This window comes from Streptomyces sp. NPDC060198, from assembly GCF_042728415.1.
Lineage (GTDB): Bacteria > Actinomycetota > Actinomycetes > Streptomycetales > Streptomycetaceae > Streptomyces.
Genome location: NZ_JBHWZJ010000022.1, coordinates 1 through 41,077, shown reverse-complemented (window position 1 = coordinate 41,077; position 41,077 = coordinate 1). Strand labels below are relative to the sequence as shown.

The window sequence follows — 41,077 nt, the reverse complement described above, 5'->3', positions numbered from 1 at the left end:
GTGAAGAGGAGCTGCCCGCCGTGGGGATTGGTGGCCTTGTCCTGGAACAGGGCGATCAGCGCGGCGGTGAGGCGGGGGTGGAGGCTGGCCTCTCACCGAGGTGAACTTGGCCAGCCGGTCGTCGACCGACGGGTCGAGCGGGAAGACCGCGACACGGTGGCAGTTCTGGAATGCCAGTCGCACTCCGAAGTGCCGTTGCAGGGCACCGCGTATCGCGTCGCTCGCGAGCGCGCGCAGCAGCTGGCCACGTGCCTGCTCGTTCGGCGGCGGCGTCTGGTTGTCGGCGAACTGCCCGCCGTCCACCTTCAGCTGGGCCACCAGGGAGCTGATCATCTCCCATGCGTAGGGCAGGGAGGTCCGGACGCAGTCGACGAAGTCGGCTTCGTCGACCTCGCCTCGCTCGGCCTGTTCCAAGAGGGCCGGTGAGACGTCGAGCGACATGGGTTCTCCTCTCGCGACCCCGGCAGGAGGCCGGGGCCTTACGGGCACGGCAGAAGGACGGCGGCGACGCAGCGTGCACGCCCGGCGACCTCCTGCTTCCACGGTAAGGGCGCGGTCCTGGTCGCACCAGGAGATTGGGAACACAACCGGCCAACAACGAACCTGAGCAAAGGGGGCAAGACCGCATGTGCTGCGGCAGGGGCGGAAGTGGCTCAGGAGGTGCGAATCGCGCCGACCGCCCGTTGTCGAGTAGCGTTGCCGACCATGCGTCTCGTCATCGCCCGTTGCTCCGTCGACTACGCGGGCCGGCTCACCGCCCACCTGCCCTCCGCTCCCCGTCTGATCCTGGTGAAGGCGGACGGCAGCGTCTCGATCCACGCCGACGACCGGGCGTACAAACCGCTCAACTGGATGTCCCCGCCGTGCACCCTGAAGGAGGGCTCCGGCGACGACGCGGGTGTCTGGACGGTGGTGAACAAGGCGGGCGAGAAACTGATCATCACGATGGAGGAGATCCTCCACGACTCCTCGCACGAACTCGGCGTCGATCCCGGCCTGATCAAGGACGGTGTGGAGGCGCACCTCCAGGAGTTGCTCGCCGACCGGATCGAGATCCTGGGCGAGGGCTACACCTTGATCCGCCGCGAATACCCCACCGCCATCGGTCCCGTGGACATCCTCTGCCGGGACGCCGAGGGCGCCACCGTGGCCGTCGAACTCAAGCGGCGCGGTGACATCGACGGTGTCGAGCAGCTCACCCGTTATCTGGAACTGCTCAACCGCGACCCCCACCTGGCGCCGGTTCGCGGTGTCTTCGCGGCGCAGGAGATCAAGCCGCAGGCACGGGTGCTCGCCACGGACCGCAAGATCGGCTGCGTGGTCCTGGACTACGACGCGATGCGCGGTATCGAGGACGACAAGCTGCGACTGTTCTGATCCCCCGCCGGCCCGCGCAGGGCACGGCAGACCGGACGGCTTGATCGGCAAGCCGTCCGGTTTTCGATGTTTCGGGAGGCGCGGTACGGCCTGGAAACGTCACCTCGTCCGGAATCCGACTGCTCAGGCCTCGTCGGGCGTGGCCGTCGCGGTCCCGGGGCTTCCCCAGGGGCTCGCTTCGGCGGTGCCGGACGCGGTGGCGGTGGCCGTACCGCCGTCGTCGGTACCTCCCCCGTCGCCGCCTCCGTCGTCGCCGGGGGTCTCGCCGGTGGACGGGGTCTCCGTCGGAGGGGTGGTCGACGGGGTGGTGCTCGGCGCCGAGGGGGTCGAGGTGGATCCCGTGGAACCGCCGGTGGAGCCCTTGGGCGGGGTCGAGGAGGAACCGCCGGCCGGCGGCTTCGGCACCGCGCTGCCCGTGTCGGACGCGGTGGGCGAGGTGGCGTCCGGGTCCGGACTCTGCGCCGTACCGCTGCTGCCGGGCGTGGGCGTGCCGGTGGCGCCCGGGGTGGGCGTACCGGACGTGCCGGGCTCGACGGAGGTGCTGCCGCCCGGTGCGGTGCCGCCGCCCGAGCCGCTGTCGTCGGCGGGGGTGTCCTCGGCCGGCACGGTGCTCTCCTCGTCGCCCTCCTCGGCGGAGTGCCCCGGGGTGACGCTCTGGTTGCCCGCGTCCTCGCTGCCCGCGGTGGCGCCGAGCGTCACGACGGTACCGAGCACCGCGACCAGCAACGCGCCCGCGCCGACGGCCACCAGGTTGCGCCGGGCTCCGGCGACGACGGTACGGCCCAGGGCCTTCACGCCTGCGGGGCGCCCGCCCTTGCCCGGTACCGCGGCCGGCACCGGGTAGGTCGCGGCCGGCTCCTCCACCACCAGCGTCTGACGCGGCAGGGCGGGCAGCGGCGGCAGGACCGGCAGGACTTCCGTCGCGGCACCGTCGCCCCGGGCGCCCCGGGCAACCGCGGCGGCGTCCGCCGCGGTCCCGTCCGGCCTCGCCCCGTGCGGCAGCGTGCCGGAGCGGTCGGTGACCAGGGCGAGCGCGCGGCGTCCGGCGACGGCCCCTGACCGGTCGGCGAGCGCGCCACGGAGCCCGATCGACGCCTCCAGCTCCGCCCGCGCCCGGTCCAGGTGTCCGGCACAGAGCGCGAGGACACCCAACTCATGGTGGAAATAGGCTTCTTCGGCCACCTCGCCGGCCAGCCGCGACGCCTCCTGGCCGACCCGCAGGGCCTTCTCCCAGACGCCCCACTGCAGGGCGACGGCAAAGGCGGGCCCCGCGCTCCGGGCGAGCCGGACGACGACCGGCGCCGCCTGGGGGTTGCCGCTGGGGAGCAGCACCGTCATCGCCGCGAGTACGGCGTCGGCCTCGGCGACCGCGCGCGCGGGGGTGACCGAGGGGTGCTTGACCCACCAGGCGTAGTGCTCGGCGACGGTGAGGGCGCGGTGCTCGGCGCCCTCGGCGTAGCCGCCGAGTTCCAGCTGGACCTGGACGCCGGCTGCCAGCCGGTAACGGGAGCCGGCCGGTGAGAGGAGCCCGGCACCGGCGAGTTCACCGAGCGCGGCATCCGCGTGGGTGTGTCCGATCAGCGCCGGAAGGTGCGCCTGGTGCGGCACCTCGCCGCCGAGCGCGACGGCGAACCGCAGGGCTTCGCGGGCGGCCTCGCTGAGGCGGGAGGCGAGCAGCGGGGCGGGCGCGGCGGCCTCGCCGATGCTGGGCAGCGGCACCTCGCCGTCGAGGACCGGGACGAGGGGCACGGGCAGGGCGCCCGCGGGCCGCTCCTCGAACGCGCCGTACTCGTCGAAGTCCTCCGGGATCTCCCGGAGCTGGTCGCGCTGGCGGAGTAGGGCGCCCGCCTGGACGAACCGCAGCGGGAGCCCCTCGGACTCGAACCAGAGGTCGCCCGACCAGTTCGACTCCTCGTCGGTGAGCGGCCGTCCGGCCACCCGGCTCAACAGGTCGGTCGCCGCGGCCCGGCTCAGTCCCGCGAGGGAGACCTCGTCGAGCTCGGCGTCCGTGGCCACGTCGGGGGTCGTGCCGAAGAGGAAGGCGCACTCGGGCGTGGCGTCGAGGAGTTCTTCCAGGGCGGTGCCGCCGAACTCCAGGTCGTCCACGACGACGACCGCGCCGATCCCGGAGAGCGCGCCCAGCAGCTCCTCGCGCTCGGGACGGCGCAGCGGGGCGTCGTACACGGTCTCGTAGAGCGCGTGCAGCAGGTCGGCGGCGGTGCGGCGGTGACCGGAGAGCCGGACGACACCGTCGGGCGCGAGTTCGGCGCAGTCGGCGGCGACGGCGTCCAGCAGGGCGGTACGGCCGGAGCCGGCCGGGCCGCTGAGGCGGGCCGAACGGCCCCGGGTGAGCAGGCGTACGAGCCGCCCACGCTCCTCCTGACGCTCCAGCAGCGGCAGTTGCGGGGCGGGCGGGCCCGGCGGTACGGGAGGTTCCGCCGCACGCTCACGGGTGGCGCGTTCCTCGTCGTTGCGCCGGAGCGGGGCCTCGGGCCGCACGCCGGGCGGGCAGGGCTCGGCCTCGCTGCCGTCCACGGGGTTGACCGTGATCAGGAGGTCGCCGGATATGAGTCGCACGACGCGGGCCTTGGCCCCCGCCTGGGGTACGAGCTCGGTCGGCAGGGCGTCACGGGACGGCCTGCGCCGGGCCGGTGCCTCGCCGCTCCCGTCGGTGTCGTGACCGCCGTGGTGTTCCGGGTCCCGTGCTGTCGGGTTCATCGTCCAAGTCCCCCAGACGCGTCGCACTGCTGCCCGTCCGGCGCGCACGTGCCGCTGTTGCTCGTGGTGTCCGCCTGCGGGTTTCGGTCGATCGGCGGACGGCCGAACCTTAAACCTTCGTCCGTCCCGTCACGTCGGCGGGGGTGGATGCCGCCCGGGACATCACGTTCTCAGATGTATTGCCCGGTTAGACCGCCTGTCATGCCGGAGCGGCCGGATCCGGCGTCGGAGGCCCGGGCCGTGGGCGGGCGCCCGTGCGGAGGGACGACGGTCACCGGGACCGCGTCGGCGCGCCCTGAGGCGTGTTGCGGAAGTAGCGCCGTCCGCCCGGAGGGCAGGCGGGAATGTCGCAGCACGTCTGAGGAGCGGGTCGGGGCGGACGGCTCCGGCGGCCCGCCGTGCACCCGGGGGAGTTCACGTGCTTCTCGTTCCGGCACTTCAACCTTTCGCGCGTCTCCCGCATCAGTAGTCGGTGACAGGACGGATGCGGCCGGACTCGCTTCGGTCATCCGCGGACGATGGAGGCGAACCAGTGACATGGACAGCGAGAGTGACGCGGTGGCGCATCGCGCCGGCCGTGCTGACGGCGGCGGGCATGCTGCTGGCGGCAGTTCCCGTAGAGGCACAGGCCGCGGCGCGGACGGAGACCGGAGCACGTCCCTGGGCCGACGGCGCCTTCCCCGAGGGGAACGCAACCCTGCGGGACGCTGCGCGGGTGGGCCCTCGTACGACCTGGGCCGTCGGCTACCGGAAGTACGGAGAGGGGAAGCAGGGGTACCGACGTCCCGTGATCTTTACCCGCGAGGACGGGTCCACCTTGTGGAGTGAGTTGCCGGCGCCGGACGGTCTCGCCGCGATCCGCACGGTGACAGGGAGCCCCACCGGGACCACGTGGCTGACCGACACCGCTCCCAGGGACGGCGGCGGTGTGGTGACCGCCCGCCACGACAGCACCGGATGGCGGATCGAGGAAGGACCTCTGCCCGAGGGGTCCCTGAGCGGTGGATTCAACGGGCTCGCCCCCGTCGCCGACGACGACGTGTGGGCGGTGGGCTGGAGTCAGCCCACCGACTACCTGACCTTCCTCGGACTCATCGAGCACTGGGACGGCACCCGGTGGCAGCGGGTGCCGACACCGGCCGTGGACAGCGACTACTGGACGCTCGACGACGTGGTCGCCACCGGCCCCGACGACGCTTGGGCCACCGGCAGCATCGGCACGCCGGAAGGCCGCATCCGTCCGCTCATGCTGCACTACGACGGCGTCGCGTGGACGGTCGTTCCCACTCCCGGACTGAGCTCGCACTACGGCGCCTTCGCGGACCTCGCCGCCCGGGGACCGAACGACGTGTGGGCGGTCGGCACGGAGGAGGCCGGGGCAGACGCGGAAGCCCACGCCGCGATCGCCCACTTCGACGGGCACGGCTGGAAGAAGGTGTACACCGGAGCGGGCGAAGGGCGGCTGACTTCCGTCACGGCCACGCCCTGGGGGGTCACCGCCGTCGGACACTCGGACGCCGGCGGCACCTCGTACAGGCCGTTCGGGGTGCGCCGGACGGCCGGCAGGTGGAAGCCGCTGGCCATACCCGCCGGTGAAGGCGCACTGGGTCGTACGCCCATCGACGTGCTCGGTGCCGGGCGGACGCTGACCGTGGTCGGGATCGAGCCGAGAGAGGACGAGGCGACCGGGGAGTCGCTCCCCCCTGAGCCGTTCAGCCTGACCTCCCGCTGAGCCGGGCCGCGCGCCGGGGGCGCCGCTCACCGCGCTCCCGGCCCGCGTCCCCGAGGTACGTATCGGCGGCTCCCGGAGGGAAGCCGAACTCCGGGCCGAGAGAGCGCGGGAGCCGGCCTGCCGGTCGTGAACCCTGGCATCACAGACAGCGCGTCACGCGTGCGCACCCTGTTCTTCCGTGCGCCCCGTCTTCCGTGCGCACCCTGTCCTGTCGCGGCTCTCAGACCCGCGGCAGGGATTCGGCGGCGATCCCGCCCTCGATGGCCAGGATGCGGTGCAGCCGGGTCGCCACCAGCAGGCGCTGCATCTGCGGAGGTACGCCGCGCAGCACCAGGCGGCGTCCGGCACGGCCCGCCCTGCGGTGCACGCCCATGATCACGCCGAGTCCGGTGGCGTCCCAGGAGTCCAGCTCGGTCAGATCGAGCACGAGGTCACCGACGCCGTCGTCGACGGCGGCGTGCAGAGCCGTACGGGCGTCCGCCGCGCTTCGGACATCGAGGCGGCCCCCGACGACCAGCTCGGCGTGGTCGCCCCTGATGTGCATATGCGCTCCCCGTATCGCTTCGTACAAGAGTCCGTGTGGCTGCCCGCTCCTGCCACCAGTGACTGTGGCAGGAGCGGGGAAGTTGCCGCCTGTGAGCGAACCGGTACCGAATTCACCCTGTGGGGTGATGCCGGTCCGCTGGTCCGGCACCGTTTCCGGTCCGGCTTCCCCTTGGAGCCGGGTGCGGCCCCTGGTGCCCCGGGCGCCCGGGGGCCCGGCCGACGGCGCGGCGCGGGGCCCCGGGGAGCCGGGGTGGTGCTCAGTAGGTGTAGAAGCCCTGCCCGCTCTTGCGGCCGATGTCACCCGCGTCGACCATCCGGCGCATCAGTTCCGGGGCGGCGAACTTCTCGTCCTGTGACTCCGTGTAGATGTTGGAGGTCGCGTGCAGGAGGATGTCGACGCCGGTCAGGTCGGCGGTCGCGAGGGGACCCATGGCGTGGCCGAAGCCGAGCTTGCAGGCGGTGTCGATGTCCTCCGCGGTGGCGACGCCCGACTCGTAGAGCTTCGCCGCCTCGACCACCAGCGCGGAGATCAGCCGGGTGGTGACGAAGCCCGCCACGTCCCGGTTGACGACGATGCAGGTCTTGCCGACCGATTCGGCGAACTCCCGTGCGGCGGCGAGGGTTTCGTCGCTGGTCTTGTAGCCCCGGACGAGTTCGCAGAGCCGCATCATCGGTACCGGCGAGAAGAAGTGCACGCCGACGACGCGCTCCGGGTGCTTCGTCACCGCCGCGATCTTGGTGATCGGGATGGCGGAAGTGTTGGAGGCGAGGACGGTGTCCTCACGTACGACCTCGTCGAGGGCGCGGAAGATCTCGTGCTTGACCTCCAGCTTCTCGAACACGGCCTCGACCACGACGTCCACGCCGGCGACGGCGTCCAGATCGGTGGTCGTGGTGATGCGGCCGAGCGCGGCCCCTGCGTCGTCCGCCGTCAGCTTGCCCTTGTCGACGAACTTCTCGTACGACGCCTTCACGGAGTCCAGTCCGCGGGAGAGGGCCTGGTCGGTGACGTCCCTCAGTACGACGTCCCAGCCGGCCTGGGCGGCGACCTGCGCGATACCGGACCCCATGAGTCCGGCTCCGATGACGGCGAGCTTCCCGGCCACGTCACACCCCTTTGGTCTTGTCACCGTGCGGCAGTTCTGACGCACTCTCTCCGACTGTCCTTCATGTGCTCTCCGGCGGAGATTAGTACCCGTGAGGGGCGGTGTGACCGCTTAGAGATGCGCGTCACGTCTCACATGACGGACATCACACAGGCCGGCGTCAGGCGGCGGCGTCCGGACGGCAGTTGCCGCGTGACCACGGCCACGCGAGGAAGGGCGCCCGGTGCCACCGCGCTCCGCATAGCCTGGCCGCATGGTCAATCTGACGCGCATCTACACCCGTACCGGCGACACCGGCACGACCGCCCTCGGTGACATGAGCCGTACCGCCAAGACCGATCTGCGGATCTCGGCGTACGCCGACGCCAACGAGGCCAACGCGGTCATCGGGACGGCGGTGGCGCTCGGGCAGCTCTCCGCGGACGTGGTGAAGGTGCTCGTCCGGGTGCAGAACGACCTCTTCGACGTGGGCGCCGATCTGTCGACGCCGGTGGTGGAGGACCCGAAGTACCCGCCGCTGCGGGTGGAGCAGTCGTACGTCGACAAGCTGGAAGCCGACTGCGACCACTTCCTGGAAGACCTGGAGAAGCTGAGGAGCTTCATCCTTCCGGGTGGTACGCCGGGCGCGGCACTGCTCCACCAGGCGTGCACGGTGGTCCGGCGCGCCGAGCGCTCGACGTGGGCGGCGCTGGAGGTGCACGGCGAGGTGATGAACCCGCTGACGGCGACGTACCTCAACCGCCTCTCCGACCTGCTGTTCATCCTGGCGAGGGTGGCGAACAAGGAGGTCGGGGACGTGTTGTGGGTGCCGGGCGGGGAGCGCTGAGGCCGGGCCGCCTCCGGCCGTTCCCGTCCGGGAGTCGGCGCGCGCGGCCGGACACGGACCGGGCCGTTCCCGTCGGGGAGTCGGCGCGCGCGGCCGGACACGGACCGCGCCGCTTCCTTCGCCCCGCACGGGCCGGCCGGGATCGTCGGACCGGCCTGAGGGGCGTCACTCGCTCCCTGGCGGATGTGCGACGTACCCTCAGACCTCGTGTTTCCGCGTGCTCTCCGGCTCCCGTGCCTGCTCCCGCGTGGGGGCCGGCGCGGTCTTCGGGAACAGGGTGTAGGACGCGGCGACGATCAGGTTGACGCCGATCACCCAGAGCATTCTCTGCTGCCACATCCGCAGCGAGCCGGTGTCTCCGTCCTGGCCGACGAACCACGCGGCGGCTTGGAGCAGGGCGATCGCGATCGCCGCCGCCAGTGTCCAGCGACCGGCGGTGCGCCACTCGCGGACCGCGCGGGCCCGCCCGTACTCCGGCGGCTTCACCGGCTTCGGTCCCCCGGCGAACCGATGGGCCACCCGCGCGTCCACCCATCTGATGGTGGCGGGGCCGAGCCCGACGGTGAAGCCGATGTAGACGGCGGCCAGTCCGTGCTTCCAGTCGGGTTCGGCGCCGTCGCGCAGGTCGATCGCCGTCACGACGAGCAGGACCACCTCCAGCAGCGGTTCGCACAGCAGTACCGCCGCACCGGCCCGGGGCAGCCGCGCCGCGTACCTCAGGGTGAGTCCGGTGGCGAGCAGCACCCAGAAGCCGGCCTCGCAGAGAACGATCAGTGTGACGATCACGGCCTCTCCTCCTGTTTCCCTCAGACTGCCGTCCACGGGGCGCCACTTCGTCGTCTCCGGTGACGAATCGCGACTGCATCCTTCGATGTACTGACGCACCGTCCTCGTGAACAGCCGTGCGTCCGGGCCCCGTTCCCTGTTGGATGACGAGGTGGAACCCGTCGTCCGCCGCCCGCACCGTCATGACCTCCTGATCGCCGCCGCCGGCCTGGTGGGCGGCCTGTCGCTCTGGCTCCTGGGCCTGCGTATGCAGAACGGCCGTCCCTTCGAGGCTCCTTGGGCGGGGCTCGTCCCCCTGGCGCCGATGGCCGCGGCGGAGCTGATGCGCTGCACCCGGCCCGGCGCGGCCCTCGCCCTGGCGACGGTCCTGCTGGCCGCCGACCAGTTCACCCCGGGGAACATGGCGACGGTCCTGATGTACACCGACGTGGTGTACGCGGCCGTGGTGTACGGCTCCGAGGCGGCGGCCCGGCGCATCCCGGTGGCGTCGCTGCTGGGCTCGGTGGCGCTCGCCCTCGCGCTGCTGCCCCGGCTGCGACCGGCCGATGCCGTGCTGGTGGGGGTCCTGGCCGGGCTGGTCTCCTTCGTACCCGCGATCACCGGAGCCGCGGCGCGGAACCACCGCGACGCCGCCGAGGCCGCCCGGCTGCGGGCCGAACGGACCGCGCTGCTGGCGGAGACGGACCGTGCGCAGGCCGTGGCCGAGGAGCGCTCCCGGATGGCGCGCGAGCTGCACGACGTGGTCGCGGGCCACCTCTCGGCGATCGCCCTCCACTCCACGGCCGCGCTCTCCATCGACGATCCCCCGACCTCCCGCGAGGCCCTGTCGGTGATCCGGGAGAACTCGGTCGCCGGGCTCGCGGAGATGCGGAGGCTGATCGGCCTGCTGCGCGAGGGCGGGGCACCGGACCTGCCCGGCGCGGCGCCGCGGCTCTCGGCGCTGGACGCGCTGATCGAGCGGTCCCGCGCCCACGCCGCCTCCAGCGGGCTGACCTGCGTGCTGGACGACGCGCGGGGTGGCGGGGTGCTGCCCGCTCCGGTGGAGCTCGCCGCGTACCGCATCGTCCAGGAGTCGCTGACGAACGCGCTCAAGCACGCCGCACCGGGTGCGGTGCGGGTCCGGCTCGCCCGCCCCGGCGGTCTGCTGACGGTGGAGGTGACCAGCGTGTCCGGTGCGCGCAAGGGCTTCCGCACCCCGGGTTCCGGTGCGGGGCTGATCGGTATGCGGGAGCGGGCGGAGCTGCTGGGCGGAACGATCCGGGCGGGTGAGGAGCGCGCGGCGGACGGCACCGCGCTCTGGCGGGTGCGGGCCGAACTGCCGGTGCCCGACGACGTCCGAGGACATGGAGAGACGACGTCCGAGGACATGGGGAAGGGACGATGAGCTCATGACGATCCGGGTCCTGGTGGCCGAGGACCAGTCGGCCGTGCGGGCGGGTCTGGTGCTGATCCTGCGGAGCGCGCCGGACATCGAGGTGGTGGGCGAGGCGCCGGACGGCGAGGAGGCCGTACGGCTGGCGCGCGAACTCCGCCCCGACGTGGTGTTGATGGACCTTCAGATGCCGCGCCTGGACGGGGTGTCGGCCACCGCGCGGGTGGTGGCCGAGGGGAGCGCCGATGTGCTGGTGCTGACCACGTTCGACCTGGACAGTCACGTCTTCGGGGCGCTGCGGGCCGGGGCTTCCGGCTTCCTGCTCAAGAGCACGGAGGCGCGGGACCTGCTGGAGGCGGTCCGCGCGGTGGCCCGGGGCGAGGGGCTGATCGCTCCGGCTGTGACGCGCCGGCTGATCGCGGAGTTCGCGGCGGTGTCGGCCGCCTCGGCGCCGCCGGGTGCCGCGTCCGGCAGCGCCGAGGTCGAGGCGCTCACCCGCCGCGAGCGGGAAGTTCTCGGATGCCTCTCCGGCGGGCTGTCCAACGCGGAGATCGCCGGGCGGCTGTCGATGGCGGAGGCGACGGCGAAAACGCACGTCAGCAGGGTGCTGGCCAAGCTCGGGCTGCGCAGTCGCGCACAGGCAGCAGTGCTGGCACGGGAGTTGGGCCTGTGATCAGGCCCACGACCGCACACGGGTTCCCCTGGTCCAGACCTCTTGACGATTGGTCCAGACCTTCCTAGTCTCACCGCAACACACTGCGATGAGCGCGCGCATGACAAAGCGCACTCAGGGCGGCGCAGGGTCTGCAGTCCACGAACCACCCCCCGTTTGTCGGACCTCACCCGAGGAGCACCGTTGAGCACCGAGACCCCCCAACGCCGGACCAGATTCGGCTGGACGCTCAGAAAGAGCGGCAGGACCAAGGCGATAGCCGGCCTCTCCGCACTGCTGCTGCCGATCGCCGCGATGGTCGGCCTCGCCACTCCCGCGTCGGCGGCCACCTCCGCCACCGCCACGTACGTGAAGAAGTCCGACTGGGGCACCGGCTTCGAGGGCCAGTGGACGGTGAAGAACACCGGTACCACCGCGCTCTCCTCGTGGACCATCGAGTGGGACTTCCCCTCCGGCACCTCGGTCACCTCGGCCTGGGACGCCACCGTCACCAGCTCCGGCACCCACTGGACCGCCAAGAACGTGGGCTGGAACGGTGCCATCGCCGCCGGCGCGAGCGTCAGCTTCGGCTTCAACGGCGCGGGCACCGGCTCCCCCACCGGCTGCAAGCTCAACGGCGCCTCCTGTGACGGCGGCACCACCGTGCCGGGCAACAGCGCCCCCTCCGCTCCCGGCACCCCCACCGCGAGCGCCATCACCAACACCTCGGCGAAGCTCAGCTGGACCGCCGCGACCGACGACGCGGGCATCAAGAACTACGACGTGCTGCGCGACGGGGCGAAGATCGCCACCGTCACCACCACGACGTACACTGACAGCACCCTGACCGCCGGCACGAGCTACTCGTACTCCGTGCAGGCGCGCGACACCTCCGACGTGACGGGCCCGGTCTCCGGCGCCGTGAGCGTCAAGACCACCGGCGGCGGCACAACCGATCCCGGCACCCCCGGCACGGGCAGCAAGGTCAACCTCGGCTACTTCACCGAGTGGGGCGTCTACGGCCGCAACTACCACGTGAAGAACCTGGTCACCTCGGGTTCCGCCGAGCAGATCACGCACATCAACTACGCCTTCGGCAACGTCACCAACGGCCAGTGCGCCATCGGTGACGCCTACGCCGACTACGACAAGGCGTACACCGCGGACCAGGCCGTCGACGGGGTCGCCGACACCTGGGACCAGCCGCTGCGCGGCAACTTCAACCAGCTCCGCAAGCTGAAGGCCAAGTACCCGAACATCAAGGTCCTCTGGTCCTTCGGCGGCTGGACCTGGTCCGGTGGCTTCGCCCAGGCGGCCCAGAACCCGACCGCCTTCGCCCAGTCCTGCTACAACCTGGTCGAGGACCCGCGTTGGGCCGATGTCTTCGACGGCATCGACATCGACTGGGAGTACCCCAACGGCTGCGGTCTGACCTGTGACACCAGCGGTCCGGCGGCCCTGAAGAACCTCACCTCCGCGCTGCGCAACAAGTTCGGCTCCTCCGCCCTGGTCACCGCCGCCATCACGGCGGACGGCTCCACCGGCGGCAAGATCGACGCGGCCGACTACGCGGGCGCCTCGGCGAGCCTCAACTGGTACAACGTCATGACGTACGACTTCTTCGGCGCCTGGGCGAACACCGGCCCGACGGCCCCGCACTCGCCGCTGACCTCCTACTCCGGCATCCCGACGGCCGGCTTCACCAGCGCCGACGCGATCGCCAAGCTCAAGGCCCAGGGCGTTCCGGCGGCCAAGCTGCTCCTCGGCATCGGCTTCTACGGCCGCGGCTGGACCGGCGTCACCCAGGACGCGCCCGGCGGCACCGCCACCGGTGCGGCGGCCGGCACCTACGAGGCGGGCATCGAGGACTACAAGGTCCTGAAGACCAGTTGCCCGGCCACCGGCACGGTCGCCGGTACGGCCTACGCCCACTGCGGCACCAACTGGTGGAGCTACGACACCCCGGCCACCATCGCCTCGAAGATGGCGTGGGCGAAGAACCAGGGCCTGGGCGGCGCGTTCTTCTGGGAGTTCAGCGGTGACACCAGCAACGGTGAGCTCGTGAAGGCGATGGGCACCAACCTCAAGTAGCCCTCCCCCGGGGCCCCGGCCCCGAGAGCACCACCAGCACCACCCCCGAAAGCGCCGGGGAGACAGGTCCGCCCCCTGTCTCCCCGGTCTTTCGTCGTTTCCGGGGCGGGGAGACAGGGGGGCGGGACTCCCGGACGGGGGCGGGCCTCCCGGACGAGGGCGGGACTCCCGGACGGGGGTAGCAGGACTTCCCCGCCGTACGAGGGCCCCGGCGAAGGGCACGCCGCAAGACAGAGACCGCAGGACAGAGACCGCACGAGGCCGGGACGGAGCAGGCCGGGACGGAGCAGGCCGGGACGGAGCAGGCCGGAGGAAGCAGGCCGGAGGAAGCAGGCCGGAGGAAGCAGGCCGGAGGAAGCAGCTCGGAGGAAGCAGTTCGGAGGAAGCAGCTCGGAGAGGGAGCAGGCCCCGGAAAGCGAAGAAGGCCGGGGAAAAATCACCCGGCCTGTACGGAACCATCACGGATCACCCTGCGGACGCAGCCGTACGGAACACCACCATGTGCCGCGGCTCGGACCGCGGACTGCGGGGACGCCCCTACGCCACGTTCACCCGCTGGCCGGGCGGTGCCGCCTCCAGCCACGCGAGGAACCCCGTCAGCGCGTCCTCGCTCATCGCGAGCTCCAGGCGGATCCCCCGCAGGAGACAGCCGAGCACGACGGAGTCGGAGAGCAGCGCCAACTCCTCCTCGCCCTCGGGGAGCCGGCGGTCGACCACCTCGATGGCACCGCGCTCCAGGGCGCGGCGCGGACGCGGGGAGTAGGAGAACACCCGGAACCAGTCGACCCGGTCACCGCTGTAGCGGGCCACTCCGTAGACCCAGCCCTTGCCCGTGGGGTCGGGTTCCGTGGACACGTCCCAGCGCAGACTGCAGTCGAAGGTCCCGCCCGAGCGCTGGATGAGCCGCCGGCGCAGACCGAAAACGAAGAGTCCCACCAGGATCAGCACGAGGACGACTCCGCCCACCCACAACGCGAGGACCATCTCCACCGACCTCCTCGCATCGTCGAGTAACCAGAAAACGAACCGCACCCGCATCGCCTCAGCCGCGACACGGTCTGGATGATTCCAGCTCGGGCCGCGGCTGAGTAAAAACTTCTGCCGTCAGGAGCGCTGACGCCCCTTCCGGGTCACACTGCCGGTCACGGCACTAGTGCGCCGACACCGCGCGCAGTCGTACGTCCGCGCGCCGCTCGGCGGCGGCGTCCGTGTCCGACTTCGCCCGCTCCAGCGCGCGCTCGGCACGCTGGACGTCGATCTCGTCGGCAAGCTCGGCGATCTCGGCCAGCAGCGACAGCTTGTCGTCCGCGAACGAGATGAAACCACCGTGCACGGCGGCGACGACGGTGCCGCCCTCGCTCGTACGGATGGTCACCGGGCCCGATTCCAGCACACCCAGAAGCGGCTGGTGACCGGGCATGACGCCGATGTCGCCGGACGTGGTGCGTGCGACGACCAGGGTGGCCTCGCCGGACCAGACACTGCGGTCCGCGGCGACCAGCTCGACATGCAGCTCAGCAGCCAAGGGTGGCTCCTCGGGTCACCACCCGGCAGCAGATGCCGGGTGTTGGGTCAATTCTACGGGGCGTGGTGAGGGGGGTGGGACACACCCACCCCCCTCGGTGAGCCGGAGGCTCAGGAAACGCCGAGCTCCTTGGCGTTGGCCTTGAGGTCCTCAATGCCACCGCACATGAAGAACGCCTGCTCGGGGAAGTGGTCGTACTCGCCGTCGCAGATCGAGTTGAACGCGGCGATCGACTCGTCGAGCGGAACGTCCGAACCGTCCAGGCCGGTGAACTGCTTGGCGGCGTGGGTGTTCTGCGACAGGAAGCGCTCGACGCGACGGGCACGGTGGACGACGAGCTTGTCCTCTTCGCCCAGCTCGTCGATACCGAGGATCGCGATGATGTCCTGGAGGTCCTTGTACTTCTGCAGGATCCCCTTGACACGGCTGGCCGTGTCGTAGTGGTCCTGCGCGATGTAGCGCGGGTCCAGGATGCGGGACGTGGAGTCCAGCGGGTCCACGGCCGGGTAGATGCCCTTCTCGGAGATCGGACGGGAGAGAACCGTCGTCGCGTCGAGGTGGGCGAACGTGGTGGCCGGGGCCGGGTCGGTCAGGTCGTCCGCGGGGACGTAGATCGCCTGCATCGAGGTGATCGAGTGACCACGCGTCGAGGTGATGCGCTCCTGGAGCACACCCATCTCGTCGGCCAGGGTCGGCTGGTAACCCACTGCGGACGGCATGCGGCCGAGCAGCGTGGAGACCTCGGAACCGGCCTGCGTGAAGCGGAAGATGTTGTCGATGAAGAGCAGCACGTCCTGCTTCTGCACATCGCGGAAGTACTCCGCCATGGTCAGGGCGGACAGCGCGACCCGCAGACGGGTGCCCGGCGGCTCGTCCATCTGGCCGAAGACCAGCGCGGTCTTGTCCAGGACGCCCGAGTCGGTCATCTCGTCGATGAGGTCGTTGCCCTCACGGGTGCGCTCGCCGACACCGGCGAACACCGACACACCGTCGTGCAGCTTCGCCACACGCATGATCATTTCCTGGATGAGGACCGTCTTGCCGACGCCCGCACCACCGAACAGACCGATCTTGCCGCCCTTGACGTACGGGGTCAGCAGGTCGACGACCTTCAGGCCGGTCTCGAACATCTCGGTCTTCGACTCGAGCTGGTCGAAGGCCGGGGCCTTGCGGTGGATCGGCCAGCGCTCGGTGATCTGCGCCTCGGCCTCCGGCTCGTTCAGGATCTGACCGAGGGTGTTGAACACCTTGCCCTTGGTGATGTCACCGACGGGGACCGTGATGCCGGCGCCCGTGTCGGTCACCGGCGCCTGGCGGACCAGACCGTCGGTGGGCTGCATCGAGATCGCACGGACCACGCCGTCACCCAGGTGCTGGGCGACTTCGAGGGTCAGCGTCTTGCGCGCGCCGTCCTCGGCCGGGTCGTCCACCTCGACGTGCAGCGCGTTGTAGATCTCCGGCATCGCGTCGACGGGGAACTCCACGTCGACGACCGGGCCGATCACCCGGGCGACGCGGCCCGTGGCAACGGCCGTCTCAACTGTGGTCGTCATTACTTGTCACTCCCCGCGGTCGCGTCGGCCAGCGCACTGGCACCACCGACGATCTCGCTGATTTCCTGGGTGATTTCGGCCTGGCGGGCCGCGTTGGCAAGCCGGGAGAGGCTCTTGATGAGGTCCCCGGCGTTGTCGGTCGCCGACTTCATCGCGCGGCGGCGGGCAGCGTGCTCGGAAGCAGCGGCCTGCAGCAGCGCGTTGTAGATGCGGCTCTCGACGTAGCGCGGCAGAAGGGCGTCAAGGACGTCCTCAGCCGACGGCTCGAAGTCGAACAGGGGAAGGATCTCCCCCTTCGTGCCGTTCTCTTCCGCGACCTGGTCGAGGGAGAGCGGCAGCATCCGGCCTTCGATGGCGTTCTGCGTCATCATCGACACGAATTCCGTGAAGACGATGTGCAGTTCGTCGACACCGCCCTCGGCCGAGTCCTTGGTGATGGCCTCGATGAGGGGGGCGGCGATCGCCTTGGCGTCCGCGTACGACGGGTTGTCGGTGAAGCCCGTCCAGGACTCCGCGACCGTCCGCTCACGGAAGCCGTAGTACGCGACACCCTTGCGGCCGACGATGTAGGTGTCGACCTCCTTGCCCTCCGCGCCAAGACGCTCCCGGAGGCGCTCCGCCGCCTTGATGGCGTTGGAGGAGTAGCCGCCGGCCAGACCGCGGTCGCTCGTGAGGAGCAGGACCGCTGCCCGGGCCGGAGCCTCGGCTTCGGTGGTGAGCGGGTGCTTGGTGGTGGAGCCGGTCGCCACCGCGGTCACCGCGCGGGTGAGCTCGGTGGCGTACGGCAGCGACGCCGCCACCTTGCGCTGCGCCTTGACGATGCGCGAGGCGGCGATCATCTCCATCGCCTTGGTGATCTTCTTGGTCGCGGTGACGGCTTGGATGCGGCGCTTGTAAACGCGAAGCTGAGCGCCCATCGATCAGCCCTCGCCCAGAAGCTTGCCGTCCGAGGTCTCGAACTGCTGCTTGAACGCGGCAATGGCGTCAGCGATCGACTGCAGCGTGTCGTCCGACATCTTGCCGCCCTCGACGATGCTGGTGAGGAGGTCCTTGCGCTCGCGGCGCAGGTAGTCCAGCAGCTCGCTCTCGAAGCGACGGATGTCCTCGACCGGGACGTCGTCCATCTTGCCGGTGGTGCCGGCCCAGACGGAGACGACCTGCTCCTCGACGGGGTACGGGGCGTACTGCGGCTGCTTCAGCAGCTCGACCATGCGCTTACCGCGCTCCAGCGACGCCTTGGAGGCCGCGTCCAGGTCGGAACCGAAGGCGGCGAACGCCTCCAGCTCGCGGTACTGGGCGAGGTCCACGCGCAGTCGGCCGGAGACCTGCTTCATGGCCTTGTGCTGGGCGGAGCCACCGACTCGGGAGACCGAGATACCGACATTGAGCGCCGGACGCTGACCCGCGTTGAACAGGTCGGACTCCAGGAAGCACTGGCCGTCGGTGATGGAGATGACGTTGGTCGGGATGAACGCCGACACGTCGTTCGCCTTGGTCTCGACGATCGGAAGACCGGTCATCGAACCGGCACCCATCTCGTCGGAGAGCTTGGCGCAACGCTCCAGCAGACGCGAGTGCAAGTAGAAGACGTCGCCCGGGTAGGCCTCGCGGCCCGGCGGACGGCGCAGCAGCAGCGACACGGCGCGGTAGGCGTCGGCCTGCTTCGAAAGGTCGTCGAAGACGATCAGGACGTGCTTGCCCTGGTACATCCAGTGCTGGCCGATGGCCGAACCGGTGTACGGCGCCAGGTACTTGAAGCCGGCCGGGTCGGACGCCGGGGCGGCGACGATGGTCGTGTACTCCAGCGCGCCGGCCTCTTCGAGGGCACCGCGCACCGAGGCGATGGTGGAGCCCTTCTGACCGATGGCGACGTAGATGCAGCGCACCTGCTTGTTCACGTCGCCCGAGCGCCAGTTGTCGCGCTGGTTGATGATCGTGTCGACGGCCAGAGCGGTCTTACCCGTCTGACGGTCGCCGATGATCAGCTGACGCTGGCCGCGGCCGATCGGCACCATCGCGTCGACGGCCTTGTAGCCGGTCTGCATGGGCTCGTGGACCGACTTGCGGACCATGACGCCCGGGGCCTGCAGCTCGAGGGCGCGTCGGCCGTCGGTCGCGATCTCGCCGAGACCGTCGATCGGGTTGCCGAGCGGGTCGACGACGCGGCCGAGGTAACCCTCGCCGACGCCGACGGAGAGCACCTCACCGGTGCGCTGCACCGGCTGGCCCTCCTCGATACCGCTGAACTCGCCGAGGACGATCGCACCGATCTCGCGCTCTTCGAGGTTGAGGGCGAGACCGAGGGTGCCGTCTTCGAACTTCAGCAGCTCGTTCGCCATGGCGGAGGGCAGGCCCTCCACCTTCGCGATGCCGTCGCCGGCAACGCTGACCGTACCGACCTCCTCGCGCGAGGCCGCGTCCGGCTGGTACGACTGGACAAAGTTCTCCAGTGCGTCCCGGATCTCCTCCGGCCGGATCGTGAGCTCCGCCATCTGGGTTCCCTGCTCTCCTTGTTGGGCCCGAAGTTTCTTAAGGGGGTCTGGGGGCCGACCCCCAGGAATCTTCTGCAGTTTCTGCACGGCCCAACCGGGCCGCAGGTGTTGCTCGTTCAGTTGGTGCGAAGGCTGGCGTCAGCCGGCCATGCGGCGGGTCGCCTCGTCGAGGCGGTCCGCGATGGTGCCGTTGATGACCTCGTCACCGACGCGCACCGAAACTCCGCCGAGGACCTCGGGGTCCACGTCCAGGTTCAGGTGCATCTGCCGGCCGTAGATCTTCGCCAGCGCCGCGCCGAGGCGCTGCTTCTGCACGTCGGTCAGCGGTACCGCCGAGGTGACCACGGCCACCGTGCGTTCGCGACGTGCGGCGGCGAGCTTGGACAGGGTGTCGAGCCCTGCTTCCAGGCTACGTCCGCGGGGGTGCGTGACCAGGCGCGTGACGAGACGCTCGGTCGCCGGGCGGCTCTTCCCGCCGAGCAGGCTGCGCAGCAGCGTGCCCTTGGCGGCGGGGGTGGCCGTACGGCTGGTGAGCGCGGAGCGCAGCGCCGTGTCGGAGGAGACGATCCGGCCGAACCGGAACACCTCGTCCTCGACGTCGTCGAGCGCTCCCGCACGCTGGGCCGCGGTGAGGTCGGCGGTGGCCGCCAGCTCCTCGACCGCGTCCACCAGGTCGCGCGAGAAGGACCAGCGCGAGCGGACCATGCCCGAGATCAGGTCGACGGCTTCGCCGCTCACCTGACCGCCGAGCAGCCGGCCCGCGAGCTCGGCCTTGGCCTCGCCGCTCTGCGCCGGGTCGGTGAGGACCCGACGCAGCGAGACCTCACGGTCGAGCAGCGCGGTGACGGATGCCAGCTCTTCTGCGAGCTTCTCGGCGTCGACCGACGTGTTGTCGGTCAGCGCGTCGAGTCGCTCGCGCGCGGCAGCCAGTGCCTCGCGGCTCGCGTGGTTCATCGGACGGCCTCGGCCTTCGCCTCGAGCTCGTCGAGGAACCGGTCGACGGTGCCGCTCTGCCGGGCGTGGTCCTGGAGGGACTCACCGACGAGCTTGCCGGCCAGGTCGGTGGCGAGCTTGCCCACGTCCTGACGCAGCGCGGCGGCCGCGGACTTGCGGTCGGCCTCGATCTGGGCGTGACCGGCAGCGATGATCTCCTCACGCTGCCGCTGGCCTTCCGCCTTCATCTCCTGGATGATGACGGCGCCCTGCTCCTGCGCCTCCTGGCGCAGTCGAGCGGCCTCGTGACGCGCCTCGGCGAGCTGAGCCTTGTACTGCTCAAGAACGCTCTGCGCCTCGGTCTGGGCCGCATCGGCCTTTTCGATACCGCCTTCGATGGCCTCGCGACGCTCGTCCAGAACCTTGTTGATGTTCGGGAGGAGCTTCTTGGCGAGGAGACCGAAGACGATGAGGAAGGCGATGAGGCCGATGACGAGCTCGGGGATCGGCGGGATGAGGGGGTTTTCCGCCTCTTCGGCCGCGAGCTGAACCAGGGGGTTCACATCAGTGCCTTTCGTCTCGGTTGCTGGTCGTCAGGGCCTGAAAATCAGGAGCCGTAGACGAACGGCATGACCAGACCGATGAGGGCGAGCGCCTCACAGAAGGCGAAGCCGAGGATCTGGTTGGCGCGGATCAGGCCGGCAGCCTCGGGCTGACGGGCGAGGGCCTGGGTGCCGTTACCGAAGATGATGCCGACGCCGACGCCGGGGCCGATCGCGGCGAGGCCGTAACCGATGGAGCCGAGAGCCTTCAGGTCGCCAGTGACAGCGGCGAGGGTCTGGGACATGCCAGTCTTCCTTCTCTTTCAAGGACCGATGGGGGTTGGCCATCGGACGAATAAGGGTCGGGTGCGTGAGGCTCAGTGGTGCTTGGCGAGCGCGCCCTGGATGAAGGTGCAAGTCAGGAGTACGAAGACGTACGCCTGCAGCGCCTGGACAAAGAGCTCGAACGCGGTCATCACGATGACCATCACGAACGAGACGCCGGCGTAGGCGATACCGATGCCGTTGAGCAGGTACCAGCTGGCGATCGTGAACAGCAGCAGCAGCGTGTGGCCCGCGAACATGTTCGCGAACAGTCGCACCGCGTGCGTGAACGGGCGGACGAGCAGGTTCGAGAAGAGCTCGATGAACGCGGCCAGCCAGGCGACCGGGCCGAGCGACTTGTCGAAGCCGGTGATGTTCTTCCAGCCGCCGACGAACCCGTGCTTCTTGAACGTCAGGCTCACCCAGAGCACGTAGACGATCAGGGCGAGGACGATCGGGTACGCGATGATCGACGTCACGGGGAACTGCGCGACCGGGATGATCGACCAGAGGTTCATCATCCACACGAAGAAGAACAGCGAGACGACGAGCGGGACGTACTTCTCGCCCTCGCGCTTGCCGATGGTCTCGTGCACGACGCCGCGGCGGATGAAGTCGTAACCCATCTCGGCGACGGACTGCAGCTTGCCGGGGACGATCTTGGGCTTGGCGAACGCGGCCCAGAAGAAACCGACGATGATGACCGAGCCCAGCAGGGCCAGCAGCATCGGCTTGTTGAAGTACAGGTTGCTGTCCGCATCGCCCCAGAGGGGTTCGAACAGGAACGAGTGCAGGCCGGGTGCCGGGAAACCACAACCGTCAAAGATGTGGCAATCGGTCTCGAAGGCGAGCACCTGTGTCGGGTCAGCACTCACCGCGGGCTCCTTCAGCGTGGCGCATAGGTACGGCAACCTCGTTGTGTCGGCGCGGCGCGCAGCCGCGGTTCGGCACTGGACTGGTGTTTCGGATGTGAGAGCGGCAGTCAGGCATGTGAGCCTCGCGATCGGGCAGGCGTCAGCTCACATGCCCGCGCCCGCAGTGCCGCAGTTGGAACCGGACGATAGCAGGGTCCGGATCGGGCATTTATTCCGCCCCTACCCTTCACGTCGTGGAGCCGGTCTTTTCGGGCTTTGCGGCCTTGCTGGACTCGGGTTCGACGTAGAGGATCTTGGCCTTCATGTACGCACGGGCCTGGGCACCGATCCATACGAGGGTGAGCGCGACCAGCGAGATCGCGAACGCCTTCGGGTTGAACGCGGTCGTGTTCTTGAACAGGGCGACGAAGATCACCATCAGCAGAAGCTGAGCGGTGTACAGCATCAGCCCCATCATCTGGAACAGATGCGGGAGGGACCGGGCGGTCCGCTGCAGGACGACGAGTCCGAGCCCCATGAAGAAGATCGAGACCACCGCCCCGACGAGCGCGCCGAGCGCCCCCTTGCCGCCGGCCACACCCGCGCTGATCGCGACGGCGATCACGCCGACGGCAGCGGTGGGCAGGACGGTGTGAAGGAGGATCCGGGCGTCGTTGGTCGGCATGGCGGCAGCTCCGCTTGCTTGGGGTGGGCAAATGGTGTCGTCATGGACGAGCGTAGGCCCGGTCCGAGTCGATGCCTGAGGCCAATGGACCGACGTACTGGGGTCCTTCGGCTCTGTCACCGGGTCTCGTGAACGGTATCACAAACTATTTGATGAGGTCTTTACCTCAAACGTGTGCCAACTGTCACACGCGAGGACTAGTTGCCCGCGTGGCGACGCGACAGTCTGACGACTTGTCTGGTAAAGGCGACAGCGTCCGAAAGGTCAGCGCGAGGAATTGGCTCTGCGCCGATCGGAGAACCGCGAACGAGTGCCGATGGCGGTCGCTCCGTTGACGCCGGAGACGCCCACCGCGACCCGTGGGCGGTCGGCGTCCTCGGCCGCCTCCGCGAGGTGCGAACCGTGCGCTTCCGGAGCCACCGCTCCCTCCGCCGCGGGCACCGAGTCCGCCGGGAGCTCCGCGGGGCGGCGCCGGCGCCGGTAGCGGGGCGGCACCATGGAGTTGGCCCAGCGCGGGGCACGCGGGGTGAAGCGCGGCAGCAGGAGCAGCACCAGCCCGACGGCGCTGAGGAACACGATCACCAGCACGATCCACATCGACGCCGAGTGCACCGAGTACCCGACCGCGCCGAACGCGATCAGCGCCGACCAGAAGTACATGATCAGCACGGACCGGCTGTGCGAGTGGCCGATCTCCAGCAGCCGGTGGTGCAGGTGCCCGCGGTCGGCGGCGAACGGCGACTGGCCGTTCCAGGTGCGGCGCACGATCGCGAGCACCAGGTCGGCGGCGGGGATCGCGATGATCGTCAGCGGCAGCAGCAGCGGGATGAAGACCGGCAGCATCGCGTGGGTCGCCTGCCGCTCGCTCCCCTCGAAGAGCTTCATCGCGTCCGGGTCGACCTGCCCGGTCACCGAGATCGCACCGGCGGCGAGGACCAGGCCGATCAGCATCGAGCCGGAGTCGCCCATGAAGATCCGCGCCGGGTGCATGTTGTGCGGCAGGAAGCCCAGGCACATGCCCATGAGGATCGCGGCGAAGAGAGTGGCGGGGGCGGCCGCCTCGATGCCGTACCCGTACCAGAGCCGGTAGGTGTACAGGAAGAACGCGGCGGCGGCGATGCAGACCATGCCGGCGGCGAGGCCGTCCAGGCCGTCGACGAAGTTCACCGCGTTGATCGTCACCACGACCAGCGCGACCGTGAGCAGGGTGCCCTGCCAGGGGGTGAGCGCCACCGTCCCGATACCGGGGATGGGCAGCCAGAGGATCGTCAGCCCCTGGATGACCATGACGGCGGCGGCGATCATCTGGCCGCCGAGCTTGATCAGGGCGTCGATCTCGAACTTGTCGTCCAGGACGCCGATCAGCCAGATCAGCGCAGCCCCGGAGAGCAGCGCCCTCGGCTCGTTGGAGAGCTCGAAGACCCCGCCGAGGTTGAACAGGTGCGAGGCGACGATCAGTCCGGCGCACAGTCCGCCGAACATGGCGATGCCACCGAGCCGCGGTGTCGGTTCCCGGTGCACGTCGCGCGCGCGGATCGCGGGCATGGCCCCGATCGCGATGGCGAACTTCCGCACCGGTCCGGTCAGCAGATAGGTCACTGCGGCCGCGACACACAGCGTCAGCAGGTAATCACGCACGGGCTGCCCCACAGATTTCGCCGGCCATCTCAGCCCCACACCCTAGCCCCACGAGCGAAGACACCGGGGAACGGGTGACGGTTCCACAGGTTCCGTCTACCCGTGGAAGGGCTGATACCGCTCGGCGAATCCCCGCACTTCGGCACGGATACGATCATGATCCCCGCCGTCCCGGACCGCGTCGGCGAGCAGGACGGCGATCCGTGCCACGTCCGCCTCGTCCATGCCCTGGGTGGTGACGGCGGCCGTACCGAGCCGGATGCCCCTGCCGTGACCGTCCGTGAGGGCGGCGGCTCCCGCGTGCGGCAGGGCGCAGACGTCCAGCACCATCCCCGCGGCGGCGAGGCGGTCGCGGGCGGTACGTCCGTCGACGCCGAGGGGGGCGGGGTCGGCCAGCACCATGTGGGTGTCGGTGCCGCCGGTCGCCACGTCGAAGCCCTCCGCTTCCAGGGCGGCGGCGAGCACCCGGGCGTTGGCGACGACCCGGTGCGCGTACATGGCGTACGCGGGCGTCGCCGCCTCGCCGAACGCGACGGCCTTCGCGGCGATCGTGTGCATCTGAGCCCCGCCCTGGGTGAAGGGGAAGACCGCGCGGTCGATCCGTCCGGCCAGTTCCTCCCGGCAGAGCAGCATTCCGCCGCGCGGCCCGCGCAGCACCTTGTGCGTGGTGGCGCAGACCACGTCGGCGTACGGGACCGGGTTCGGCGCCGCTCCCCCGGCGATCAGCCCCATCGGGTGCGCGGCGTCGACGATCAGGCGGGCGCCCACCTCGTCGGCGATCTCGCGGAAGAGCGCGTAGTCGGGGTGGCGGGGGTAGGAGATCGAGCCGCAGACGATGGCCTTGGGGCGGCGCGCGCGGGCCAGGGCGCGTACCTGGTCGTAGTCGATCAGCCCGGTGCCGGGGTCGACGCCGTAGCCCGTGAAGTCGAACCAGCGGCCGGAGAAGTTGCCCGGCGATCCGTGCGTGAGGTGACCGCCGGAGGTCAGGCCCATGGCCAGTACGGCGTCGCCCGGGCGCAGCAGCGCGGCGTAGGCGGCGAGCACGGCGGAGGACCCGGAGTGCGGCTGGACGTTGGCGTGTTCGGCACCGAAGAGGGCGGTGGCGCGGGAGGTGGCGATGCGTTCGGCGGCGTCGGCCTGGTCGCAGCCGCCGTGGTGGCGGGCGCCCGGGTAGCCCTCGGCGTACTTGTTGGCCAGCGGCGAGGAGAGCGCCGCGAGTACGGCGGGCGACTGGAAGTTCTCGGCGGCGATCAGCTGGAGGGAGCCGGCCTGTCTGCGGGCCTCCTCCCGCAGCACTTCGGCGATCTCCGGGTCGGTCCGGAACAGTGTTCCGAGGTCCTCGGCCGGGGCGGCGTGCGGCGGGGGTGCTGGGGAAATGCTGACCGGCATCTGACGGCTCCGGGCCTGAGGGTGCTGCCGTGGGGGCTTCGCATCCAATGTAGGCCGGTACGCGGCCGTGTGCCCGTCACGAAAGGGCTGGTGGGGCCGGTCGGCGCAAGGGGCCTCACCAGTCGCACGGAACGGTCGGCCGGGGCGTGGCTCAGTGGTGCGCGGGTACGCCGGTGAGCGCCGTGACGACCGGGTCGAGCGCCTGGTTGATCTCGTCCCCGATCGAGCGGAAGAAGGTGATCGGGGCGCCGTACGGGTCGTACACCTCGTCGGCGTCCGCGGTCGGGGCCAGCAGCCAGCCGCGGAGCGCGGCGGCGGCGCGCACCAGGGCGCGGGCACGCTCGACCACGCCCTCGTCGTGCGCGTCCGGCAGGGTGGCGGGGTCTATGGCCCGCACGAGCCGGGTGAACTCCTTCAGGGTGAAGGTGCGCAGACCGGCGGAGTGGCCCATCGAGATGACCTGCGCACGGTGGTCCCGGGTCGCGGTGAGCACCAGGTCGGCACGGATCACGTGCTCGTCGAGGAGCTCGCGGCCGACGAAGCCGGTGGCGTCCGCGCCGAAGTCGGCGAGGACGATCTCGGCGTTCGCCTCCATGGGGGCGCCCTCGTGCCCCCAGGTGCCCGCGCTCTCCACGATGAGGCCGCCCTGGAGGGGATCGCCGAGGCGGTCCACCAGGGCATGGCGGGTCAGCCGCTCGGTGATGGGCGAGCGGCAGACGTTGCCGGTGCTGACGTGGAGAATGCGGAAGTGGTCTCTCTGCCCCGCTATGCCACGCCCCTCAGGGGCGGTCAATTGGCCACCTCGAGGTCGGGTACCACCTTGCGCAGTTCCTCGACGGACAGGGCGCCGGCGCGCAGCAGGACCGGGACCTTGCCGGTGACGTCGACGATGGAGGACGGAACGTTGCCCGGGGTCGGTCCGCCGTCGAGGTAGACGGAGACGGAGTCACCGAGCATCTCCTGGGCGGCGTCACAGGTCTCCGGGGACGGGTGGCCGGTGAGGTTGGCGCTGGAGACGGCCATCGGGCCGACCTCGGTGAGCAGCTCGATGGCGACCGGATGCAGCGGCATCCGGACGGCGACGGTGCCACGGGTGTCGCCGAGGTCCCACTGGAGCGACGGCTGGTGCTTGGCGACGAGGGTGAGGGCGCCGGGCCAGAAGGCGTCGACGAGCTCCCATGCCTGCTCGGAGAAGTCGGTGACCAGGCCGTGCAGCGTGTTCGGGGAGCCGATGAGGACCGGGGTGGGCATGTTGCGCCCACGGCCCTTGGCGTCGAGCAGGTCCGCGACGGCCTCCGAGGAGAAGGCGTCCGCACCGATCCCGTACACGGTGTCGGTGGGGAGCACGACCAGTTCGCCGCGACGTACCGCCGAGGCGGCTTCACGCAGCCCGGTCGTACGGTCGGTCGCGTCGTTGCAGTCGTATCGCCGTGCCATCAGCCGGCCTCCTCAAGCGTGTACGGGTAGGGCTGGTACGGATGCGGGTGGTGCGGGCACGGAGCCGCGGCGCAGGTCACGGCATGGCCTTGCGGGCGGTGGCGAACCGCGGCCGGTTGTTGAGGTCCGGGTGGTCGGCCGCGTCGGCCCAGCCGCGTTCCTCGGTGAAGATCCAGGGGACCTGGCCGCCCTGGGTGTCGGCGTGTTCGATGACGACGAGGCCGCCGGGGCGGAGCAGGCGGTGCGCGGTGCGCTCGATGCCGCGGATGGTGTCGAGACCGTCCTCGCCGGAGAAGAGCGCCATCTGCGGGTCGTGGTCGCGGGCCTCGGGCGCCACGTACTCCCACTCGGTGAGCGGGATGTACGGCGGGTTGGAGATCACCAGGTCGACCTGGCCGTCGAGCTCGGGGAGGGCGCTCAGGGCGTCTCCGCGGTGCACGGTGACCCTGGACCCCTCGGCGTTCTTCCTGGTCCACGTGAGGGCGTCCTCGGACAGCTCCACGGCGTGCACGCGCGAGCGCGGCACCTCCTGGGCCATGGCGAGGGCGATGGCGCCGGAGCCGGTGCACAGGTCGACGATCAGCGGTTCGACGACGTCCATCGCGCGGACCGCGTCTATGGCCCAGCCGACGACCGACTCGGTCTCCGGGCGGGGTACGAACACCCCGGGCCCCACCTGGAGCTCCAGGTAGCGGAAGAAGGCGCGGCCGGTGATGTGCTGGAGCGGTTCGCGGTTCTCGCGGCGCGCGATGGTCTCCCAGTAGCGCGCGTCGAAGTCCGCGTCCGGCACCCGGTGCAGTTCGCCCCGCTTGACTCCGTGGACGAAGGCCGCGAGCTCCTCGGCATCGAATCGCGGCGAGGGGACACCGGCGTCGGCCAGCCGCTGGGTGGCCTGGGCCACCTCGGCGAGCAGCAGGTTCATCGCGGATCTCCGTACGGGTTCACGGGCGGGGCGGGCGGGATCAGGCGTTGGCGAGCTTGGCGGCGGAGTCGGCGTCGACGCATGCCTGGATCACCGCGTCGAGGTCCCCGTCGAGGACCTGGTCCAAGTTGTACGCCTTGAAGCCGACGCGGTGGTCCGAGATCCGGTTTTCCGGGAAGTTGTACGTGCGGATCTTCTCGGACCGGTCGACGGTGCGCACCTGGCTGCGGCGCACGTCGGAGGCTTCCTGCTCGGCGGCCTCCTGGGCGGCGGCGAGCAGCCGGGACCGCAGGATGCGCATGGCCTGCTCCTTGTTCTGGAGCTGGCTCTTCTCGTTCTGGCAGGAGGCGACGACGCCGGTCGGCAGGTGCGTGATGCGGACGGCCGAGTCGGTGGTGTTGACGGACTGGCCGCCGGGGCCGGAGGACCGGTACACGTCGATGCGCAGGTCGTTCGCGTGGATCTCGACCTCGACCTCCTCGGCCTCGGGGGTCACGAGGACGCCTGCGGCGGAGGTGTGGATGCGGCCCTGGGACTCGGTGGAGGGCACGCGCTGCACGCGGTGCACGCCGCCCTCGTACTTCATCCGGGCCCAGACGCCCTGGCCGGGCTCGGTGGCGCCGTTGCCGCCCTTGGTCTTCACGGCGACCTGGACGTCCTTGTAGCCGCCGAGCTCGGACTCGGTGGAGTCGATGATCTCGGTCTTCCATCCGATGCGCTCGGCGTAGCGGAGGTACATGCGCAGCAGGTCACCGGCGAACAGGGCCGACTCGTCGCCGCCCGCACCCGCCTTGATCTCCAGGAGTACGTCCTTGTCGTCGCTCGGGTCGCGCGGAACGAGAAGGAGGCGCAGGCGCTCGGTGAGCTCCTCGCGCTGCTTCTCCAGTTCCTTGACCTCGGCCGCGAAGTCGGGGTCGTCGGCGGCGAACTCGCGGGCGGTGACGATGTCGTCACCCGTGCCCTTCCAGGACCGGTACGTGGCGACGATCGGGGTCAGCTCCGCGTAGCGCTTGTTGAGCTTGCGCGCGTTGGCCTGATCCGCGTGGACCGACGGGTCGGCGAGCTTCTTCTCGAGATCGGTGTGCTCACCGATCAGTTCCTCGACCGCCTCGAACATCTTCGGGCTCCTGGGTGGGGGTGACTTCTACGGGCCTGCTGGAGGAAGGTGCCGGTCGGGTCCACGGGTCTCCCCCGGACCCGACCGGAAAAAACGCCGGTTCCGACCGCCCCCGAAAGGGCGCCCGAGAACCGGCGCTGTGGCTCGCTACTTGGCGGCGGAGCCTGCACCCTTGCCGAAGCGGGCCTCGAAGCGGGCCACACGGCCGCCGGTGTCGAGGATCTTCTGCTTGCCCGTGTAGAACGGGTGGCACTCGGAGCAGACGTCGGCACGGATGGTGCCGTTGTCGATGGTGCTCCGGGTGGTGAACGACGCGCCACAGGTGCAGCTGACCTGCGTGTCGACGTACGTGGGGTGAATGTCGCGCTTCAAGGTGTCTCCTAGTTTCGGGAGGGCTCCGGGTCGTCCGCGCGGATTGCGCGTCCGTGAACCGGGGCCGACGTACCAGTCTGCCAGGACCGGCCGTATCTCCCAAAACCGGGGTACGAGCCGGTCTATTCCCGGCGGGACCGGGCGGGACCGCGCCGAGTCGCGGCGCCGGAGGGCGCCCGCCCGGGGACGGCCGTCTCGTCGGACCGCTCTCAGCCGACGACGGTAGCCGCGGAGCCCTTGTCGCCTGCCGAGTTCGCGGTGGCGGCGGCCGGGATCGCGGCGTCCGCGCGCAGGGCCTTCCAGACCGCTTGCGCGTCCTTCTCCAGGGGGACCACCCGGTTGGGGTCCGCCGGGTCGTACTGGACGGGCAGGGTGACCATGTCGACGTCGTCGGCGCCGAGGTTCTTGAGCCCGCTCGCGAAGCCGGTGAGCTTGGTCACCGAGGCGAGGTCGGAGTCGGTGGTGATGGCCTTGGTGGCGGTGTTCGCTATTCCGAACAGCTTGGCGGGGTTGGTGAACAGCCCCACCGACTTGACCTGTTCCATCAGCGCCTTGACGAACGCCTGCTGGAGTTGGATGCGCCCGAGGTCGCTGCCGTCGCCGACACTCTTGCGCGTACGCACCAGGCCGAGGGCCTGCTCGCCGTCGAGGGTGTGCGTGCCGGGGGCGAGGTCGAGATGGCTGCCGGGGTCGTCGATCGCCTCGCTGGTGGTGATCTCGACACCGCCCAGCCGGTCGACGAGCTTCTTGAAGCCGGTGAAGTCGACCTCGACGTAGTGGTCCATGCGGATGCCGGACATCGCCTCGACGGTCTTCACCGCGCAGGCCGGACCGCCCACCTGGTAGGCCGAGTTGAACATCTGGCCGGTGGCCGCCGGGGTCCGCGTTCCGGTGCCGGGGTCGGTGCAGGCGGGCCGGTCGACGATGGTGTCGCGCGGGATCGAGACGACACTGGCGGACTTGTGGCCCTTGTTGACGTGCACGACCATCGCGGTGTCCGAACGGGCGGTGCCCTGGTCCGCGCCGTACTCGGAGTTGGCGCCGGAGCGCGAGTCCGAGCCGAGCACCAGGATGTCCTCGGAGCCGTCGTCGACGTCGTCGGGGCGGTCGGTGCCGAGAGCGGCGTTGATGTCGACGCCCTTGAGGTTGCCGTCGAGCGCGAAGTAGGCGTAGGCGAGTCCCGATCCGCCGAGGACCACGACCCCGGCCGCCGCCCAGGCCACCACGGTCTTCACCCGGCGCCGGCGGGACGGCTTTCTGCGCCGCCCGCCGGTGCCGCGTATGCGGCCCGTACCTCTGCTGCTCTGCTCGCTCATGGGTGTTCCTCGTTCCCGGTTCCCCGCTGCTCCCTGCTCCCCCCTGCCGGAGTGGTCCCGGCACGGTCGGGTCGTCTCTCGGATGGACGCCGAAGCACCAAGAAGGGTGCCACGACGCCCTGTGACCACCGTACGGCCGAACGGGTGGGAGGCGGACCTGGAGAACTGCCGGTGACACCGCGCTCACCTGCGGTTTCGTGCCTCCTGCACGCTTTTTCGCACCCCGTGGGCGGTCACCCTGAGTGTGGTGAACGTCTCGGAGACGAAGAAACCGCCCCCGCCGCGGGTGCGACGGGGGCGGTTCTGTGCAACTTCTTTGCGGACGTCAGTCGTTGTTGTTGCCCGGCGACGGCGTCGTCTTCTGGATCTGGAGCAGGAACTCCGCGTTGGACGAAGTCTTCTTCATCCGGTCCAGCAGAAGCTCGATCGCCTGCTGCTGGTCGAGCGCGTGCAGGACCCGGCGCAGCTTCCAGGTGATGGCCAGCTCGTCGCTGCCCAGCAGGATCTCTTCCTTGCGGGTGCTGGACGCGTCGACGTCGACGGCCGGGAAGATGCGCTTGTCCGAGAGCTTCCGGTCGAGCTTGAGCTCCATGTTGCCGGTGCCCTTGAACTCCTCGAAGATCACCTCGTCCATGCGCGAGCCGGTCTCGACGAGCGCGGTGGCCAGGATGGTCAGCGAGCCGCCGTCCTCGATGTTGCGCGCGGCACCGAAGAAGCGCTTCGGCGGGTACAGCGCGGTCGAGTCGACACCACCGGACAGGATGCGGCCGGAGGCCGGTGCCGCGAGGTTGTACGCGCGGCCCAGGCGGGTGATGGAGTCGAGCAGGACGACCACGTCGTGACCCAGCTCGACCAGGCGCTTGGCCCGCTCGATGGCCAGTTCGGCGACGGTGGTGTGGTCCTCGGCGGGGCGGTCGAAGGTCGAGGAGATGACCTCGCCCTTCACCGACCGCTGCATGTCGGTGACCTCTTCCGGACGCTCGTCCACGAGGACGACCATCAGGTGGCACTCCGGGCTGTTGACCGTGATCGCGTTGGCGATCGCCTGGAGGATCATGGTCTTACCGGTCTTCGGCGGAGCCACGATCAGGCCTCGCTGGCCCTTGCCGATCGGCGCGACCAAGTCGATGATCCGCGTCGTCAGGACGTTGGAGTCGGTCTCCAGGCGGAGCCGGTCCTGCGGGTACAGCGGCGTCAGCTTCTGGAACTCCGGGCGTCCGCGGCCGGATTCGGGCGCCATGCCGTTGACGGTGTCGAGGCGCACGAGAGCGTTGAACTTCTCGCGGCGCTCGCCGTCCTTGGGCTGGCGCACGGCACCGGTGACGTGGTCACCCTTGCGCAGGCCGTTCTTGCGGACCTGGGCGAGCGAGACGTACACGTCGTTCGGACCCGGGAGGTAGCCGGAGGTCCGGATGAACGCGTAGTTGTCGAGGATGTCCAAGATGCCCGCGACGGGGATCAGGACGTCGTCGTCGGCGACCGGCACGTCGCTGACGAAGTCCTCGCGGCCACGACGGCCACGGCGGTCGCGGTAGCGGCCACGACGGCCACGACGGCCGCCCTCGTCGTCGAAGTCGTCCTGCGGACCGTTGTCACGGTGCTGCTGGCCCTGCCCCTGGCCGCCACTCTGTCCCTGGCTCTGGCTCTGGCCCTGGCCCTGGCGCTGCGACTGGCCCTGGCCCTGGCGCTGCTGGCCCTGGTCGTCACCCTTGCCACGACGGTCGCGCTGACGGTCCCGGCGGTCACCGCGCTGGCGGTCCTGACGGTCGCCGCGACGGCCCTCGGCGGTGTCGGCGGCCGACTCGGCACGGGCGTCGGCCTTGGCCTCGGCGCGGTCGTCCTGCTTCTCCGCGACGCGCTCGTCCTGCTTCGGCTCGGCCTTCGCCTCGGGAGCACCGGCCTGCGCGGTGGCACGCCGACGGCGGCGCTCGCCCGCGGGCTGGTCGTCGCTGGCGGGCTGGCCGGGGATGTCGATCTGCTGCTGCGCGGCCGGCTTCTCGGCCGGGGCGGCGGCCTCGTCGCCCGTGCGTGCCTTGGAGGTCGCGCGACGCTTGGGCTTGCTCTCCGCGTCCGTACCGGCGGCGGGCGCCTTGGCGGCGGCCTTGGCGGCGGGGGCCTTGCCGGCCTGCGCCTCCTTGATGACCTCGATCAGCTGGCTCTTGCGCATACGCGCGGTGCCCCTGATGCCGAGGCCGGACGCGACCTGCTGCAGCTCGGCCAGGACCATGCCGTCAAGGCCGGTGCCGGAGCGGCGGCGCCGTGCGGTGGTGCCAGAGGCAGCACCTTCGGCGGGCGCGGCGCTGTCGACGCTCTTGTCGGCAGTCACGCCCATCAGATCGGTGGTGTCGCTCACGAAGGGTCCTTCCCTGGAGCGGACGTCGGCCTTCTGGCTCGGCGACCGGTTGTGCTGTCCGGCATTCGGTTGGTGATCTTTTCGATCGCGGACCGTGCCGGGGCGGTGGTCCGCCGGTGCGGCGGAGAGAGGAACGTGCGGGGTCCGACGCGAGCTCCCCCTGCTCGGCCCACTCATGGACGAACGAGGGGTGTCGTGCCGGTTCCGGAGCGTGCTCGAAACTGCTCAGACAGGCTGATCAGGCAGTTGGGGAGGCTCCCGGAAGAAAGGTGGTCCCTGAAGGGGACACGAAGCAACGCGTCGCTGGGACGTCGATTGCCGACTTGAGATTAACACTACCGGCTCCAACAAATATTCCCCCTCTCTGTCACCGGCAATCCCTCTGCTTACGGTGCGAGCGGCAGTACGCACGCGCCGGGACCGTCGAGCGCGAGCTTGTTCGCGGCCCAGCCCTCGCCCGCGAGGCGGGCCACCTTGTCGGCGGCGCCCTCTTCCGTGAGAGCCAGAACCGTGGGCCCCGCACCGGAGATGACGGCGGGCACCCCGTCCGCGCGCAGCCGGTGCACCAGTTCGAGGCTCTCCGGCATCGCCGGTTCCCGGTACTCCTGGTGGAGCCGGTCCTCGGTGGCGGCCAGCAGCAGCTCGGGGCGCCGGGTCAGCGCCTCCACGAGCAGCGCGGCGCGACCGGCGTTGGCGGCCGCGTCGACGTGCGGGACCTGGCGCGGCAGCAGTCCGCGGGCGGTCTCGGTGAGCACCGGCCTGCCCGGCACGAAGACCACCGGCACGACCGCGGCGGCCGGGTCCATCCGGATCGCGCGGGCCGCCCCGCCGTCCATCCAGGCGAGGGTGAATCCGCCGAGGAGGCAGGCGGCGACGTTGTCCGGGTGGCCCTCGATCTCGGTGGCCAGCTCCAGCAGCGCGGCGTCGTCCAGGCGGGCCTCGCCGCCGGTCGTCACCGCACGGGCGGCGACGATGCCGGCGCAGATGGCGGCGGAGGAGGAGCCGAGGCCGCGGCCGTGCGGAATGCGGTTGGCGCAGACGATTTCCAGCCCGCGCGGCTGTCCGCCGAGGAGGTCGAAGGCGGTGCGCATCGAGCGTACGAGCAGGTGCGACTCGTCGCGGGGCAGGGTGTCGGCGCCCTCGCCGGCGATGTCGATGTGCAGACCGGAGTCGGCGACCCGGACGACGACGTCGTCGTAGAGGCCCAGCGAAAGGCCGAGGGCGTCGAAGCCCGGGCCCAGATTGGCGCTGGTGGCGGGGACGCGCACCCTGACGGCGGCGGCTCGGAACGCGGGACCGGCCATCGGCTGGTGGACTCCTTGGGGCGGGGATGCGGTGCGTGCGGGCGACTCTGCGGCGGCGGGGTGACGCGGGAGTCCGGTCGGCCGGAAGACGACTTCCGGGCGGCGGTGCTTCCGGTGGTGGACCCCACGACCACGGCACGACGACGGGGACAGGGCCGTAACGGCGCTGCCGGTCACGTACAGCTTATCGAAGGAAGGTTCTGTGGCGACATAGGGCGCATGGGAGGCGCACGATGCGTGTCGCACGCATCCCCTGCGCTCTCCGCCCCGGACAGGGCGGTTGGGCCCTACCGGGCCGGTGTGCGCCGCACCGCCCGGCGGTGTTTCGCCTGCCGGGCGGTGCGGTGTCGGTGCGGGGCCCCGTAACCGGGTCACCGCGTGCGGACGGGGCTCAGGCGAGACCGAGCTTCTCCGCGGCGGTGGCGGCGTCGACCGGGACGGTGACCGGCTGCGGTGCGCCCGCGACGGCCCAGTCGGGGTCCTTGAGGCCGTTGCCGGTGACGGTGCAGACGATCCGCTGGCCGGGGTCGACCTTGCCCTCTTCGGCGGCCTTGAGCAGACCGGCGACGGAGGCGGCCGAGGCGGGCTCCACGAAGACTCCCTCCTGCGCGGCCAACAGGCGGTAGGCGGAAAGGATTTGACGGTCCGTCACTTCGTCGATGAAGCCTCCGGACTCGTCCCGGGCGGCCAGCGCGTAGTTCCAGGACGCCGGGTTGCCGATCCGGATCGCGGTGGCGATCGTCGCCGGGTCCTTCACGATCTCGCCGCGCACGATGGGCGCGGAACCGGAGGCCTGGAAGCCCCACATGCGCGGCCGGTGGGTGGTCAGGCCGTCACCGTCGTACTCGGTGTAACCCTTCCAGTAGGCCGTGATGTTGCCCGCGTTGCCGACCGGCAGGACGTGGATGTCCGGGGCGTCGCCGAGCGCGTCGACGATCTCGAACGCGGCGGTCTTCTGGCCCTCGATGCGGACCGGGTTGACCGAATTGACGAGCGCCACCGGGTAGTTGTCCGACAGCGAGCGGGCCAGCGTCAGGCAGTCGTCGAAGTTGCCGTCGACCTGGAGGATCTTGGCGCCGTGCACGAGCGCCTGGCCCATCTTGCCGAGCGCGATCTTGCCCCGCGGTACGAGGACGGCGCAGACCATCCCGGCGCGCACCGCGTACGCGGCGGCGGAGGCGGAGGTGTTGCCGGTGGAGGCGCAGATGACGGCCTGCGCGCCCTCCTCCTTGGCCCGGGTGATGGCCATGGTCATGCCCCGGTCCTTGAACGAACCGGTGGGGTTGGCGCCCTCGACCTTGAGGTACACCTCGCAGCCCGTGCGCTCGGAGAGAACCTGCGCCGATACGAGCGGCGTACCACCCTCACCGAGAGAGACGACCGGCGTCGTGCTCGTGACCGGAAGGCGGTCCCGGTACTCCTCGATGATGCCCCGCCACTGGTGGGTGCCCTTGCTGGTCATGGGTCCTTACTCCCCTTCAACACGCATGATGCTGGCGACACCGCGCACGGTGTCGAGCTTGCGCAGTGCTCCGACGGTCGCCGAGAGGGCGGCGTCGGGCGCGCGGTGGGTGACGACGACGAGAGAAGCCTCGCCACTCGTGTCCACCCGGCGCCCGCCGCCGCCCTGCTCGACGGCGACCTCGTCGCCGCTGCCTGAATTACGGCTCTGCTGACGAACGGTATCGATCGACACGCCCTGCTCGGCGAAGACCGTGGCGACCTGGGCGAGAACACCCGGTTTGTCGGCGACGTCGAGGCTGATGTGGTAGCGCGTCACGACCTCACCCATCGGGCTGACGGGGAGGCGCGTGTAAGCGGACTCACCGGGGCCGGTGGCCCCGTTGAGCTTGTTCCGGCAGACGGCGACGAGGTCGCCCAGGACCGCCGAGGCGGTCGGCGAACCGCCGGCGCCGGGGCCGTAGAACATCAGTTGCCCGGCAGCCTCGGCCTCGACGAAGACGGCGTTGTACGCCTCGCGGACGGAGGCCAGCGGGTGGCTGAGCGGGATCATCGCGGGGTGGACGCGCGCGGTGACCGACTGCCCGTCCGCCGCCCGCTCGCAGATGGCGAGGAGCTTGACGGTGCAGCCCATACGGCGGGCGGAGGCGATGTCGGCGGCGGTGACCTCGGTGATGCCCTCGCGGTGCACCTCGCCGATCTTCACCCGGGTGTGGAAGGCGATCCCGGCGAGGATCGCGGCCTTCGCGGCGGCGTCGAAGCCCTCGACGTCGGCGGTCGGGTCGGCTTCCGCGTAGCCGAGGGCGGTGGCCTCGTCGAGCGCCTCGGAGTAACCGGCTCCGCTGGTGTCCATCTTGTCGAGGATGAAGTTGGTCGTGCCGTTGACGATGCCGAGCACCCGGTTGACCTTGTCGCCGGCGAGGGACTCGCGCAGCGGACGCACCAGCGGGATGGCCCCGGCGACGGCCGCCTCGTAGTACAGGTCGCGGCCGTGCTTCTCGGCGGCGGCGTGCAGAGCCGTGCCGTCCTCGGCCAGGAGCGCCTTGTTGGCGGAGACGACGCTCGCGCCGTGCTCGAAGGCGGAGGTGATGAGGGTGCGGGCCGGCTCGATGCCGCCGATGACCTCGATCACGACGTCGATGTCGCCCCGTTCGACCAGGGCCGTGGCGTCGGTGGTGATGAGCGCGGGATCGATCCCCTCGCGCACCTTCGAGGGCCGGCGGACGGCGACGCCGGCGAGCTCGACCGGCGCGCCGATGCGCGCGGCGAGGTCGTCGGCGTGCGTCGTCATGATGCGCGCCACCTCTGAGCCGACCACACCACAGCCCAGCAGCGCCACCTTCAGCGGACGCGTACGCATCATCCGACCTCGTTTCTCCTGCGTTTGATATGTGGACCAGTCTCACTCACCGGACGGGCGATTCTGTCACCCGTCCGGATTCTGAGACATCTATTTCATCAGCCGACATCGAGACGCAGGAGATCTTCCTCCGTTTCACGTCGGACGATGACGCGCGCCCGTCCGTCGCGCACGGCGACGACGGGCGGGCGGAGTGCGTGGTTGTAGTTGCTCGCCATGGACCGGCAGTAGGCGCCGGTGGCCGGTACGGCGATCAGGTCGCCGGGTGCCAGGTCGGCCGGCAGGAACGCGTCCTTCACCACGATGTCGCCGCTCTCACAGTGCTTGCCGACGACCCGGACCAGCATCGGTTCGGCGTCGGAGCTGCGGGAGACGAGCGCGACGCTGTACTCGGCGTCGTAGAGCGCGGTCCGGATGTTGTCGGACATCCCGCCGTCGACACTGACGTACGTGCGCAGCCCTTCGAGCGGCTTGATCGTGCCGACCTCGTAGAGGGTGAAGGCGGTGGGGCCCACGATGGCGCGCCCCGGCTCGACGGAGATCCGGGGGGTGGCGAGACCCGAGGCCTCGCACTCGCGGGTGACGATGTCGCCGAGCGCCTTGGCGATCTCGTGCGGCTCGCGCGGGTCGTCGTCGGAGGTGTAGGCGATGCCCAGGCCGCCGCCGAGGTCGATCTCGGAGAGCTCGACGCCGTGCTCGTCGCGCACCTCGGCGAGGAGCTGGACCACCCGGCGGGCGGAGACCTCGAAACCGGCCATGTCGAAGATCTGCGAGCCGATGTGGGAGTGGATGCCGGTGAGCTCCAGACCGTCCAGCGTGAGGGCGCGGCGTACCGCCTCGGCCGCCTGGCCACCGGCCAGCGCGATCCCGAACTTCTGGTCCTCGTGCGCGGTGGCGATGAACTCGTGGGTGTGTGCCTCCACCCCGACGGTGACCCGGATCTGCACCCGCTGACGCTTGCCGAGCCGCTGGGCGGCGTGCGCGACGCGGACGATCTCCTGGAAGGAGTCGAGGACGATCCGGCCGACACCGGCCTCCACGGCCCGCTCGATCTCGTCGACCGTCTTGTTGTTGCCGTGGAAGGCGATGCGCTCGGCGGGCATCCCGGCGTCCAGCGCGGTGGTCAGCTCACCACCGGAACAGACGTCGAGGTTGAGCCCCTCCTCGCGGAGCCAGCGCACGATCGCGCGGGAGAGGAACGCCTTGCCCGCGTAGTAGACGTCGGCGTCGGCGCCGAAGGCGTCGGCCCAGGCACGGCAGCGGGCCCGGAAGTCGGCCTCGTCGAGGAAGTACGCGGGGGTGCCGAACTCCTCCGCGAGCCGGGCGACTTCGATGCCGCCGACGGTGAGGGCGCCCTCGGCGTCACGGGTGACGGTGCGCGACCAGACCTTCTCGTCCAGGACGTTCAGGTCGGCGGGCGGGGCGGCGTAGTGCCCCTCGGGGACCACATCGGCGTGACGGGGTCCGGCGGGGTGGGCGGATCGGCTCATCGTTCGGTTCTCTCAGGTCTCTCGGGTCTCAAAGATGTAGGGGCGCACTGATACCGAGCAGGGACAGGCCGCCGGCCAGCACCGTACCGGCGGCCTCGGCGAGGGCCGGCCGGGAGCGGTGGGCGGCCGAGGGTTTCTCGTCCCCGGCGGGGAGCGGCGGGCAGGCGTCGTGGAAGTCGAAGAAGGCGTGCGCGACGGCTTCGAGGTGGCGGGCGAGCCGGTCGGGCGCGCGGTGCCGGGCGGCGGCGAGCAGGACCACCGGATGGTCGGCGAGGAGGGCGGTCAGCGCGAGGGCGGCCGGCTCGCCGAACGGGGCACCGCGGTCCGGGGCGGTACGGTCCCGGGCGCCGTCCCCGTACCCGTCGGGCGCGACGTACGCCTCGGGCGCGGCGAACGCCTCGGGCGCGACGTACGCCTCGGGCGCGGCGAGGACGCCGAGCTCGCGGGCGGCCCGGGTGACGGCGTGGGCGCGGGCGCGGGCGTAGCGGACCAGGAAGAGCGGGTTGGCGGCGCTCTGGACCAGGAGTCCGCCGTCGAGCGCGGCCCGGTCGTGGCCGGCGGCCCGCAGCAGCCCCCAGCGGGCGGCGTCCGGACCGAGGCGTACGAGCAGGTCGGCGGCAGGCACCCCGGCGGGCACGGGCCGGATCACGGTCGCCTCGCCCGCTTCCGCGGACGGGCCGTCCCCGGCGGGCGCGGAGGCCGCGCCGGGGGTGACCCCGAGGCCGCTCCACGCGGAGTCGGCGGGTCCGGCCGTGGCGGTGCGCGGGGCTGCGCCCTGCGACCGCAGCAGCGCGGCCACGGCGTCGGCGGTGACGGCGGCCCGGACCTCGGCCGCGTACGTCAGCAGGGGTGCCTCGCCGCGCAGCGCCGTCCCGTGGCCGTACTCCGTCCCGCGCGACGCCACCTCGCGCACGAGGGCGACGCGGGCGGCTCCGTCGGCAGAGGCGTCGAGCGTGAGGTTGAGGAAGCCGGGTCCGGTGATCTCGACCCGGCCGATCCCGGGCTCTGCCGCGATGCGGTCCTTGAGGATGCGGGCGACCTCGTGCGCGGGCAGTGCGGCCGGACGGGCCAGCTGGAGGGCGACGGCGCAGGCGTAGTCCCCGCTGCCGCCGGGCCGGGTCCGCTCCACCCGTACGCGCGCGGGCACCGCCACCCGCAGGGCATCCTCGTCGACCGCGCGGCGCACGGCGTGCAGCACGGTCCTGGAGAGGTCGGCGGGGGTCACGGGACCAGCCTAGGGGAGAGAGGGGGGCCCTCTGCGACCGCGTTTCGCCATGCGGGCACCGGGCCGGCGCCCGCCGGGGCGGGGTGCGCTCAGCGGGCGGCGCCGGCGGCCCGTCCGGCGCCGCAGCCGCCGTCCACCGCGGAGGGCTCCGGGGGCAGCGCGAGGCGGCGCACCAGCCGGACCAGCTCGCTGGGCTCGAACGGCTTCGCCAGGAACGCCTCCACCCCGGCGGCGACGCCCCGGTCCGCCTCGTACGGGGTGCAGGCGCTGATGATCGCGACCGGAATGGCGCTGGTACGGGGGTCCTCGCGCAGCCGAGCGGCGGTCCGGGGGCCGTCGAGCCGGGGCATCACGACGTCGAGGGTGATCACGTCGGGCCGCACGCGGTGCACGACGTCCAGGCACTCGACACCGTCGGCCGCGGTCACGACCTCGAAGCCCTCAAGCTCCAGGTTGACCCTGATCAGATGCCGGATGACCTTGTTGTCGTCCACAACAAGCACGCGGCCGTACGCCCCTGACACCTTTCGAGAGTAGGTGCGTCCCCGGGGCCGCGTCCGGGTTTTGCCCACTTCCGCCCCGGGACCGGGCCGCCCCGCTCCCTCGCGTACGCGCATCACCCGGCGCCGCGGGAATACCCGTTCACGGACACCCCCCGCGAGCTGGTAGTGTTTCACCCGTCGCAGAGCAACACCGCGATACGCCCCCGTAGCTCAGGGGATAGAGCATCGGCCTCCGGAGCCGGGTGCGCAGGTTCGAATCCTGCCGGGGGCACTTCCGGACAGAGGGTCTGACCAGCAGAAATGCTGATCAGGCCCTTTCTCGTGCGCCGGAACCGCCGGAACCGCCGGAACGCCGGCCCGTCCCCGGCCCGCCCCTCGCGGAGACGTCGCGGGGTCCGAGGCGAAGACCGGCTCGGGCACGCACGGACGCGCGGGAAGCCGGGAAGCGGCGCGGCTCCCGGTGGGCACCGCCACGCCGGGCCCGGCCCCTCAGTCGAGGCAGAACTCGTTGCCCTCGATGTCCCGCATCGCGATGCAGGACTCGTCGAAGCCGTCGGCGCGCATGACCTGTACGCACACCGCGCCGAGCGCGACCAGCCGGGCACACTCCGCTTCGAGTACGGCCAGGCGCTCGTCACCCACGAGCCCGGTGCCGGCCCGTACGTCGAGGTGGACCCTGTTCTTGACGACCCGGCCCTCGGGAACGCGCTGGAAGAACAGTCGCGGGCCCACCCCCGTGGGATCCACGCAGGCGAACGCCGCGCCCCGGCGCTCGGGCGGCAGCGAGCGGTCGTAGCCGTCCCGGTCGGCGAACCCCTCCGGCGGCGGCGGTACGACGTACCCCAGCACCTCGCACCAGAACCGGGCGACGCGCTCGGGTTCCGCGCAGTCGAAGGTGACTTGGAACTTCTTGATCGATGCCAACCGGTCCTCCAGGACGATCGCGGCGTCCGGGACACCGGACGCTGTCGCGCACGCGGCGATCCGGGCACCGGTGGGCGAGCCTGCCACGGGACCTCCCGCGGCTCAATCGCTTTACGTGCCGTGCCCCACCACGCCGTGCCCCACCCCGGGGG

36 protein-coding genes, 1 tRNA gene and 1 pseudogene are annotated in these 41,077 nt (G+C 70.9%); 7 read left to right on the top strand and 31 right to left on the bottom strand.

Annotated features, from left to right (window positions below; genetic code table 11):
* Nucleotides 1-84 precede the first annotated feature (84 nt).
* Nucleotides 85-441: pseudogene (locus tag ACFWEP_RS05580) on the bottom strand (SCO5389 family protein); the annotation flags it as partial.
* A gap of 264 nt (nt 442-705) precedes the next feature.
* Here ACFWEP_RS05580 and nucS point away from each other — a divergent pair.
* Nucleotides 706-1,377 carry an endonuclease NucS gene (gene nucS / locus ACFWEP_RS05575; RefSeq protein ID WP_328719392.1) on the top strand — a complete coding sequence of 224 codons (672 nt, stop codon included), beginning with the start codon at nt 706-708 and terminating at the stop codon, nt 1,375-1,377.
* Nucleotides 1,378-1,500: 123 nt separating this feature from the next.
* Here the strand turns inward: nucS and ACFWEP_RS05570 are convergent, their stop codons facing one another.
* Nucleotides 1,501-4,095, bottom strand: coding sequence for an ATP-binding protein (locus tag ACFWEP_RS05570; protein WP_387365977.1), 2,595 nt, complete (start codon nt 4,093-4,095; stop codon nt 1,501-1,503).
* Nucleotides 4,096-4,645: 550 nt separating this feature from the next.
* Here ACFWEP_RS05570 and ACFWEP_RS05565 point away from each other — a divergent pair.
* The gene (locus ACFWEP_RS05565; protein WP_387365974.1) at nt 4,646-5,827 is read left to right on the top strand and encodes a hypothetical protein; all 1,182 of its coding nucleotides are present in this window, start codon (nt 4,646-4,648) and stop codon (nt 5,825-5,827) included.
* Nucleotides 5,828-6,047: 220 nt separating this feature from the next.
* Here the strand turns inward: ACFWEP_RS05565 and ACFWEP_RS05560 are convergent, their stop codons facing one another.
* Complete coding sequence (locus tag ACFWEP_RS05560) at nt 6,048-6,371, bottom strand: STAS domain-containing protein (protein WP_328719394.1); 324 nt, start codon at nt 6,369-6,371, stop codon at nt 6,048-6,050.
* Nucleotides 6,372-6,630: 259 nt separating this feature from the next.
* Nucleotides 6,631-7,479 (bottom strand): 3-hydroxyacyl-CoA dehydrogenase family protein, encoded by an 849-nt coding sequence (locus ACFWEP_RS05555; protein ID WP_387365971.1) that lies wholly within the window; start codon nt 7,477-7,479, stop codon nt 6,631-6,633.
* Between the two features lie 253 nt (nt 7,480-7,732).
* On the opposite strand from ACFWEP_RS05555, the gene ACFWEP_RS05550 reads away from it, so the two are divergent.
* Nucleotides 7,733-8,305, top strand: a complete 573-nt coding sequence (locus ACFWEP_RS05550) for a cob(I)yrinic acid a,c-diamide adenosyltransferase (protein WP_387365968.1) — start codon at nt 7,733-7,735, stop codon at nt 8,303-8,305.
* A 198-nt stretch (nt 8,306-8,503) separates the two neighbouring features.
* On the opposite strand, the gene ACFWEP_RS05545 is transcribed toward ACFWEP_RS05550, so the two are convergent.
* A complete protein-coding gene (locus tag ACFWEP_RS05545; RefSeq protein ID WP_387365965.1) occupies nt 8,504-9,091 on the bottom strand; it encodes a hypothetical protein in 588 nt (195 codons plus the stop codon).
* A gap of 151 nt (nt 9,092-9,242) precedes the next feature.
* Between ACFWEP_RS05545 and ACFWEP_RS05540 the strand changes: the two genes are divergently transcribed.
* The 3 genes from ACFWEP_RS05540 to ACFWEP_RS05530 all read left to right on the top strand — a co-directional run bounded on the left by ACFWEP_RS05540 (nt 9,243) and on the right by ACFWEP_RS05530 (nt 13,206).
* Nucleotides 9,243-10,475: a sensor histidine kinase gene (locus tag ACFWEP_RS05540; protein ID WP_387365962.1), complete on the top strand. Its 1,233-nt coding sequence runs from the start codon at nt 9,243-9,245 to the stop codon at nt 10,473-10,475.
* Between the two features lie 4 nt (nt 10,476-10,479).
* The gene (locus ACFWEP_RS05535) at nt 10,480-11,136 is read left to right on the top strand and encodes a response regulator (protein WP_387365959.1); all 657 of its coding nucleotides are present in this window, start codon (nt 10,480-10,482) and stop codon (nt 11,134-11,136) included.
* 183 nt (nt 11,137-11,319) lie between these two features.
* Nucleotides 11,320-13,206, top strand: coding sequence for a glycosyl hydrolase family 18 protein (locus ACFWEP_RS05530; protein ID WP_387365956.1), 1,887 nt, complete (start codon nt 11,320-11,322; stop codon nt 13,204-13,206).
* Between the two features lie 537 nt (nt 13,207-13,743).
* On the opposite strand, the gene ACFWEP_RS05525 is transcribed toward ACFWEP_RS05530, so the two are convergent.
* The 25 genes from ACFWEP_RS05525 to ACFWEP_RS05405 form a co-directional block, all read right to left on the bottom strand.
* Nucleotides 13,744-14,190 carry a DUF2550 domain-containing protein gene (locus tag ACFWEP_RS05525; protein ID WP_387365983.1) on the bottom strand — a complete coding sequence of 149 codons (447 nt, stop codon included), beginning with the start codon at nt 14,188-14,190 and terminating at the stop codon, nt 13,744-13,746.
* 166 nt (nt 14,191-14,356) lie between these two features.
* Nucleotides 14,357-14,731: a F0F1 ATP synthase subunit epsilon gene (locus ACFWEP_RS05520; RefSeq protein ID WP_275492059.1), complete on the bottom strand. Its 375-nt coding sequence runs from the start codon at nt 14,729-14,731 to the stop codon at nt 14,357-14,359.
* Nucleotides 14,732-14,841: 110 nt separating this feature from the next.
* A complete protein-coding gene (gene atpD, locus ACFWEP_RS05515) occupies nt 14,842-16,284 on the bottom strand; it encodes a F0F1 ATP synthase subunit beta (protein ID WP_387365952.1) in 1,443 nt (480 codons plus the stop codon).
* Nucleotides 16,284-17,201: a F0F1 ATP synthase subunit gamma gene (locus tag ACFWEP_RS05510; RefSeq protein WP_387365949.1), complete on the bottom strand. Its 918-nt coding sequence runs from the start codon at nt 17,199-17,201 to the stop codon at nt 16,284-16,286. Before ACFWEP_RS05510 ends, atpD begins: the two co-directional genes overlap by 1 nt.
* 3 nt (nt 17,202-17,204) lie before the next feature.
* A complete protein-coding gene (gene atpA / locus ACFWEP_RS05505) occupies nt 17,205-18,776 on the bottom strand; it encodes a F0F1 ATP synthase subunit alpha (RefSeq protein ID WP_386891238.1) in 1,572 nt (523 codons plus the stop codon).
* A 138-nt stretch (nt 18,777-18,914) separates the two neighbouring features.
* Nucleotides 18,915-19,730, bottom strand: coding sequence for a F0F1 ATP synthase subunit delta (locus ACFWEP_RS05500; protein ID WP_387365946.1), 816 nt, complete (start codon nt 19,728-19,730; stop codon nt 18,915-18,917).
* On the bottom strand, nt 19,727-20,272 hold the full coding sequence (locus ACFWEP_RS05495; RefSeq protein WP_387365943.1) for a F0F1 ATP synthase subunit B: 546 nt from the start codon (nt 20,270-20,272) through the stop codon (nt 19,727-19,729). Before ACFWEP_RS05495 ends, ACFWEP_RS05500 begins: the two co-directional genes overlap by 4 nt.
* 44 nt (nt 20,273-20,316) lie before the next feature.
* Nucleotides 20,317-20,556 carry an ATP synthase subunit C gene (locus ACFWEP_RS05490; protein ID WP_005311859.1) on the bottom strand — a complete coding sequence of 80 codons (240 nt, stop codon included), beginning with the start codon at nt 20,554-20,556 and terminating at the stop codon, nt 20,317-20,319.
* A 72-nt stretch (nt 20,557-20,628) separates the two neighbouring features.
* Nucleotides 20,629-21,450, bottom strand: a complete 822-nt coding sequence (atpB, locus tag ACFWEP_RS05485; protein WP_387365940.1) for a F0F1 ATP synthase subunit A — start codon at nt 21,448-21,450, stop codon at nt 20,629-20,631.
* Nucleotides 21,451-21,676: 226 nt separating this feature from the next.
* Entirely contained in the window at nt 21,677-22,114 is a 438-nt protein-coding gene (locus ACFWEP_RS05480; protein ID WP_387365937.1) for a hypothetical protein, read from the bottom strand.
* Nucleotides 22,115-22,378: 264 nt separating this feature from the next.
* The gene (locus ACFWEP_RS05475) at nt 22,379-23,764 is read right to left on the bottom strand and encodes an MraY family glycosyltransferase (protein WP_387365934.1); all 1,386 of its coding nucleotides are present in this window, start codon (nt 23,762-23,764) and stop codon (nt 22,379-22,381) included.
* Between the two features lie 84 nt (nt 23,765-23,848).
* Nucleotides 23,849-25,141 carry a serine hydroxymethyltransferase gene (gene glyA, locus ACFWEP_RS05470; protein ID WP_387365931.1) on the bottom strand — a complete coding sequence of 431 codons (1,293 nt, stop codon included), beginning with the start codon at nt 25,139-25,141 and terminating at the stop codon, nt 23,849-23,851.
* 151 nt (nt 25,142-25,292) lie between these two features.
* On the bottom strand, nt 25,293-25,934 hold the full coding sequence (locus tag ACFWEP_RS05465; protein ID WP_328719408.1) for a protein-tyrosine-phosphatase: 642 nt from the start codon (nt 25,932-25,934) through the stop codon (nt 25,293-25,295).
* Entirely contained in the window at nt 25,931-26,578 is a 648-nt protein-coding gene (locus tag ACFWEP_RS05460) for an L-threonylcarbamoyladenylate synthase (RefSeq protein WP_328719409.1), read from the bottom strand. Before ACFWEP_RS05460 ends, ACFWEP_RS05465 begins: the two co-directional genes overlap by 4 nt.
* A 76-nt stretch (nt 26,579-26,654) precedes the next feature.
* The gene (prmC, locus tag ACFWEP_RS05455) at nt 26,655-27,500 is read right to left on the bottom strand and encodes a peptide chain release factor N(5)-glutamine methyltransferase (RefSeq protein WP_266709130.1); all 846 of its coding nucleotides are present in this window, start codon (nt 27,498-27,500) and stop codon (nt 26,655-26,657) included.
* A 40-nt stretch (nt 27,501-27,540) separates the two neighbouring features.
* Nucleotides 27,541-28,617: a peptide chain release factor 1 gene (gene prfA / locus ACFWEP_RS05450; RefSeq protein WP_266709128.1), complete on the bottom strand. Its 1,077-nt coding sequence runs from the start codon at nt 28,615-28,617 to the stop codon at nt 27,541-27,543.
* Between the two features lie 147 nt (nt 28,618-28,764).
* Nucleotides 28,765-28,989 carry a 50S ribosomal protein L31 gene (gene rpmE, locus ACFWEP_RS05445; protein ID WP_266709126.1) on the bottom strand — a complete coding sequence of 75 codons (225 nt, stop codon included), beginning with the start codon at nt 28,987-28,989 and terminating at the stop codon, nt 28,765-28,767.
* Between the two features lie 209 nt (nt 28,990-29,198).
* A complete protein-coding gene (locus tag ACFWEP_RS05440) occupies nt 29,199-30,305 on the bottom strand; it encodes an LCP family protein (RefSeq protein ID WP_387365925.1) in 1,107 nt (368 codons plus the stop codon).
* A 325-nt stretch (nt 30,306-30,630) separates the two neighbouring features.
* Nucleotides 30,631-32,658 (bottom strand): transcription termination factor Rho, encoded by a 2,028-nt coding sequence (gene rho / locus ACFWEP_RS05435; RefSeq protein WP_387365922.1) that lies wholly within the window; start codon nt 32,656-32,658, stop codon nt 30,631-30,633.
* A gap of 386 nt (nt 32,659-33,044) precedes the next feature.
* The gene (thrB, locus tag ACFWEP_RS05430) at nt 33,045-33,962 is read right to left on the bottom strand and encodes a homoserine kinase (RefSeq protein WP_387365919.1); all 918 of its coding nucleotides are present in this window, start codon (nt 33,960-33,962) and stop codon (nt 33,045-33,047) included.
* 391 nt (nt 33,963-34,353) lie between these two features.
* A complete protein-coding gene (thrC, locus tag ACFWEP_RS05425) occupies nt 34,354-35,424 on the bottom strand; it encodes a threonine synthase (protein ID WP_387365916.1) in 1,071 nt (356 codons plus the stop codon).
* A gap of 6 nt (nt 35,425-35,430) precedes the next feature.
* The gene (locus ACFWEP_RS05420; RefSeq protein ID WP_387365913.1) at nt 35,431-36,786 is read right to left on the bottom strand and encodes a homoserine dehydrogenase; all 1,356 of its coding nucleotides are present in this window, start codon (nt 36,784-36,786) and stop codon (nt 35,431-35,433) included.
* A gap of 95 nt (nt 36,787-36,881) precedes the next feature.
* Complete coding sequence (gene lysA, locus ACFWEP_RS05415) at nt 36,882-38,273, bottom strand: diaminopimelate decarboxylase (protein WP_387365910.1); 1,392 nt, start codon at nt 38,271-38,273, stop codon at nt 36,882-36,884.
* Between the two features lie 28 nt (nt 38,274-38,301).
* A complete protein-coding gene (gene nrtL, locus ACFWEP_RS05410) occupies nt 38,302-39,498 on the bottom strand; it encodes an ArgS-related anticodon-binding protein NrtL (RefSeq protein ID WP_387365907.1) in 1,197 nt (398 codons plus the stop codon).
* Nucleotides 39,499-39,587: 89 nt separating this feature from the next.
* The gene (locus ACFWEP_RS05405; RefSeq protein ID WP_387365904.1) at nt 39,588-40,115 is read right to left on the bottom strand and encodes a response regulator; all 528 of its coding nucleotides are present in this window, start codon (nt 40,113-40,115) and stop codon (nt 39,588-39,590) included.
* Nucleotides 40,116-40,200: 85 nt separating this feature from the next.
* Between ACFWEP_RS05405 and ACFWEP_RS05400 the strand changes: the two genes are divergently transcribed.
* A tRNA-Arg gene (locus ACFWEP_RS05400) sits at nt 40,201-40,272 on the top strand.
* A 218-nt stretch (nt 40,273-40,490) separates the two neighbouring features.
* Here ACFWEP_RS05400 and ACFWEP_RS05395 read toward each other — a convergent pair.
* On the bottom strand, nt 40,491-40,925 hold the full coding sequence (locus ACFWEP_RS05395) for a VOC family protein (RefSeq protein ID WP_387365980.1): 435 nt from the start codon (nt 40,923-40,925) through the stop codon (nt 40,491-40,493).
* Between the last annotated feature and the right edge of the window lie 152 nt (nt 40,926-41,077).

Coding starts and splice junctions, on each gene's coding strand:
- nucS (WP_328719392.1), top strand. CDS start 706: ATGCGTCTCGTCATCGCCCGTTGCTCCGTCGACTACGCGGGCCGGCTC.
- ACFWEP_RS05570 (WP_387365977.1), bottom strand. CDS start 4,095: ATGAACCCGACAGCACGGGACCCGGAACACCACGGCGGTCACGACACC.
- ACFWEP_RS05560 (WP_328719394.1), bottom strand. CDS start 6,371: ATGCACATCAGGGGCGACCACGCCGAGCTGGTCGTCGGGGGCCGCCTC.
- ACFWEP_RS05550 (WP_387365968.1), top strand. CDS start 7,733: ATGGTCAATCTGACGCGCATCTACACCCGTACCGGCGACACCGGCACG.
- ACFWEP_RS05535 (WP_387365959.1), top strand. CDS start 10,480: ATGACGATCCGGGTCCTGGTGGCCGAGGACCAGTCGGCCGTGCGGGCG.
- ACFWEP_RS05525 (WP_387365983.1), bottom strand. CDS start 14,190: ATGGTCCTCGCGTTGTGGGTGGGCGGAGTCGTCCTCGTGCTGATCCTG.
- atpD (WP_387365952.1), bottom strand. CDS start 16,284: ATGACGACCACAGTTGAGACGGCCGTTGCCACGGGCCGCGTCGCCCGG.
- ACFWEP_RS05510 (WP_387365949.1), bottom strand. CDS start 17,201: ATGGGCGCTCAGCTTCGCGTTTACAAGCGCCGCATCCAAGCCGTCACC.
- atpA (WP_386891238.1), bottom strand. CDS start 18,776: ATGGCGGAGCTCACGATCCGGCCGGAGGAGATCCGGGACGCACTGGAG.
- ACFWEP_RS05500 (WP_387365946.1), bottom strand. CDS start 19,730: ATGAACCACGCGAGCCGCGAGGCACTGGCTGCCGCGCGCGAGCGACTC.
- ACFWEP_RS05490 (WP_005311859.1), bottom strand. CDS start 20,556: ATGTCCCAGACCCTCGCCGCTGTCACTGGCGACCTGAAGGCTCTCGGC.
- ACFWEP_RS05480 (WP_387365937.1), bottom strand. CDS start 22,114: ATGCCGACCAACGACGCCCGGATCCTCCTTCACACCGTCCTGCCCACC.
- glyA (WP_387365931.1), bottom strand. CDS start 25,141: ATGCCGGTCAGCATTTCCCCAGCACCCCCGCCGCACGCCGCCCCGGCC.
- ACFWEP_RS05460 (WP_328719409.1), bottom strand. CDS start 26,578: ATGGCACGGCGATACGACTGCAACGACGCGACCGACCGTACGACCGGG.
- prmC (WP_266709130.1), bottom strand. CDS start 27,500: ATGAACCTGCTGCTCGCCGAGGTGGCCCAGGCCACCCAGCGGCTGGCC.
- prfA (WP_266709128.1), bottom strand. CDS start 28,617: ATGTTCGAGGCGGTCGAGGAACTGATCGGTGAGCACACCGATCTCGAG.
- ACFWEP_RS05440 (WP_387365925.1), bottom strand. CDS start 30,305: ATGAGCGAGCAGAGCAGCAGAGGTACGGGCCGCATACGCGGCACCGGC.
- thrB (WP_387365919.1), bottom strand. CDS start 33,962: ATGGCCGGTCCCGCGTTCCGAGCCGCCGCCGTCAGGGTGCGCGTCCCC.
- thrC (WP_387365916.1), bottom strand. CDS start 35,424: ATGACCAGCAAGGGCACCCACCAGTGGCGGGGCATCATCGAGGAGTAC.
- ACFWEP_RS05420 (WP_387365913.1), bottom strand. CDS start 36,786: ATGATGCGTACGCGTCCGCTGAAGGTGGCGCTGCTGGGCTGTGGTGTG.
- lysA (WP_387365910.1), bottom strand. CDS start 38,273: ATGAGCCGATCCGCCCACCCCGCCGGACCCCGTCACGCCGATGTGGTC.
- ACFWEP_RS05405 (WP_387365904.1), bottom strand. CDS start 40,115: ATGCGCGTACGCGAGGGAGCGGGGCGGCCCGGTCCCGGGGCGGAAGTG.